Annotated in this window: 44 protein-coding genes; 23 read left to right on the forward strand and 21 right to left on the reverse strand. The window is 69.9% G+C overall.

Annotated features, from left to right (window positions below):
- The 4 genes from Q0599_RS01040 to Q0599_RS01055 form a co-directional block, all read right to left on the reverse strand.
- The coding region (locus tag Q0599_RS01040) for an FAD-dependent oxidoreductase (protein WP_298824439.1) at positions 1-1,063 on the reverse strand (1,063 nt) is incomplete at its 3' end.
- 117 nt (positions 1,064-1,180) lie between these two features.
- The gene (gene ahpC, locus Q0599_RS01045) at positions 1,181-1,744 is read right to left on the reverse strand and encodes an alkyl hydroperoxide reductase subunit C (protein WP_298824441.1); all 564 of its coding nucleotides are present in this window, start codon (positions 1,742-1,744) and stop codon (positions 1,181-1,183) included.
- Between the two features lie 144 nt (positions 1,745-1,888).
- The gene (locus Q0599_RS01050) at positions 1,889-2,848 is read right to left on the reverse strand and encodes a DUF2145 domain-containing protein (RefSeq protein WP_298824442.1); all 960 of its coding nucleotides are present in this window, start codon (positions 2,846-2,848) and stop codon (positions 1,889-1,891) included.
- Positions 2,809-3,282, reverse strand: a complete 474-nt coding sequence (locus Q0599_RS01055) for a hypothetical protein (protein ID WP_298824443.1) — start codon at positions 3,280-3,282, stop codon at positions 2,809-2,811. Before Q0599_RS01055 ends, Q0599_RS01050 begins: the two co-directional genes overlap by 40 nt.
- 167 nt (positions 3,283-3,449) lie before the next feature.
- On the opposite strand from Q0599_RS01055, the gene Q0599_RS01060 reads away from it, so the two are divergent.
- The 4 genes from Q0599_RS01060 to Q0599_RS01075 are packed head-to-tail and all read left to right on the forward strand — an operon-like array spanning position 3,450 to position 7,541.
- Complete coding sequence (locus Q0599_RS01060) at positions 3,450-4,769, forward strand: selenium-binding protein SBP56-related protein (protein WP_298824444.1); 1,320 nt, start codon at positions 3,450-3,452, stop codon at positions 4,767-4,769.
- On the forward strand, positions 4,766-5,476 hold the full coding sequence (locus Q0599_RS01065) for an SCO family protein (protein WP_298824445.1): 711 nt from the start codon (positions 4,766-4,768) through the stop codon (positions 5,474-5,476). Before Q0599_RS01060 ends, Q0599_RS01065 begins: the two co-directional genes overlap by 4 nt.
- A complete protein-coding gene (locus Q0599_RS01070; protein WP_298824446.1) occupies positions 5,473-6,561 on the forward strand; it encodes a cytochrome c peroxidase in 1,089 nt (362 codons plus the stop codon). The genes Q0599_RS01065 and Q0599_RS01070 overlap by 4 nt, the downstream gene beginning before the upstream one ends.
- Before the next feature lie 35 nt (positions 6,562-6,596).
- On the forward strand, positions 6,597-7,541 hold the full coding sequence (locus Q0599_RS01075) for a septal ring lytic transglycosylase RlpA family protein (RefSeq protein WP_298824447.1): 945 nt from the start codon (positions 6,597-6,599) through the stop codon (positions 7,539-7,541).
- Here the strand turns inward: Q0599_RS01075 and Q0599_RS01080 are convergent.
- Positions 7,454-8,068: a cytochrome P460 family protein gene (locus Q0599_RS01080; RefSeq protein ID WP_298824449.1), complete on the reverse strand. Its 615-nt coding sequence runs from the start codon at positions 8,066-8,068 to the stop codon at positions 7,454-7,456. The two genes, Q0599_RS01075 and Q0599_RS01080, sit on opposite strands and share 88 nt — an antisense overlap.
- Positions 8,069-8,107: 39 nt before the next feature.
- On the reverse strand, positions 8,108-9,001 hold the full coding sequence (locus tag Q0599_RS01085) for an aminotransferase class IV (RefSeq protein WP_298824451.1): 894 nt from the start codon (positions 8,999-9,001) through the stop codon (positions 8,108-8,110).
- Between the two features lie 46 nt (positions 9,002-9,047).
- Between Q0599_RS01085 and Q0599_RS01090 the strand changes: the two genes are divergently transcribed.
- The 3 genes from Q0599_RS01090 (at position 9,048) to Q0599_RS01100 (ending at position 15,990) form a co-directional block, all read left to right on the forward strand.
- Entirely contained in the window at positions 9,048-9,659 is a 612-nt protein-coding gene (locus Q0599_RS01090) for a hypothetical protein (protein ID WP_298824453.1), read from the forward strand.
- Between the two features lie 73 nt (positions 9,660-9,732).
- A complete protein-coding gene (locus tag Q0599_RS01095) occupies positions 9,733-15,396 on the forward strand; it encodes a CHAT domain-containing protein (protein ID WP_298824455.1) in 5,664 nt (1,887 codons plus the stop codon).
- An 18-nt stretch (positions 15,397-15,414) separates the two neighbouring features.
- Positions 15,415-15,990 (forward strand): D-Ala-D-Ala carboxypeptidase family metallohydrolase, encoded by a 576-nt coding sequence (locus Q0599_RS01100; RefSeq protein ID WP_298824457.1) that lies wholly within the window; start codon positions 15,415-15,417, stop codon positions 15,988-15,990.
- A 9-nt stretch (positions 15,991-15,999) separates the two neighbouring features.
- Here the strand turns inward: Q0599_RS01100 and Q0599_RS01105 are convergent, their stop codons facing one another.
- The 4 genes from Q0599_RS01105 to Q0599_RS01120 all read right to left on the reverse strand — a co-directional run bounded on the left by Q0599_RS01105 (position 16,000) and on the right by Q0599_RS01120 (position 19,829).
- Positions 16,000-16,644 carry a hypothetical protein gene (locus Q0599_RS01105; RefSeq protein ID WP_298824459.1) on the reverse strand — a complete coding sequence of 215 codons (645 nt, stop codon included), beginning with the start codon at positions 16,642-16,644 and terminating at the stop codon, positions 16,000-16,002.
- A gap of 90 nt (positions 16,645-16,734) precedes the next feature.
- The gene (locus Q0599_RS01110) at positions 16,735-17,493 is read right to left on the reverse strand and encodes an SDR family oxidoreductase (RefSeq protein ID WP_298824461.1); all 759 of its coding nucleotides are present in this window, start codon (positions 17,491-17,493) and stop codon (positions 16,735-16,737) included.
- The gene (locus Q0599_RS01115; protein WP_298824463.1) at positions 17,483-18,484 is read right to left on the reverse strand and encodes an FHA domain-containing protein; all 1,002 of its coding nucleotides are present in this window, start codon (positions 18,482-18,484) and stop codon (positions 17,483-17,485) included. The genes Q0599_RS01110 and Q0599_RS01115 overlap by 11 nt, the downstream gene beginning before the upstream one ends.
- Before the next feature lies 1 nt (position 18,485).
- The gene (locus Q0599_RS01120; RefSeq protein ID WP_298824464.1) at positions 18,486-19,829 is read right to left on the reverse strand and encodes a serine protease; all 1,344 of its coding nucleotides are present in this window, start codon (positions 19,827-19,829) and stop codon (positions 18,486-18,488) included.
- 94 nt (positions 19,830-19,923) lie between these two features.
- Between Q0599_RS01120 and Q0599_RS01125 the strand changes: the two genes are divergently transcribed.
- On the forward strand, positions 19,924-20,949 hold the full coding sequence (locus Q0599_RS01125) for an ABC transporter substrate-binding protein (RefSeq protein ID WP_298824466.1): 1,026 nt from the start codon (positions 19,924-19,926) through the stop codon (positions 20,947-20,949).
- Between the two features lie 3 nt (positions 20,950-20,952).
- Here the strand turns inward: Q0599_RS01125 and Q0599_RS01130 are convergent, their stop codons facing one another.
- Positions 20,953-21,204: a hypothetical protein gene (locus Q0599_RS01130; protein ID WP_298824468.1), complete on the reverse strand. Its 252-nt coding sequence runs from the start codon at positions 21,202-21,204 to the stop codon at positions 20,953-20,955.
- Between the two features lie 130 nt (positions 21,205-21,334).
- Between Q0599_RS01130 and Q0599_RS01135 the strand changes: the two genes are divergently transcribed.
- From Q0599_RS01135 to Q0599_RS01145, 3 genes are read left to right on the forward strand one after another with little or no spacing between them, the layout of a single operon-like run.
- Positions 21,335-22,150 carry an ABC transporter ATP-binding protein gene (locus Q0599_RS01135; RefSeq protein ID WP_298824470.1) on the forward strand — a complete coding sequence of 272 codons (816 nt, stop codon included), beginning with the start codon at positions 21,335-21,337 and terminating at the stop codon, positions 22,148-22,150.
- Positions 22,151-22,153: 3 nt separating this feature from the next.
- Positions 22,154-22,981, forward strand: coding sequence for an ABC transporter permease (locus Q0599_RS01140; RefSeq protein ID WP_298824472.1), 828 nt, complete (start codon positions 22,154-22,156; stop codon positions 22,979-22,981).
- 13 nt (positions 22,982-22,994) lie between these two features.
- On the forward strand, positions 22,995-24,887 hold the full coding sequence (locus tag Q0599_RS01145) for a PhoX family phosphatase (RefSeq protein WP_298824474.1): 1,893 nt from the start codon (positions 22,995-22,997) through the stop codon (positions 24,885-24,887).
- 56 nt (positions 24,888-24,943) lie between these two features.
- Here the strand turns inward: Q0599_RS01145 and Q0599_RS01150 are convergent, their stop codons facing one another.
- Positions 24,944-26,518: a M28 family metallopeptidase gene (locus tag Q0599_RS01150; protein WP_298824477.1), complete on the reverse strand. Its 1,575-nt coding sequence runs from the start codon at positions 26,516-26,518 to the stop codon at positions 24,944-24,946.
- Between the two features lie 224 nt (positions 26,519-26,742).
- The gene (locus Q0599_RS01155; RefSeq protein WP_298824480.1) at positions 26,743-28,263 is read right to left on the reverse strand and encodes a CoA-acylating methylmalonate-semialdehyde dehydrogenase; all 1,521 of its coding nucleotides are present in this window, start codon (positions 28,261-28,263) and stop codon (positions 26,743-26,745) included.
- Positions 28,264-28,644: 381 nt separating this feature from the next.
- Between Q0599_RS01155 and Q0599_RS01160 the strand changes: the two genes are divergently transcribed.
- A complete protein-coding gene (locus tag Q0599_RS01160) occupies positions 28,645-29,292 on the forward strand; it encodes a YecA family protein (protein ID WP_298824482.1) in 648 nt (215 codons plus the stop codon).
- Positions 29,293-29,300: 8 nt separating this feature from the next.
- Here the strand turns inward: Q0599_RS01160 and Q0599_RS01165 are convergent, their stop codons facing one another.
- On the reverse strand, positions 29,301-31,355 hold the full coding sequence (locus Q0599_RS01165) for a primosomal protein N' (RefSeq protein WP_298824484.1): 2,055 nt from the start codon (positions 31,353-31,355) through the stop codon (positions 29,301-29,303).
- A gap of 365 nt (positions 31,356-31,720) precedes the next feature.
- Positions 31,721-32,824 (reverse strand): uroporphyrinogen decarboxylase, encoded by a 1,104-nt coding sequence (gene hemE, locus Q0599_RS01170; RefSeq protein WP_298824486.1) that lies wholly within the window; start codon positions 32,822-32,824, stop codon positions 31,721-31,723.
- Positions 32,825-32,872: 48 nt separating this feature from the next.
- On the opposite strand from hemE, the gene cysK reads away from it, so the two are divergent.
- The 7 genes from cysK to Q0599_RS01205 all read left to right on the forward strand — a co-directional run bounded on the left by cysK (position 32,873) and on the right by Q0599_RS01205 (position 39,284).
- Positions 32,873-33,793 (forward strand): cysteine synthase A, encoded by a 921-nt coding sequence (gene cysK, locus Q0599_RS01175; RefSeq protein WP_298824488.1) that lies wholly within the window; start codon positions 32,873-32,875, stop codon positions 33,791-33,793.
- Between the two features lie 73 nt (positions 33,794-33,866).
- Positions 33,867-34,568 carry a two-component system response regulator CreB gene (creB, locus tag Q0599_RS01180; protein WP_298824490.1) on the forward strand — a complete coding sequence of 234 codons (702 nt, stop codon included), beginning with the start codon at positions 33,867-33,869 and terminating at the stop codon, positions 34,566-34,568.
- Entirely contained in the window at positions 34,565-36,010 is a 1,446-nt protein-coding gene (creC, locus tag Q0599_RS01185; protein ID WP_298824493.1) for a two-component system sensor histidine kinase CreC, read from the forward strand. The genes creB and creC overlap by 4 nt, the downstream gene beginning before the upstream one ends.
- A 14-nt stretch (positions 36,011-36,024) precedes the next feature.
- A complete protein-coding gene (locus Q0599_RS01190) occupies positions 36,025-37,641 on the forward strand; it encodes a GGDEF domain-containing protein (RefSeq protein WP_298824495.1) in 1,617 nt (538 codons plus the stop codon).
- Between the two features lie 139 nt (positions 37,642-37,780).
- Entirely contained in the window at positions 37,781-38,323 is a 543-nt protein-coding gene (locus Q0599_RS01195) for a phasin family protein (protein ID WP_298824496.1), read from the forward strand.
- Between the two features lie 28 nt (positions 38,324-38,351).
- Complete coding sequence (locus Q0599_RS01200) at positions 38,352-39,029, forward strand: hypothetical protein (RefSeq protein WP_298824498.1); 678 nt, start codon at positions 38,352-38,354, stop codon at positions 39,027-39,029.
- 63 nt (positions 39,030-39,092) lie between these two features.
- Positions 39,093-39,284: a hypothetical protein gene (locus Q0599_RS01205; protein ID WP_298824500.1), complete on the forward strand. Its 192-nt coding sequence runs from the start codon at positions 39,093-39,095 to the stop codon at positions 39,282-39,284.
- Positions 39,285-39,299: 15 nt separating this feature from the next.
- On the opposite strand, the gene Q0599_RS01210 is transcribed toward Q0599_RS01205, so the two are convergent.
- From Q0599_RS01210 to Q0599_RS01230, 5 genes are read right to left on the reverse strand one after another with little or no spacing between them, the layout of a single operon-like run.
- A complete protein-coding gene (locus Q0599_RS01210; protein WP_298824503.1) occupies positions 39,300-40,589 on the reverse strand; it encodes an NAD(P)-binding domain-containing protein in 1,290 nt (429 codons plus the stop codon).
- 21 nt (positions 40,590-40,610) lie between these two features.
- Positions 40,611-43,175, reverse strand: a complete 2,565-nt coding sequence (locus Q0599_RS01215; protein ID WP_298824505.1) for a hypothetical protein — start codon at positions 43,173-43,175, stop codon at positions 40,611-40,613.
- Between the two features lie 3 nt (positions 43,176-43,178).
- Complete coding sequence (locus tag Q0599_RS01220; RefSeq protein ID WP_298824508.1) at positions 43,179-45,632, reverse strand: cytochrome c3 family protein; 2,454 nt, start codon at positions 45,630-45,632, stop codon at positions 43,179-43,181.
- Positions 45,629-47,488 carry a cytochrome C gene (locus Q0599_RS01225; protein WP_298824511.1) on the reverse strand — a complete coding sequence of 620 codons (1,860 nt, stop codon included), beginning with the start codon at positions 47,486-47,488 and terminating at the stop codon, positions 45,629-45,631. Before Q0599_RS01225 ends, Q0599_RS01220 begins: the two co-directional genes overlap by 4 nt.
- Before the next feature lie 11 nt (positions 47,489-47,499).
- The gene (locus Q0599_RS01230) at positions 47,500-48,396 is read right to left on the reverse strand and encodes a hypothetical protein (protein WP_298824514.1); all 897 of its coding nucleotides are present in this window, start codon (positions 48,394-48,396) and stop codon (positions 47,500-47,502) included.
- Positions 48,397-48,552: 156 nt separating this feature from the next.
- Between Q0599_RS01230 and Q0599_RS01235 the strand changes: the two genes are divergently transcribed.
- From Q0599_RS01235 to Q0599_RS01250, 4 genes are all read left to right on the forward strand, one after another.
- A complete protein-coding gene (locus tag Q0599_RS01235) occupies positions 48,553-49,467 on the forward strand; it encodes a DUF6502 family protein (protein WP_298824517.1) in 915 nt (304 codons plus the stop codon).
- Entirely contained in the window at positions 49,464-50,885 is a 1,422-nt protein-coding gene (locus Q0599_RS01240) for a DUF5666 domain-containing protein (RefSeq protein WP_298824519.1), read from the forward strand. Before Q0599_RS01235 ends, Q0599_RS01240 begins: the two co-directional genes overlap by 4 nt.
- A gap of 92 nt (positions 50,886-50,977) precedes the next feature.
- Positions 50,978-51,850, forward strand: coding sequence for a ParA family protein (locus Q0599_RS01245; protein WP_298824521.1), 873 nt, complete (start codon positions 50,978-50,980; stop codon positions 51,848-51,850).
- Between the two features lie 65 nt (positions 51,851-51,915).
- Complete coding sequence (locus tag Q0599_RS01250) at positions 51,916-52,329, forward strand: hypothetical protein (RefSeq protein ID WP_298824524.1); 414 nt, start codon at positions 51,916-51,918, stop codon at positions 52,327-52,329.
- A 4-nt stretch (positions 52,330-52,333) separates the two neighbouring features.
- Here Q0599_RS01250 and Q0599_RS01255 read toward each other — a convergent pair whose 3' ends face one another.
- Positions 52,334-52,609: a winged helix-turn-helix domain-containing protein gene (locus tag Q0599_RS01255; protein WP_298824527.1), complete on the reverse strand. Its 276-nt coding sequence runs from the start codon at positions 52,607-52,609 to the stop codon at positions 52,334-52,336.
- Between the last annotated feature and the right edge of the window lie 90 nt (positions 52,610-52,699).

A 52,699-nucleotide genomic window follows, 5' to 3' on the forward strand; every position in this document is an offset into this window, starting at 1 on the left:
TGCCCTTGAACAGCGGGCCGTCGCAGTGCGGGCAGTAGGCCACGCCCTTGTTGCGGTACTCGGCTTCGCCGGGCACGTTGACGTTGCGCCAGCGCGCGCCGGTGGACAGGATCACCGTCTTGCCCTGCAGCTGCGCGCCGTTGGCCAGCGTGAGCGTCGTGATGCCGCCGGGCTGCAGCGAAGGCTCGAGCTTCTCGACACGCTGGCCGTTCATGATGTCCACGTCGTAGTGGCGCGCATGCGCTTCCAGCGCCGCGGCGAACTTCGGGCCCTGCGTCTCGAGCACGGAGATGTAGTTCTCGATGCCCAGCGTGTCCAGCGTCTGGCCGCCGAAGCGCTCGGCGACGATGCCGGTCTTGATGCCCTTGCGCGCGGCGTACACCGCCGCGGCTGCGCCGGCCGGGCCACCGCCGACGATGAGCACGTCGAACACGTCCTTCTTGGCCAGCCGGGCGGCGTCGCGCGCGGCGGCGCCGGTGTCGATCTTGGCGAGGATCTCGCCGATCTCCATGCGGCCCGAGCCGAAGGGCTGGCCGTTGAGGAAGATCGTCGGCACGGCCATGATCTTGCGATCGTTGACCTCGGCCTCGAACAGGCCGCCGTCGATGGCGACGTGGCGGATGCGCGGGTTGAGCACCGCCATCAGGTTCAGCGCCTGCACCACGTCCGGGCAGTTGTGGCAGGTCAGCGACATGTAGGTCTCGAAGGCGAAGTCGCCTTCGAGGGCCTGGATCTGTTCGATCACCTCGGCCTCGAGCTTGGGCGGGTGGCCGCCGGCCTGCAGCAGCGCCAGCACCAGCGAGGTGAACTCGTGGCCCATCGGGATCGCCGCGAAGCGCACGCCCATGTCGGCGCCGGCGCGGGTGATCTGGAACGACGGCTTGCGCGCGTCGTTGCCGTCGAAGCGCGCGTGCACCATCGGATGCAGCGCCGCGATCTCCTCGATCAGCTCGCGCATCTCGGCCGAGGCCTCGCGCTCGTCGAGCGAGGCGATCAGCTGCACCGGCTCGCGCAGGCGCTCCAGATACGAGGCGAGTTGAGTCTTGAGGGTGTCGTCCAACATGGCGCAGAACTCCGAAATGAACAGGCGTGTTCAAGCAGACGCCGCGGGTCCGGCTTCGCCGGCCCGCTGGCGTCGCCCCCTCGAGGGGGGAGCGCCGTCAGGCGCTACGGGGGTGGGTCAGATCTTCCCGACGAGGTCGAGAGACGGCGTCAGCGTCTTCGCGCCCTGCTGCCACTTGGCCGGGCACACCTGGCCGGGGTTCTTGGCCACGTACTGGGCGGCCTGCAGCTTGCGCAGGGTCTCCTTGACGTCACGCGCGATGGCGTTGTCATGGATCTCGGCGGTCTTGACCACGCCGTCCGGGTTGACGATGAAGGTGCCACGCAGCGCCAGGCCCTCTTCCTCGATGTGCACGCCGAAGGCACGGGTCAGCTTGTGCGTCGGGTCGCCGACCAGCGGGAACTTCGCCTTGCCCACCGCCGGGCTGGTCTCGTGCCACACCTTGTGCGAGAAGTGCGTGTCGGTGGTGACGATGTACACCTCGGCGCCCAGGTCCTTGAAGGCGGCGTAGTTGTCGGCGGCGTCTTCCACCTCGGTCGGGCAGTTGAAGGTGAAGGCGGCCGGCATGAAGATCAGCACGGACCACTTGCCCTTCATCGACTCGTTGCTGACCTCGATGAACTTGCCGTTGTGGAAGGCGTTGGCCTTGAATTCGGGGACTTGCGTGTTGATGATCGACATGGTGATTTCCTTGTGTTGAAAGACAGAGGGCGAAAGGATCGGACAGGCGCCATTTTGTGTGCGCTGCAGCATATCGTGGGTTGATTGGATAAATGTCGGCAATTGGCGCTGCCTATCGAGCGCCCCGCCCCTCGCGCGCCAGGCTCAGTCCAGTGTCACCACCCGGTCGCCCGGCTGCGCCTCGCAGCCCTCGGCAAGGGCCGTCCAGCCGTGGCGCACCACCACTCGTGCGCCGGACTGGCAGAACTCGACGCGCCGCGCCTGCGGCCAGCGTGCACGGACGAAAGACTCGATCGAAGACGGCATGCTGACCCGGTAGAGCCCCTGCGCGAGATCCTCAGCCGGATGGTCGTCGTGGTGCAGCCAGGGAATGGCCGCCGTCAGCCACATCGTGGGCGGGAAGGCGATGCGGAACTCGTGTGCCGCGTAGCCGTGAGCGCGCAGCCAGGTCTGCGCCTCGCTGCGCGCGTCGGGGCCGCCGGACGTGCCGCCCCAGGCCATGCCCATCAGCTCGGCCACCCATTGGTTGCAGTTCTGGTAGCGCTGGCTCCACACGTGGGCGTTCGCGCTGTAGGTGCCGCCGAGCAGCGCCAGTGCCCGACGGTCGTCGAGAGCCGCCGTCTCCAGCAGCGCTGCGGCTTCGTCGGGCAGGAACACCGCCGAGAAGTAGCCGCCCTCCGGGCTGCTCATGCCGAGCAGGAAGGCACTCAGGCCCTGATCGAACAGCCGCGGCCGCTGCTCCTCGCAGGCGTAATAGAGCTGGCGCACCGACCAGGGCGCCATCGCATTGCCGAGCAGGCTGAGGCCGGCGTGCGAGTAGCGCTGCTCGAGGCGAGAGAGGTCGAGCCCGGCGCGCGAGACCAGCGCCACGCGCTGCCCGGAGGCCTGCAGCTCGTGGCGGACGATCTCGGCGAAACGCAGCAGCCGGTCGCGCTGTTCATGGCTGATCTGCGCCGGCGCATCGCAGTAGCGCAGCGTGCCGGCCTGCGCCGGTGCCGCCGCCGCGGCAACCAGCGCCAGCGCCAGCGCGGCGGCGGCGCGTCGCCAGGGCGCGGCGAACGCGATCAGAGCGAGACCGGTCGCGTCTGCAGCTCTCGGTACCACTCGTCCTTCAGCGCCATGAAGAAGCCCTTGAGCGTCGTTGCGTGCGCGAACTCCAGGCCGTAAGGCTTGTGCCTGGCCAGCACCACGCCGCCGGCCGCGAGGCGGCCCTGCTCGACCACCTGCTGCGGCAGGTAGAGGAAGAACTCGTCGTCGGCGCCGCCGGACGCCTTCACCGCCTGCAGCTTCAGCCGCTGCGTGCCCGTCTCCTCAGAGACGTCGGCCACCTCGATGATGCGGTACTCGCCCTCGGCCACATCGGCGTTGCCGGAGGAGCTGTTGCTCGAGCCCCTGATCGAGCCGGAGATGCTGGCCACGCTCTGGGAGCCGGCCGACGAGGCCGAGGAAGCCGACGAGGCCGGGTCGGCCCAGGCGGGCGCGGCCGTGCCGCTGGCAAGGAGGGCCGCAAGCGCGACGCGGGGCATGAGAGGGGCCATGGGACTGCTCCTGCGAGGTCGAAACTGCATGCGATCGTAACGCGCGAACCTTGTCCGCACGTTGCGGTTTGTGTCGCGGCGGCCCGGGTGGTACAAGGTCCGCGGGCGGCGCACGCGACACATGCTGCGCCGTCCACCACAAGCAACGAGACCCGAGGAGACATCCCATGCGATACAAGACCCGCACGCTCGCCTTGCTGTTGGCCGCAGCGCTCAGCTTCGCCGCACGAGCGGACGAGACCTGCAACTCACCCTACCTCACCAGCCTGATCAAGGGCCAGGAAGACTTCGTCCACGTCTGGACGCTGGGCGTCAAGGGCATGGGCGACGGCAACGACAAGCTCGTCACCATCGATGCCAACCCGAAGAGCAAGCGCTACGGCAAGGTGATCCACAAGATTTCGGTGCCCGGGCGCGGCGAGGCGCACCACATGGGCTTCACCGACGACCGCCGCTATCTCTGGGCCGGGCGCCTGGACGACAACAAGATCTTCGTCTTCGACATGCAGCGGCCCGACAAGCCGAGGCTGGTGAAGACGATCTCCAACATCGCGACGAAGACCGGCTTCGTCGGCCCGCACACCTTCTACGCCATGCCCGGACGCATGCTGGTGCAGGCGCTGTCGAACACGAAGGACCACGGCGGCGTGACCGGCCTGGTGATGTTCAACAACAAGGGCGACATCGTCGACAAGATCCCCATGCCCACCACCGAGATCGGCGGCGTGAAGGGCGACGGCTATGGCTACGACATCGGCATCAACCCGGCGAAGAACGTCATGCTCACCTCCAGCTTCACCGGCTGGAACAACTACATGATGGACCTCGGCAAGCTGGTGAAGGACGGCGAGGCGATGAAGCGCTTCGGCAGCACCATGGTCGCCTGGGACGTGAAGGCGATGAAGCCGCAGAAGATCTTCAACGTGCCCGGCGCGCCGCTGGAGATCCGCTGGTCGCTCAAGGAGGGCGACAACTGGGCGATCACCGCCGCGGCGCTGACCTCCAAGCTGTGGCTGGTCAAGCCCGACGCCAGCGGCGAGTGGCAGGCCAAGGAGGTGGCGACCATCGGCGACCCGGCGAAGATCCCGCTGCCGGTGGACATCAGCATCACCGCCGACGGCAAGGGCCTGTGGGTCAACACTTTCATGGACGGCATGACGCGCTACTTCGACCTGAGCAATCCGGAGGCGCCGAAGGAGGTCTACTCGAAGCAGACCGGCAAGCAGGTCAACATGGTCTCGCAGAGCTGGGACGGCAAGCGGATCTACATCACCTCGTCGCTGCTGGCCAACTGGGACAAGAAGGGCGACGACAACGAGCAGGTGCTGCGCGCCTACGACTGGGACGGCAAGGAACTGGTGCAGCGCTTCGAGGTCGACTTCAACAAGCTCAAGCTGGGCCGTGCACACCACATGAAGTTCACCGCGCGGCCGGCGGGCCAGGCGCTGGCGGGCGGCGCAGCGCCGTTGCGGGTGGCGCGGCAATGACCGATCGCGGCGCAGCACGGCTGTGGCGGCTGCGCGCGCCGCTCGCCCTGCTGGCGCCGCATGCAGGCGCCCGCGCGGCGAGCGATGCCGCCACAGGCCCGGCGCCGCGCGGCCGCGTCGATGCGTCGAAGCTGCCTGCGCCGGGCAGCTACCGCCTCGCGCGCATCATGAAGGCGCCCGATGGCACGGTGCTCGACAGCGACGGGCGCAGCCACCGGTTGCACCGTCTGCTCGCCGGGCGGCTGTCGGTGGTGTCCTTCATGTACACCTACTGCCGCGATCCCGAGGGCTGTCCGAAGGCCTGGGCGGCCATGGATGCGCTGCACGCTGCGCTGCTGCGCGATCCGGCGCTGGCCGCGGTGTCGCAGCTCGTCAGCCTGAGCTTCGATCCGACCAACGACACGCCGCAGCAGATGCGCCAGTACGGCGGCGAGCGCGTGGCCGATGCGCGCGTGCGCTGGCGCTTCCTCACCACCGCCTCGGTCCCGGCGCTGCTGCCCTTGCTCGACGGTTTCGGCCAGGACGTGACCGTGGAGACCGACACGCGCGGCCGGCCGACGCGCACGCTCAACCACATGCTCAAGCTGTTCCTCGTCGACGAGGCGCTGCAGGTGCGCGAGGTGTACAGCGTCGCGACGCTGTCGCACGAGGCGATGGTCAACGACCTGCGCACGCTCGCGATGGAGCGGGCCGCAGCGCGGCCGTGAAGCGCCGCCTCGCCGCGTGGCTGCTGGCGCTGGCTGCGCAGCCGGTGCCCGCGGCCGACGCCGCGCTGGGCCTGCCGGCGCTGAAGTCGCCACCGGCCGAGCAGGTCGCGCTCGGCCGCCGGCTCTTCTTCGACCGCCGGCTCTCCGCCAACGGCACGCTCTCGTGCGCGATGTGCCACGTGCCCGAGCAGGGCTTCACCGTCAACGAGACGCGCACCTCGGTGGGCATGCATGGCGTGAGCCTGCGCCGCAATGCGCCGACGCTGCTCAACGTCGCCTACGTCGAGCGCCTGTTCCACGACGGCCGTGCTGCCAGCCTGGAGGAGCAGGCGCTGCAGCCGCTGGTGCATCCGGACGAAATGGCCAACGCCAGCCTCGCGTCGGTGATCGCGCGCGTGAATGCCCTTTCCGACTACCGCGCGCCGCTGCGCGCCGCCTTCGGCAGCGCGCGCGCCTCGCCCCAGCGTCTGGCCCGTGCGCTGGCAGCCTACCAGCGCACCCTGATCGCGGCGGGCTCGCCGTTCGACCGCTGGTACTACGGCGGCGACGCCGAGGCGATGGACGGGCTGGCGCAGCGCGGTTTCGCCGTCTTCCGCGCGCGCGGCTGCGTCGACTGCCACGCCATCGGGGCGCGGCATGCACTGTTCAGCGATGGGGGCTTCCACAACATCGGCGTGCGCGCGCGCAGCGAGAGCCTCAACGAGCGGCCGGTCGACGTGGTGCTGGTGCCCGGCACGACGACACAGGTCACGCCCGAGACGCTGCGCATCATCGGCGTGGCCGACGCGCCCGATCGCGGCCGTCACGAAGTCACCGGCCGCGCGGCCGACCTGCGCGCCTTCCGCACGCCCTCGCTGCGCAACGTCGCGCTGACCGCGCCCTACATGCACGACGGCTCGCTGGCCACGCTCGACGAGGTGCTCGACCACTACGTGCGCGGCGGCTGGCCAGCCGACCCGGCGCAGGACCCGCGCATCCGGCCGATCGTGCTCGACGCGCAGGAGCGCCGCGCGCTGCTCGCCTTCCTCGCCGCGCTGACCTCGCCGGCGGCGTTGCCTTCGTCACGATTGGAGACCGGTCGCTGAGCGTGGCGGCGTGTGCATCGAATAGCATGCCGTCCGTGCCGACGACCGCGACGACCCGCCGCTGCCCCGCCGCTCCCGCCGCGTTGCTGTTCGCGTCACTGCTCGCCGCCTGCGGCAGCAGCCCGATCCTCTCCGGCCGCGACGGGCCCGAGAGCCATCCGCCGGCGCGCCTGGCCGAGGTGCCCGATGCCGAGCCGCGGATCGAGCCGATCCGCAACGGCGGTCCGAACAAGCCCTACGAGGTGCTGGGCCGCCGCTACGTGCCGATGACGCAGGACCGGGCCTTCAAGGAACGCGGCCTGGCGTCCTGGTACGGCCGCAAGTTCCATGGCCGCCGCACCGCCAACGGCGAGACCTACGACATGTACGCGATGACGGCAGCACATCCGACGTTGCCGCTGCCGAGCTACGCGCGCATCCGCAACCCGGCCAACGGTCGCGAGGTGATCGTGCGTGTGAACGACCGCGGGCCCTTCCACAAGGGGCGCATCGTCGACCTCAGCTACACCGCTGCGCTGAAGCTCGACCTGCTGCGTGGTGTCGCACCGGTGGAGCTGGAACGCATCACCTTCGCCGAGATCCGCAGCGGCGCGTGGCAGCGCGACCGGACGACGCCCGAGGTGCCCGACCGCGTCGATCCGGCGCAGGACACGGCCGTCGCGCCGGTGCCGGCCGAAGCGGCAGTGCCTGCGGCGGTCTTGCCCGAAGTTGACGCGCTGACCCTGCGTCCGCTGGCCAGCGCGCCGCGCGGCTTCTGGATCCAGCTGGGCGCCTTCCGCCAGAAGGACGGCGCCGAGAGTTTCCAGCGCCGCGTCGCCGACGAACTCGAGTGGCTGTCGCCCTTGCTGGCGGTGTTCGTCGACACACCGCTGTTCCGCCTGCAGGCCGGGCCCTATGCAAGCCGCGACGAGGCGCGCGAAGGTGCCGAGCGCATTCGTGAAGCCCTGCAGCTGGTGCCGGTCATCGTCGAGCGGAAGTGAGCTTCACTTCTTCGAGGCGAAGTGCTCGTCGTAGCGGTGCACGAAGTCCTTGTTCGCCAGCGGCAGGTGGCAGGCGCGGCAGGTGGCGAAATCCTCGGGCCCTTCTGGCCGCTGGCAAGATAGCTCGCGTAGACCCAGTTGCCGTTGCGCATCGGCTCGGGCACGGACTGCCCCCAGCCGGCATTCTTCGCCATCACGAACACGCGCAGCATCTCTCCCTTGACGAGCTTGCCGTCGGCGCCGGTGGCGAGCGTGCCGTCGGCATTGGTCTTTGCGGCGTAGTTCTCCATCACGAACACCGTGCCGTGGCCGAAGCCGCCGGTGGCGGTGGCCGCTGCGGCGGCAGGGTTCATGTAGATCTCGCGCACCTGCTTGGCGTCGGGCCGCTGCACCGCGGAGAGGAACTTGGGCCAGTTCCGGTAGTCGGCCGGCACGGCGATCTCGCCGTCGACGGGCGCCTTCGTCGGCGTGGCGCAGCCGGCGACGAGGGCAGCCAGGGCGAGGGAAGCGGACAACATGCGGGCCATCGGTGTCTCCTTTCGGGCGGCGCGTCGCCTCGACGCGGATCATTCGTAGGAGACAGTCTCGACGTAGCGCGGATCCTCGTGCAACCCCCAATAGGCCGCCTGCAATTGCCGGGTCACCGCACCGAACTCTCCCGCCGCGCGGCCGGCCACCGGCACACCGTCGACGCGGCTGATGCCGATCACACCGCCGCCGGTGCTGCTGAGGAAGACCTCGTCGGCGCGGCGCAGCGCCGCCGCCGGCAGCGCCGCTTCGCGAACCGGGATGCCGTGCGCATGCGCGAGCTCGATCACCGTGCGGCGCGTGATGCCCTCGAGCACGCCGGCTGCCGGCGTCAGCAGCGTGCCGTCGACGAGCGCGAAGACGTTGAAGCCCGGGCCCTCGGTGACGTTGCCCGCGCCGTCGACCAGCACGGCCGTCTCGGCGCCGCGGTCGTAGGCCTGGAACAGTGCGCTCACCATGTCGAGCCAGTGGTAGTTCTTCACCCTCGGGTCGACGCTGTCCGGCGCGATGCGCTGCACGTCGCTGACGTACAGGTCGACGCCGCGCGCCTGCCGGGCCGGGTCGGCGATCCACACGAAGGGGATGGCGAAGGCCATGAACCGGTTCGTGCAGGTCCTCGGGTCGCGCGAGCCCGGCGCGGGCTGCCCGCGCGTGCACAGCACTTCGACATAGGCATCGCGCAGGCCGCTGCGGCGCACGCATTCGTGCATCACGGCGCGCACCTCGTCGCGCGTCCTGCCCGGGTTCAGGCGCAGGCGGTCCATGCTGGCGAAGAAGCGGTCGATGTGGTCGGACAAGCGGAAGAACCTGCCCTGCCAGACATGGGCGACGTCGTAGGTGGCGTCGCTGTGCAGGAAGCCCCAGTCGAAGAGGGAGATCTTCGCGTCCTCGGGGGCGACGTAGTGGTCGTCGATGTAGGCGCAGCCGGGCATGGCGGGGTGCGGTGGTGGGGGCCGCACAGTATGCTCCGCACCATCCATGTCGCCGACACGTCCGCACGCTTCGCAGGCTGCTGCGGTCGCAGGGCCGCGGCAGGTGCTGCTGTTCTCGGGCCACCGTGTCGATGCGCCAGGACGTGCCGTGCCACGCTTCCCGCCCGACAAGGAACGCGCCGCTGCACGGCGCATCGCCGAGGTGCTCGACCGCCTCGGCGCCGGCCCGGCCGATCTCGCCCTCACGCAGGGCGCGGCCGGTGGCGACCTGCTCTTCGCCGAGGCCTGCCTGGACCGGGGCGTGCCGCTGCAACTGATGCTGCCGCTGCCGGAGGAGGCCTTCATCGCTCAGTCGATCCTGAGCGGCGCGGACGGCGCGTCGTGGCGCGATCGCTTCCTGGCGCTGAGAGCGCGGTTGCACGGCTCGCCGCGCATCGCCGACGACGAACTCGGTCCGCCGCCGGCCGGCGCCGACCTCTGGGCGCGCGGCAATGCGTGGCTGCTCGAGGCCGCGCTGGCGCATGGCGCGCAGCGGCTGCGTTTCCTCACCCTGTGGGACGGCTCCGGCGGTGATGGCTCCGGCGGCACGCAGCACATGGTCGACGAAGTTCGCCACCGTCACGGGCAGGTGTACTGGATCGATACGCGCAGTCTCTGACACTCGTCGGATCCAAGGGGATTGACCCCATGCGCCCTTCGGTGCTGTCATCGTGGCCCGCGAAGGAGCAGCCATGGCCACCAGCAAGCAGAAGAGCGCGGCGTCGAGCACGATCACCTTGCGCGCCGTCGAAGAAGGCAGTGCCCAGCCGCTGATCACTTCCGGCGACGACGTCAGCCTGCGATCGGCCCGGCGCGTGCGCGTGGGCGGCGCGGCGCGCGACGCCGCCGGTGCCGCGGCGCTGGTCGACGTGAATCCCGACGACGCGGTGTGCGTCGAGTTCGAGAACGGCATCAAGCTGTGGATGCGCGCCGACGAGCTGCTGCGCGAGCGCGGGCGCAAGGCGGCCACGCGCGGCAACGAGCCGGCCGCCTGGGAGATCGACACCGCGCCGCAGCTGTCGAGTCTCCGCGGCGACGGCCGCACCGGCATGGATCGCGGCGTGGTCGGCCTGGGCATCAAGGTGCTGGAGTTCTTCGGCATCGACGTTGCCGCCAAGTCGGCAAGCGTGATCGGCGACAAGTTCGAGCTGCGCCAGCTCAAGCTTCCCGAGGGCACGACGCCCGGCTTGTTCCGAGTCTCGCTCGGTGTCGACGCGACGATGACGCGCATCGCGGACGACGACGGCCCGAAGACGATCGCCGCCGGCAAGCCGGTGCTCGTCTTCCTGCACGGCACGATGTCCAGCCTGAAGGGCAGCTTCGCGGCGCTGTGGTCGGGCGCGAACGACGAGGGCGGCCAGGCGGCTGCCGCGCTGCGCGCTGCGATGCAGACGCGCTACGGCCGGGAGGTCTATGCCTTCGAGCACCGCACGCTGACGCACAGTCCGATCCGCAACGCGCTGGAGCTGGCGCAGCAGCTGCCCGTGGGGGCACAGCTGCACCTGGTCTCGCACTCGCGCGGCGGCCTGGTCGGCGAGCTGATGTGCCTGGGCGGCCGCAGCAAGGCCGACGATGCACTGCGCAGCGAGCTGATCGGCCAGCTCTTCGCCGCCGACCGCACGGTGGCCGAGCAGCTCGGCCTCGGCGCCCTCGACGGCGAGGACGCGAGCGCGCGCGATGCGGCCTACGCGCAGGATCGCCAGCTGCTCGCCGAACTGGTGAAGACCCTGGATGCGAAGCGCATCCAGGTGCAGCGCTTCGTGCGCGTGGCCTGCCCGGCGCGCGGCACCACGCTGGCCTCCGGCCGCCTCGACCGCTGGCTGTCGGTGATCAACTTCCTCACCGGCGACGGGCTGATCGGCGGCAGCGCCGACTTCCTGCTCGCGGTGATCAAGCGGCGTACCGACCCGCGCACGCTGCCCGGCATCGAGGCGATGATGCCGGGCTCGGCGCTGACGCGGCTGCTGCACCTGCCGCAACTGACCACCACCGCCGACCTCAGCGTGATCTGCGGCGACGTGCAAGGCAAGGGCTTGTTCGGCCAGCTGAAGATGCTGGCGCTCGACTGGTTCTACGGCAGCGACCACGACCTGGTGGTCAACACCGGCTCGATGCTCGGCGGCATCGCGCGCAGCGGCGGCGCGGCGCGCTTCCGTCGCGACGAGGGCGACCAGGTCAACCATTTCCGCTACTTCACCAACCGCAAGTCGATCGACTGGCTGGCCGACGCGCTGGCGCGCGAGGACGGCAGCGAGGCCGGCTTCGCCTCGCTGGCCGAAGCGCCGCACGAGGAGCCGCGCTGGCGTTCGGCGCTGCGCGCGAGCCGCTCGGTGAGCGCGCCGCGGCCCATCGCGGTGGTGGTTCCCGGCACGATGGGCAGCGCGCTGGCGGCGCGCGACCGCGGCATCTGGCTCGAGTACTTCGCGCTGATGAAGGGCGGGCTCGGCGACATCGGCGTCGGCGAGCCCGACGTGCGGCCGACCGACCTGCTCGACGACTTCTATGGGCCGCTGATCGAGCACCTGACGCGCACCCACCGTGTGGAGATCTTCCCCTACGACTGGCGGCGCTCGGTGCGCGAGGCAGCGCAGCAGCTCACGTTGCGGCTCGAGGGCCTGCTGCCCGAGGCCGAGCGCACACGCCAGCCGGTGCACATCGTCGCGCACTCGATGGGCGGGCTGGTGTCGCGCGCGATGATCGCCGATGGCGGCGCAGGGGCGCAGGTCTGGCGGCGCATGAGCGCCTTGCCGGGCAGCCGGCTGCTGATGCTGGGCACGCCCAACCTCGGCTCGCACGAAGCAGTGCGCTGGCTCACCGGCACCAACCCGACGCAGGCCAAGCTGATCCTGCTCGACTTCACCCGCGGCACGAACGGCATCATCGACATCGTGCGTCGATTTCCCGGCCTCGCCGAGCTGCTGCCCTTCGACGAGGAGCACAGCCGCTGGGGCCAGGTGGCGACCTGGAAGCAGCTGAAGAGCGATCTCGGCGCCGGGTTCCCCACGGTGGACGATGCCGTGCTGCGCCAGGCCAGCGCCACCTGGAAGCTGCTGCGTGCCGCACCGGCCGAGAAGGGGCGCATGATCTACGTGGCGGGCTGCCAGCCGGCCACGGTGATCGGCCACGAGGTCGTCGAGGAGGAATTCGGCTTCGCGCGCCGCCAGCTGCGCTTCATCGCCACCAGCGAGGGCGACGGCACGGTGAGTTGGGCTTCGGGAAGGCTTCCCGAAGTGCCGACCTACTACGCCCCCGACACCGGCCACGACGAGCTGTGCAGCAACGCCGACGACCGGCGCATCTTCCGCGGTTACGTCGACCTGCTGCTGACCGGGAAGACCGATCAGCTGCCTGCCTCGCCGCCCGGCGGCGCACGCGCTGCCGGGGCGCCGCCCGATCGCTTCGTGCTGCCACCGCTGCCGGTGGTCGACGACCTGCCCGACGCTGCCACTGTGCGCGGTCTCGGTTTTGGCGGAGGCCGCGCGCGCCGGCGCGGCGCGGTGACGGCGCGTTCCGCGCAACTGCGCGTGAGCGTGCGCCACGGCGACCTGCGCTATGCACGCCATCCGGTGCTGGTGGGCCACTACGCCGGCGATACCATCGTCAGCGCCGAGGAGGCGCTCGACCGGCAGATGAAGGGCGACCAGCCGCAAGGCCCGCTGACACGACGCCGCGACCTCGGCCTCTATCCCGGCGCGCACGGCACGCACGCGGTGTTCTTCAACGACGATCCAAAGCGCCAGCCGATGGGCGCGCTCGTCGTCGGCCTCGGACAGGTGGGCGATCTCTCGCCCGGACGGCTGGAGACGGGGGCGCGCGACGTTCTGCTCGAGTACGCGCTGCGGCTGCAGACGCGTGCGGCGGTCGCGCGCGGGTCCGGCGTCGCGCTCGAAGGGCGCTTGAACGCCAGCGTGAGCTGCCTGCTGGTGGGCACCGGCGCGGGCAGCCTTCAGGTGCGCGACTCGCTGGAATCGCTGCTGCGCGGCGCGCTGGCCGCCAACCGCAAGCTGGAGGACGCCAAGCTCGACCAGCAGGTGCTGATCGACCATGTCGAGTTTATCGAGTTGTACGAAGACCTTGCCATCAGCGCCGCGAAGGAGCTGGCGGTGCTGGCGGACAGCGCCGAGCTCGGCCCGCGCTTACTGTGGAAGGAGTCGACGATCGTCGAAGGGGAGGGACGCCGCCAGCGAAGCCGCTTCGACGCCGACCAGTCGTGGTGGCAGCGCATCGAGGTCACCGAGGACCGCAAGGCCGACCGCCTTCGCTTCGTCACCACCGCCGACCGCGCACGCGCCGAGGAGTCGCTGGCAGAAGGGCAGCTGCGCCTGGCCGACCGCTTCATCGCGCAGGCCTGCGGCAGCGCCGCGGCGAACAGCGAGGTGTCGAAGACGCTCTTCGAGATGCTGCTGCCGCAACGCCTCAAGCAGAGCTCACCCGACCAGCGCGACATCGTGCTGCTACTCGACGAGGCCTCGGCGCGCTTCCCCTGGGAGCTGCTGGAGGACCGATGGAGCCACCAGGGCCGGCCGCCTGCAGTCGGCGGCGGCATCGTGCGCCAGCTCAAGACCAGCGAGTACCGCGTCGAACCGCTGCATGCCTTCGAGAACACCGCCTACGTCGTCGGCAACCCCGACCTGAACGGCTGGAACGCCTTCGCCGACCTGCCCGGCGCGCGGCGCGAGGCGGAGCGCGTGCGCGAGGTGTTCTCGCGTGCCGGCTACGTCACCGGCGAGGCGATCGACGCGCAGGCCGCCGAGATCGTCGACGGACTGCACGCGCGCGCCTGGCGCGTGCTGCACCTGGCCGGCCACGGCGAGCACGAGTTCGAGATCACCGAGCCGGTGCCCGACGCGGCGCGGGCCGTGCCGGTCGAGCTTCCCGACGGACGCCTGGCCATGCCGCTGCCGCAGAAGAAGAAGGTCTCCGGCATGGTCATCGGCCGCGACACCTTCCTCACACCCGGTGACGTCAGGCAGATGCGCCACGTGCCGGAACTGGTGTTCATCAACTGCTGCCACCTCGGCAAGACCGGCGGTGGCTCCGCCCAGTACAACAAGCTGGCGGCCAACCTCGGCGTCGAGTTCATCCGCATGGGTGTGCGCGCGGTCGTCTGCGCCGGCTGGGCGGTGGACGACGCCGCCGCGCTCACCTTCGCCGAGGCCTTCTACGCTCGACTGCTCGCCGGCGCCACCTTCGGCGACGCGGTGCATAGCGCGCGGGTGGCCACCTGGAGCGCGCATCCGGGCGCCAACACCTGGGGGGCCTACCAGTGCTATGGCGATCCGGGCTACCGGCTGGTGCGCGACGACGTCGGCATCGACCGGCCGGCACCGCCGGCCTTCTACGCGCCCTCGGAGCTGGTCACCGAGCTGCGCAACCTCACCGAGGCGACGCGCATGAACAGCCAGCGTCGCGACCGCGACGAGGCGGCTCTCGCGCAGGACCTGCGCAGGCGCCTCGACGGCCTGCTCGCGCGCGTGCCCGAGCGCGCACGCAGCGACGAGCGTGAGAGCTGGCTGGCGCGCGCCGACGTCTGCGCGGCCATCGGCTTCGCCTACGGGGAAGGGCGCATGTTCGAGGAAGCGGCCGAGTGGCTGGACCGGGCGCTGCGCTGCGGCAGCGGCGATTGCCCGGTGCGCGCCGCCGAGCAGTACGCCAACTACCAGGTGCGGCTGGCCACGACGGAGTGGTCGCGGGTGCGCGCGGCGAGCGCCGGTACCGAGTCGGCCGTCCTGCAGGCCCAGCGCGCCGAACTGGCCGAGCGCATCGAGACGGCGCTGTACCAGCTCGACGTCATCAACACCCGCGCGCCGACCTATGAGCGGCAGGTGCTGCTGGGCGGGGCGTGCAAGCGCCTGGCCTGGGTGCAGTCGGGCCGTCCGCGCATCGAAGCGCTGCTCAACATGGCACAGTACTTCCGCATGGCCTACGACCTGAAGTCGGGCGACGATGCCTACGCCTTCAACAACTGGGCACTGGCCTGCCTGCTGCTGGAGCGGCTCGATGCGGAGCGTGCCGCGGGCAACTGGCGCCCCGCGCTGGCTGCGCTGTGCGAGCGACAGGCCGCGGCCACGCGGCGTGCCCTGGAGGAGTCGCCGCAGCTGTGGCTGGCGACCGGGCTGGGCGATCTGCAGGTTGTGCGACTGCTGCTCGCCGCCCGCGACAGGGCGGGCCACGAGGCCATCGGTCGCGCGGCGGCGGAGGACTACAGCGCCGCATTCGCGCGCGGTGCCAGCCCGCGCGAGGTGGCATCGATCCAGGAGCACCTCGACTTCCTCATCGAAATCACCGCCGACCCGGCTGCGCCGTGGCCGGCCGCGGTGCGCGACGCCCTCGGCGCCGTGCGCCGTTCGATGTGACCCTCGCGGAGACCCACCATGGCAGGCCGAGACCACTCCAGCACGCCACTGGCGCAGCTGCGCATCGCCGAACTCGATCCGCTGGATCGCATCGCCCGGCACTTCCGGCTCTATGAGCTGACGGTGAGCGAGACCGCCGACCGTCAGCGCATCGACAACCGCATCCCGAACGACACCGTGCTGCGCAGCGCGGTGAATCTTGCGCGTCAGGTGCTCGACCCGATTCGGGAGGCCTTCGGCGGCTTCTCGCCGAACAGCGTGTTCCGCGCCCAGGCGCTCGAGCGTTCGCTGAAGGGCAAGCCCTCGAGCTGGATCTCCACGAGCCAGCACACCGAGGGCCGCGCCTGCGACGTGGAGATCGTCGCCAAGCCCACGCTAGAGATCGCCGCCTGGGCGAGCAGCACGCTGCCGGAGTTCGACCAGATCATCTGCGAGTGCTGCGACCCGCGCCAGGGGCCGAACTCCGGCTGGGTGCACATCTCGCTGCTGCCGCCCGGCGCGGGCCGCAACCGCCGCCAGGTGCTGAGCTACGTGGTCGAGCCCGTCAGCGGCCGGCTCGTCTACGTCAGCGGGCTGCAGGCCAGCCTTGCCTGAGAGCGCGGCTCAGCGGGTCGCGAAACAGTAAAACAGGCCGGCGCCGCCGGTGGCCTTGAGCGCATCCTGGCTGCAGCCTCGCGTGCCGTGCGAGGCGTTCCACGAGCGTGACGGCTCGTCGTCGCGCAGTCCGATGCGGTCGTGGTGACCGACGATCGCCGAGCCCTCGCCGCTCTTCGTCCAGTTGCCGCAGGTGGTGTCGGCCGTGCCCTCGACGGCGCGCCCGTCGGGCGTGGAACCGGTGAGGATGTCGTGCGTGTTCGGCGTGTCGCCACGGCCGTTGATGACCTCGCCCTTCTCGGTGATGGCGGTCTGCTTGGTCAACTGGTTGCTGCCGTGCAGGTTGGCGACGTCGCTGGCGATCGTCGTGCCCTTGGCGTTGACCCAGGGTCCGCGGCCGATGCGGTCGCGGGCGTTCACGCCGCCTTCTCCCGTCGTGCTCAGGTAGGCTCGCCAGTGCTTGCCGCCTGCACCCGCCGCGGCGGCGAGCTTCTCGCAGTGCGCGTCGGCGCCGCTCAGGCCGCCGAGGTCGGCACCGTTGCCGCTGCCGACGCTGGTGACGAAGAAGCTCATCGGGTTGCCGGGCGCACTGGCGCAGCTGACAAGCAGGGTGGCCGACGCCGCGAGTCCGAGCAGGGTGAGGGTGCGAGTCATGGGGTCTCCTGGTGGGGTCTGGGGTCGCCGGGCGACGCCGGCGCGGCAGTCGCCTTACGTCCGCCGTGCCCGCTATCTTCCCACCGCGCGTCAGCGCCCGCCGCTGACGTCCAGGATCGCCCCGGTGGTATAGCTGGCCGCGTCCGACAGCAGCCAGACGATCGCGTGCGCCACCTCGTCGGCGCTCCCGGCGCGTTGCATCGGCACCTGCGGTGCCAGTTGGCTCGCACGGTCGGGCAGTCCGCCGGAGGCATGGATGTCGGTCTCGATGATGCCCGGGCGGATCGCGTTGACGCGGATGGCCTCGGTCGCCACCTCCTTGGCCAGGCCGACGGTGAAGGTGTCGATCGCGCCCTTGGCCGCCGCGTAGTCGACGTACTGGCCGGGAGAACCCAGGCGCGCCGCCGCCGAGCTGAGGTTGACGATGGCGCCGCCGCGGCCGCCGTGCCGGGTCGACATGCGGCGCACGGCCTCGCGTGCGCAGAAGAAGCTTCCGAACACGTTGATGGCGAACATGCGCTGCAGCCGCGCCGCGTCCATCTCGTCGATGCGTGCGGGGAGGTCCACCACGCCGGCGTTGTTGACGAGGCCCGCGAGGCGCGGCATCTCGCGGTCGATGCGCGCGAACATCGCCGCCACCTGCGCCGCGTCGGAGACGTCGGCCTGGATGGCGGTCGCCTCGCCGCCGCCGGCACGGATTTGCGCCACCAGCGCCTCGGCTGTGGCGGCGTCGCGTGTGTAGTTGACCGCGACTGCGTGGCCGAGCGCGGCGAGCTGACGCGCCGCGGCGGCACCGATGCCGCGGCTGCCGCCGGTGACGAGCACGCTGGTGGAGGGTTCATTCTTCATCGAGGTCTCCTGGGCCGCTCTCGCCGGACGGCGCCTCCCGGGCCTTCCTGTCCAGCACCGCCTGCAGGGCCGCCATGCTGTCGACGAATCGCTCCGCCGGCACCGGTCTGGCCACACGCAGCGCGGGCGGGTACAGGCTGCTGAGGTAGAGGTCGCTGCCGAGGCGGTCGCTGCGCTGGTGGTTGGCCCACAGGGTCAGGCCGGTGCCGACCAGGAAGGCCGCCACCGCGACGCCGCGCATCAGCGCGGGACGTGCCGGCTCGACACCGAGCAGGTGGAAGTACAGCGCCGACGCCCCCACCGCATAGCCGACGACGAAGCCGAAGTCGGCCACCCAAGGCCAGGACAGTGCGAAGGCGATCAGCCCCGGCACGACGCCGACCACCGCCCAGGCCAGCGAGGCGATCAGGAAGACCCGCAGGTGCCAGCCGGCGTGGGTCTGACGCGTGAAGGTCTTGGACAGCAGCGACCACATCGCGATCCACAGCGCCGCCCCCATCATCGCGGTCAGCGCCGCTGCGCCGAGGGTGCGGGCGAAGGTGTCGGGGTCGCTGTCGAGCCAGGTGCCGAAGGCCAGCGCCAGCACGAGGCCGCCACCGGCGGCCAGCCCGGGCCCGAAACGGCGAACGCGCGTGGCTGCGGCGGCCAGCGGCAGCTCCGGCGCAAGCGATTCGCCGGCGCGACGCAGGCGCAGCCGCGTGCGGCCGGCCACCAGCTCCAGCGGCGCGCCATCGTCCGGCAGCGGCTCGCGCTCGCCGGCACGCACGCGACGGCCGCGGATCTGCACGCCGTTGGCGGTGTGCAGCGCCTGCAGCGCGAGACCCTGCGCATCCACGTCGAGGACGCAGTGGTGCGGGGCGACATGCGGGTCGGCGAGCGAGAGGTCGTTGTCGAGCGCACGACCGATGCGCAGCGGCCAGGACAGCACGCGCTGCGACTGGCGCACCTGCCCGTCGCGGTCCAGCACCTCGATCACGGCCAGCGCTGTCATCTCATTTCACCCACTCATAGGCGTCGAGGTAGTGGCGCGTCAGCCGCTGCGCGTTGGCGAAGTTGACCCCCTGCGCGTCGAAGCGGCCCTGCACGCCCGAGGATGGCTGGTCCAGCGTCGCGACCAGCACCGACAGGTCGTACAGCTGAGGCAGCTTCTTGTAGGCGCGCAGGCAGACCACCGCGCGCAGCACCAGGCCCGCCCGGTCGACGTAGTCCTCCCGGCACTGCGGCTTGGTCTGCTGCTCGGCGCGCAGACGCGTGAACGACTCGTTGCGGAAGCTCTGCGAGTGGCGTGCCGCAAATCGCAGCGGCCCGATCCTGCTGCCGTCGTAGCTCTCGTGGCGCACCGAGATCGCGCCGCTGCTGAATTCGCCGGCGAAGATGTGCGTGTCCATCACGCAGTCGGAGCGCTCCAGGTCCATGCCGCCCGTGCGCGAGACCTCGCTGCCGCCCCAGCAGCGCATGAACTCGTCGGGCGGCACCGGCACGCGGTAGCGCGGGTGAGTCTGCGGCTTCCAGCCCTGGCGGATGAAGCGCTCGGTCAGCTCGGCCTGGTGCGTCTGCAGCTGGGTCGCCACCTCCGGATAGGCAGGGGTCTTCAGCGGCTGGGCGTCGCGCCCGCGCGTCAGCAGCGAGGCGACGAAGGTCGCCGGCACGAGGAAGCTGACCTGCTCACCGTCGACGCGCCGCGCGACGTTGACGCCGATCACCTGGCCGTCCTGGTCGAGCGCCGGGCCGCCGCTCATGCCGCCGGACAGCGCGCCGCCGAAGAAGATCTGCGGATAGAAGCTGCGCTTGACCAGGCCGTTGTAGTTGCCTTCCATCACCGCGAAGCCCACGTCCAGCGGATTGCCCAGCGAGTAGATGCGCTCGCCCTGTGCCAGCGCGCGGCTCGCCGGACGCAGCGCCAGCGCATCGAAGCGGCGCGTCGCCGCATCACCCGCCTGGAGCAGCGCGAGGTCGTGCAGCACGTCGATCTGCAGGATGGTCAGCGGCGCCTCACGGCCGTCGGCGGTGACGTACACGAGGTCGTGCCGTTCGGGCTTGAGCGCCGCCTGGCTGACGACATGGAAGTTGGTGACGAGGTGGCCGTCGGGCGTGACGAAGAAGCCGGAGCCTACCGAAGTCTGGCTGGCGCGGCCCTTGAGCACGGTGCGGATCTGCACGAGCTGTGAACGAGCCTGCTCGTAGACCTTGCGCGCCGACAGGGACAGGTTGGTGCCGGCGGCGTCGCCGTTGTCGGACGGGGACTGGGCGCGGGCGCCGCAGGCCGCGGCCAGCCCGAGCGCCACCAGGCCGACCCGAACGAGGCGGCTGCAGCCGCAGGGGCGGGCGGGCTTCATCGAAAACCATTCTACGGGGCGGCGTTTGTCCCCGATGCGGCGTCGGGCGGGTCGCGCCAGAATCGGCCCGCCTCCCACTTCGCGCCTGGCCGCCATGCAACGACGCACCCTGCTGATCGCCTCGTCCACGCTGCTCGCCGCGCCTGCGTTCTTGCGCGCGCAGACGCTGGAGAAGCCCAAGCTCACCCTTGCGGTGGGCGGCAAGAACCTGCTGTATTACCTGCCGCTGACCATCGCCGAAACGCAGGGCTTCTTCAGGGCCGAGGGCCTGGACGTGACCATCGCCGACTTCGCCGGCGGCTCGCAGGCGCTGCGTGCGGTGATCGGCGGCAGCGCCGACGTGGTCTCCGGCGCCTTCGAGCACACGCTGAACATGCAGGCCAAGGGCCAGCAGCTGCGCGCCTTCGTGCTGCAGGGCCGGGCGCCGCAGATCGTGCTCGGCATCAACCCGAAGACGATGCCGGCCTTCAAGTCGATCGCCGATCTGAAGGGCAAGAAGATCGGCGTGACCGCGCCGGGCTCGTCGACCAACGTGATGGCCAACTTCGTGCTCGCCAAGGCCGGCCTCAAGCCGACCGATGTGTCCATCGTCGGCGTGGGCGCCGGCAACGGCGCCGTCGCGGCGATGCGCTCCGGACAGATCGACGCGATCAGCAACCTCGACCCGGTGATCACGCTGCTGCAGCGCTCCGGCGACCTGAAGGTGATCTCCGACACGCGCATCCTCGCCGAGGCCGACAAGGTGTTCGGCGGTCCGATGCCGGCCGGCTGTCTCTACGCACCGCAGGCCTTCATCGACAAGCATCCGGCCACGGTGCAGGCGCTGGCCAACGCGATGGTGCGCGCCGACAAGTGGATCCAGGCTGCCGGCCCCGGCGAGATCATCAAGGCGGTGCCCGAGGGCTACCTGCTCGGCGACCGCGCCGTCTACATCGACGCCTTCATGGCTGCCAAGGGTGCGCTGTCGCCCGACGGCCTGTTCCCCGAGGCCGGCGCGGCGACCGCGGTGCGTGCACTGCAGAGCATCGATGCGACGCTCAAGGACGTGAAGTTCGACCTCGCCAGCGCCTGGACGAACGAGTTCGTGCGCAAGGCGCTGGCGAAGTACCCGAAGGGCTGAGCGCTACTTCCTCAGCGGCCCCGGATTCTCGGCGAGGTACTTCTCCATCTCTTCGGGTGAGATGTAGTTGTCCTGGTTGGTATCGATGCGCTTCCAGTCGCGCGTGGCGCCGGCCGAACTGGACGGCGCTGCCGCGGTCGGCGCGGCGCCCGCGACCTGCGGCGGCGTGTGGCCGGGCTTCCCGGACGGACCGGCTGCGCAAGCGGCACCGGCGAATGAAATCAGGGCCAACGGGGCCCAATGGCGAATCGTCATCGTCAAGTCTCCGTGGTGAAGAAGTGGCATTGAGGCAGCGCTGCGACGTGCATGGAGCGCGCCGCAGCGCCCCAAGTTCCCGAGCATCGACAGCATCCCTACACTGCGCAGGTCTTTGACCACGAGCCCGATGAGTTCCTCCGCACCCCCCCTTGCGCTCGACCTGCGCGGCATCACCTGCACCTTCGTCGACCGCCACGACCCGGCGCAGCGCCACACCGCGGTGCGCGACGTGACGCTCAACGTCGGCGCGGGCGAATTCGTCAGCGTGGTCGGCCCGACGGGCTGTGGCAAGAGCACGCTGCTCAACGTCGCGGCCGGTCTGCTCGCGCCGAGCGCTGGCGAGGTCCGCGTGTTCGGCATGCCGCTGGCAGGCATCAATGCGCGCGCCGGCTACATGTTCCAGGCCGACAGCCTGATGCCGTGGCGCACCGCACTCGGGAACGTGATGGCGGGCCTCGAGTTCCGCGGCGCTGCCGATGCGCGCGATCGCGCACAGGCATGGCTCAGGCGCGTCGGCCTGGGCGGCTTCGGCGACCGCTACCCGCACCAGCTCAGCGGTGGCATGCGCAAGCGCACCTCTCTGGCGCAGACCCTGGCGCTCGACCCGGACATCATCCTGATGGACGAGCCCTTCTCGGCGCTGGACATCCAGACGCGCCAGCTGATGGAGAACGAGGTGCTGGCGCTGTGGGCGGCCAAGAGGAAGGCGGTGCTGTTCATCACCCACGACCTGGATGAAGCCATCGCCATGAGCGACCGCGTCGTGGTGCTCTCGGCCGGGCCGGCTTCGCGGCCGATCGGCGAGTTCGTCGTTGATCTCGAGCGCCCGCGCGACGTTGCCGAGGTGCGCACGACGGCGCGCTTCATCGAGTTGCACCAGGCCATCTGGAGCGTGCTGCGCGACGAGGTGCTCAAGGGCTACCAACAGCAGCTGGCCGCCTGAACCATGTGGAACTTCATCAAGCCGAGACCCGGCAACCTGCGTCTGTGGCAGCTCGCCGTGCTGGCGCTGGTGTTCGGGCTCTGGCACTTGCTCACCAAGCCCGGCCTGATCCCGCCGCTCGTGTTCGACAACGATCGCCAGGCCGCCTTCTTCTTCGGTGAGCCGCTGCTGATCTTCGGCCGCATCTGGGGCTGGTTCGTGACCAACGCCGACATCTACCAGCACCTGTGGGTCACGCTGGTGGAGACGGTGCTCGCCTTCGGCATCGGCACCGCGCTCGGCCTCGTGTTCGGCCTGTGGCTCGCGCTCAGCCCGATGGCAGCGGCCATCCTCGACCCCTACATCAAGGCGCTGAACAGCATGCCGCGGGTGATCCTCGCGCCGATCTTCGCGGTGTGGTTCGGGCTGGGCATCGCCAGCAAGGTGGCGCTGGGGGTAACGCTGGTGTTCTTCATCGTCTTCTTCAATGTGTACCAGGGCGTGAAGGAGGTCAGCCCGGTGGTGCTGGCAAATGCGCGCATGCTCGGCGCGAGCCCGAAGCAGCTGCTGCGCCACGTCTACCTGCCGAGTGCCACCAGCTGGGTGTTCAGCTCGCTGCACACCAGCGTGGGCCTGGCCTTCGTCGGCGCGGTCGTGGGCGAGTACCTCGGCTCCTCGCGCGGCGTGGGCTACCTGATCCTGCAGGCCGAGGGTGCCTTCGACATCAACACCGTGATGGCCGGCATCCTTGTGCTGACGGCCTTCGCGCTGGTGCTCGACGCGGCGGTGGGGCGCATCGAGCGGCGCCTGATGAAGTGGCAGCCGAAGAGCGGCGAGACCGAGAAGCTCTGAGGCGGGCCACGCGATGGCCAAGGACATCGGCACGATGGAGGACAGCAATCGCTGCGCCAATCCGAGCATCCACGAGGTGTCCGACCCGTCGCGGCGGCTGTGGGTGCAAGGCGGCCTGGCGGCGCTGGCCGGCGGCGTGCTGTCGCCGTGGCTGGCCGGATGTGCCGGCCACGCGGCGGCACCCCTGCTCGGCTTCAAGGGCATCCCGGCGAGCACCGCCGATGCGATCACGGTGCCCGAGGGCTACGTCGCCGAGGTGATCGCGCCCTGGGGCGAACCGGTCGGCGTGCCCGGCGCGATGCCCGCCTGGCGCGACGATGCCTCGAACTCGGCCGCCGAGCAGGCGCTGCAACTGGGCATGCATCACGACGGCCTCCACTTCTATCCCCTCGGGGACAGCAGCACGCGCGGACTTCTGGCGATGAACCACGAGTACGTCGACGACGGGTTGCTGCACCCCGATGGCCTGAGGAACTGGTCGGCGGAGAAGGTGAAGAAGGCGCAGGCCGCCCACGGAGTCTCGGTGATCGAGGTCGGACTTCAGGACGGCCGTTGGCAGATGGTGCGGCCGTCGCGCTTTGCGCGGCGCTTCACGGCGGCCACGCCCTTCGCGGTGCAGGGTCCGGGCGCGGGCCACGCGCTGATGATGACCGCGGCCGACCCCACCGGCCGCACGGTGCTGGGCACGCTGAACAACTGCGCCAGCGGCATGACGCCCTGGGGCACCTACCTCTCCGGCGAGGAAAACTGGGCCTTCTACTTCGACGGCGGCGAGGCGCCCACGCCGGATCAGCGCCGCTGGGGACTGCGAGAGACGGGCTTCTACCGCTGGGGCGAGCACGACGAGCGCTTCGACCTGCGCAAGCACCCCCATGAGTTCCACCGCTTCGGCTGGGTGGTGGAGATCGACCCGATGGACCCCACGAGCATGCCTGTCAAGCGCACCGCGCTCGGCCGCGCCGCTCACGAAGGCGCCTGGGTCGCGCTGACCCAGGACGGCCGCGCGGTGGTCTACTCGGGCGAGGATGCGCGCTTCGAGTACATCTACAAGTTCGTCAGCCGCGACCGTGTCGCACCGGGCGGCGCCCGGGCCAACCGCGAACTGCTCGACCACGGGACGCTGTACGTGGCGCGTTTCGATGCCGGCGGCAGCGGGTGCTGGCTGCCGCTGGTGCACGGCCAGGGGCCGCTGACGGCGGCGAGCGGCTTTGCGGATCAAGGCGAGGTGGTGATCAAGGCGCGGCAGGCCAGCGATGCGCTGGGCGCGACGAAGATGGACCGTCCCGAATGGCTGGCCATCGATCCGAACCGCCGCGAGGTCTACTGCGCGCTGACCAACAACGTTTCGCGCGGTGCGAAGGACATGCCCGGCGTCGACGCCGCCAACCCTCGCGCCGACAACGTGATGGGCCAGATCATCCGCTGGACCGAGGACGGCGACTTCGACGGCACGACGATGCGCTGGAGCCACCTGGTGCTCGCCGGCGACCCGGCCAACGCGCGGCCCGAGGCCCGGGGCAACATCCGCGGCGACCTGTTTGCCTGCCCCGACGGGCTGATGCTCGATGCGCGCGGCGTGCTGTGGATCCAGACCGATGCGCACGCCTCGCAGATGAACAAGGGCGAGATGGCGCGTCTGGGCAACAACCAGATGCTCGCCTGCGACCGCTCGACCGGCGAGATCCGCCGCTTCCTCACCGGCCCGGTGAACTGCGAGATCACCGGCGCGACGCTGACGCCGGACCTGCGCACGATGTTCATCAACGTCCAGCATCCGGGCGAGGCGCCTGGCGAGCGCAGCGACCCGGCCGAGCCGGACAGGTTCTCTTCCTGGCCGTTCGGCGGCCGGCCGCGCTCGGCGACGGTGGCGATCCGCCGCCGCGACGGCGGCGTGATCGGCAGTTGAGGGAGCGCGACCGCGCCGTCGGCCGCCATGGTGGCGGCCGACGACCCCGAATCAGCTCATTGCGGTACCGGGCGATGGTCGTCGTCGGGAGGCAGGTCAGGCATCTTGAAGTTGCCCTTGCCGCGTTCGGCGTTGACCGACTCGGTGTTCATGGAGAACTGCAGCGCCGCGAAGGCCACGGCGTCGGCGTTGATGTCCAGCGCCGTCAGGTTGACGTTGTCGTAGGTATCGCAGGCCTGGTGGTAGCAGGGATCGTAGGCCGTTCCCGCGACTCCGCCCCAGGTTGCCGCCTCCTCGGGTGTCTTGACCCCTTCCGCGCCGGTGAACAGCCCGCCCGCGGGGATGCCTGCCGCGATGAACGGGCCGTAGTCGGAGCGGCCGGTGAAGTCGGAGCCCTTGAAGGGGACGCCGAGCCCCTGGTAGTAACTCTCGAAGACCTTCTCGATCTGCGCCGATCCGCTCGGCCCGGGGCCGGCGCCCACGCCGTCGGAGTCGTCGCCGTCGTAGACGAAGAAGACGTGGTTCGGCGAGCCGATCATGTCGAAGTTCAGGTACAGGGCGATCTTCGCCTTCTCGGCGGCGGACAGGCCGTTCACGTAGTGGGTCGAGCCGACCAGTCCCGATTCCTCGGCAGCCCAGAGCGCGAAGCGCAGCTTGTTGAAAGGCTTCACCTTGGCCATCTGCACGGCCGTCTCGAGGATCGCTGCGCTGCCCGAGCCGTTGTCGTTGATGCCCGGACCGGCGTTGACCGAGTCGAGGTGCGCGCCGAGCATGACCACGTTGTTCGGGTTGCCGTCGACCGATTCGGCCAGCACGTTGTGGGTGGTGGCGATGCCGCGGAAAGTGCTGGTGCGCAGGTGCAGCACCAGCCCGGCCGTCGCGGCGAGTTCCTGTCCGACGGCCTGGGTGACCGAGGTCACCGGAAGGTCAAGCGTGAACGCGTTGCCCAGCGTTCCGTTCAGCGCACCGGGGATGTTGTTGTAGATGACCACACCGACCGCGCCCGCGGCCGAGGCGTTGGTCGCCTTGATCGCGAAGGTGCAGCCGCCGCGGCTGATCAGCGCGATGTGGCCGGGGGTGAAGCCGGCGAAGTCGGCCGGTTCGCAGCCCGGCGTGGCATCGACGCCCAGCCCGGGAAGCGCGGTGACACCCGCGGTCACATCACCGCTGCCCGAGTACGACATGATGTTGTTCTCGATCGTGCCGGCGGTCGGTGAGACCTGTTCGAGGACGGCCGGCGCCAGCGAGATGAAGGTCTGGAACTGGAGGGGCTGGACGGTGACCAGGTAGCCGGCGTCACGGAACACCTGCGCGGCGTACTCGGCGGACTTGTCGTAACCCGGCGAGCCCGAGACGCGCGTATCGCCGTTGGCGTCGGCGATCGCCTGCAGTGCCGCCTGATGCGCGCGCACGCCATCGAGGGTGACGCACTGCAGCAGCTTCTCGGTGGTGTTGTTGACGCGGCTGTCGCACGACGCGTCGTCCGAGCCGGCATTGCTCGTCTTCTTCTCGGCCTCGGTGACGTCGCCGTCGCCGCCGCCGCAGGCCGCGAGCACGAGCGCGGCCGTGGTCAGGGCGGCGGCGAGGCCGAAGTGCGCGGGTCGACCGCGCATGGGCTTGGACAGGGGCATGAGGGTATCTCCTTGTTGGCCGGCGCTGATGTCTGCGCCTCGACGCCGTGTCGAGATCCCCCCCCGACCCGGTCACGCAGCGTGAACTGCGCGGTGCCAAAGGGCCACCCCCTAAATCTGGGCCTAAATACCTTTTAGGCGATCAGGGTCATGCGGGCGGCCCTGCCGGCACATGTCGCGAAGCACGGTTGATGCCGCAGGCCGCCCCTCTTGCGCGGGACGCACTACTTCGACGTCGGCATGACGAACTCGGCGCCCTTGGGCGTCGAGCTGGCCCAACGCTGCATGACGCTCTTCTGCTTGGTGTAGAAGCGCACGCCTTCCTCGCCGTAGGCATGCATGTCCCCGAACAGGCTCTTCTTCCAGCCGCCGAAGCCGTGCCATGCCATCGGCACCGGGATCGGCACGTTGATGCCCACCATGCCGACCTGCACGCGCCGCGCGAACTCGCGCGCCACGTTGCCGTCGCTGGTGAAGCAGGCCACGCCGTTGCCGTACTCGTGGTCGTTGACCAGCGCGAGGGCTTCGCCGAAGTCGCGTGCGCGCACGCAGGCAAGCACCGGGCCGAAGATCTCTTCCTTGTAGATGCGCATGTCGCGCGTGACATGGTCGAACAGCGTGCCGCCGGTGAAGAAGCCCTGCTCGAAGCCCGGCACCCTGAGGCCGCGACCGTCGACGACCAGCTTCGCGCCTTCCTTCACGCCGATGTCGATGTAGCCCTCGATGCGCTCGAGCGCCTGCCGGGTGACGATCGGGCCCATTTCGGCGTCGAGCTGCATGCCGTTCTTCACCTTCAAAGCCTTCGCGCGCTCGGCGAGCATGGGGACGATCCTGTCGCCGACGTCGCCGACCAGCACCGCCACGCTGATCGCCATGCAACGCTCGCCGGCCGAGCCGTAGGCGCTGCCGATCAGCGCGTCGACGGCCTGGTCCAGGTCGGCATCGGGCATCACCACCATGTGGTTCTTCGCGCCGCCCAGCGCCTGCACGCGCTTGCCGTGGTGCGCGCCGGTCTCGTAGATGTACTGCGCGATCGGCGTCGAGCCGACGAAGCTCAGCGCCTTCACGTCGGGGTGATTGAGCAGCGTGTCGACGGCCACCTTGTCGCCCTGCACGACGTTGAAGATGCCGTCGGGCAGGCCGGCCTGCTTGAGCAACTCGGCCATGAACAGGCTGGGCGAGGGGTCACGCTCGCTGGGCTTGAGGATGAAGGCATTGCCGCAGGCGATCGCCACCGGGAACATCCAGCACGGCACCATGCAGGGGAAGTTGAACGGCGTGATGCCGGCGACCACGCCCAGCGGCTGGCGCAACGTCCAGTTGTCGATGCCGGTCGAGACCTGGTCGGTGTAGTCGCCCTTGAGCAACTGCGGGATGCCGCAGGCGAATTCAATGATGTCGATGCCGCGCGTGACCTCGCCCTGCGCGTCGGTGAACACCTTGCCGTGCTCGGCGGTGATCATCGCGGCGAGCGTGTCTCGGTGCTGGTTCATCAGCTCGAGGAACTTGTTCATCACCCGCGCGCGGCGGATCGGCGGCGTGTCGGCCCAGGCCGGGAAAGCGGCCTTCGCGGCAGCGACGGCGGTGTTCACGTCTTCGGCGCTGGCCAGCACGACCTGGCGTGCCACCGCGCCGGTGGCGGGGTTGTAGACGGCCTGGCGGCGGCTGCCGGTGCCCGACTCGACGCGGCCGGCGATGAAATGGCCCACTTCGGTGGTGGCGGTGAAGGCTTCGGGGGCGCCCATGCAAGTCTCCTGGATGGCAAGACACGAATTGTCGGGCATCGAGAAGACAGGGGCTTGCGGCGGGTCACTCGCCCAAAACATGGGAAAAAAAAGCCCACCTGCGTGAGCAGGTGGGCTGTGTCAAGTCCTCAAGTAAGGACGTCGTTGGGGGCGGTGCCAGTCTCTCACCCTGTTTGGTCTCTCGCGAGCGGGCTCGTGAGCGTCGGGCGTTATGGACCTTTGAGCGCGCGATCTGTTGAAGATCCCGTGTGACAGCTATGGATGCGACTCTAGGGCTGCACTCCCTGGCGGGCCATCCCCAATACGAGGGAACTTCCCTTAGCAGGAGATGTGCCCTTTGCACATACCCGCATGAGGGGTGTGGGCATCGCACAATCGCGCATGGCCACGCATCGCAAAGTCCCCGCCACAGCGCATCGTGTCGCTGCGCAGCAAGCGCTCACAGAGCGCGAGTTGGTGGAGTTGCAGTCGCTGCTCGACAAGGTGCCCGCGCCGCTTGACCCGCTCGACGTGAGCATGCTGGATGGTTTCCTCTGTGGCGTGTTGTTGCAGCCGCGGCGTGTCGCCGAAGCCACGTGGCTCGCGCACGCGACCGATGCCGATGGCCGTCCGCTGCCCGCGCGCTTCGATGCGACGCGGCTGCATGCACTGGTACGCCGCCGCCATGCGGAGCTCGATGCGGCCATCCAGGCACGGCGCTGGTTCGATCCCTGGGTGTTCGAGTTGGACCACGACGGCGAGAGCGCGCCGAGCGAGGCGGTATACGGCTGGGTGGCCGGTTTCGCGACGGCCATGGAGCTCTTTCCGCAACTCATGGCACTGGACGCGAACAAGCTGCGCGAGCCCTTGGCCCTCCTCTACCGCCACCTCGATGCCGACGACCTCGAGGATGCCGATGAGCTGATCGAGGAGATGGAGTCGCTCGAGCCGCCGGCCGACCTCGCCGAGGCGGTGGAGGAACTGGTGCGCGCCACACTGTTGCTCGCCGACGTGTCGCGACCGGTGCCCGCGCCGCCGCGGCGCCGTTGAGTTCCGCGTCAGATGCTCAGCGGGTCGACGTCGATGGCCCAGCGCAGCACCTTGTGGCCGCCGCCGCGGCGCAGCTCGTGCAGGGCCGGTACCCAGGCTGCCAGGAAGCGCTGCAGCGCCGGACGCGAGGGCGACTCCGCCAGCATCTGCATGCGTTCGACGCCGGCCACTCGCGCCACCGGCAGCGGCACTGGCGCGTAGACGCTCACCGCCGGCGCGTCGGGCAGGTCGGTCGCGAGTGCCGCCGCGGCATCGAGGAAGGCCTGGGCGGCCTCGGCCTGCTTGGCGTCGGCGCGCAGCATGGCGAGGTGGGCGAAAGGCGGCAGGCCAGCCGATTCGCGCTCCTTCAGCTGCCCTTCGGCGAAAGCCGCGAAGTCGTGTCGGCGCAGTGCCGCATAGAGCGGATGCTGCGCATGCCAGGTCTGCACCCACATCTCCGCGCCCTGCGCCTGGTCGGCCGAGCGGCCGGCGCGCCCGCCGGCCTGCATGAGCAGCGCGAACAGTCGCTCCGGCGCACGAAAGTCGCTGCTGAACAGCGCGCTGTCGGGGTTCACCGCCGCCACCAGCGTGATGCGGCGGAAGTCGTGGCCCTTGGTGATCATCTGCGTGCCCACCAGCACGTCCACGTCGCCGGCATGCACGGCGCAGAGCTGGGCCTCCAGCGAGCCTTTCAGCCGCGTGCTGTCGGCGTCGATGCGCGCGATGCGCGGGGGTCTGCCGTCCGCGCCGGCGAGCAAGTGCGCCAGTTGCTCTTCCAGCCGCTCGGTGCCCCGGCCGATCGGCGCGATGTCCAGATTGCCGCAGTCCGGACAGGCGTGCGGCACGCGTTCGGTGAAGCCGCAGTGATGGCAGCGCAGTGTGCGGTCGAGCTTGTGAAACACGCGCCAGGCGCTGCAGTGCGGGCAGCCGCTCTTCCAGCCGCAGTCGGCGCAGTGCAGCACCGGCGCGTAGCCGCGGCGGTTGAGGAACACCAGGCTCTGCTCGCCGCGCGCCACCCGCTGGCGGATCGCGTCGAGGAGCGGCGGCGAGAGCGCCGTGCCGGCCCCTTGCCCCTTCGGTTGCTGATTCATGTCGACCAGCCGCACGCGCGGCAACGATGCGCCGCCGATGCGCGAGGGCAAGGCCAGACGCAGGTAGCGGCCTTCGTTGGCGCGATGCCAGCTCTCCAGCGAGGGTGTCGCCGAGCCCAGCAGCACGCGAGCGCCCTGCAGCCGTGCGCGGTAGACGGCAAGGTCGCGTGCCGAATAGCGCGCGCCTTCCTGCTGCTTGTAGGAAGGGTCGTGCTCCTCGTCGACGACGATCACCCCGAGCCGCGGCATCGGCGCGAAGACGGCCAGCCGCGTGCCCAGTACCAGGTCGGCAAGGCCCAGGTGCGCGGCGAGCCAACTGCGCAACCGCTGCGCCGGCGTCAGGCCGCTGTGCAGCGAGACGATGCGCCGGCCGGCGAAGCGCTGCGCGAAGCGCGCCTCGAGCTGCGGCGTGAGGTTGATCTCGGGCACCAGCACCAGCGCCTGCCGCCCGGCCTCGAGTGAGCGCGCGGCGGCATGCAGGTAGACCTCGGTCTTGCCGCTGCCGGTCACGCCATGCAGCAGTACCGGCGTGCTGGCGGGTGTTGCCTCCAGCCTGCCGAGCACCTCGGCCTGCTCTGCGCTCGGCGGCGGCGCGGGCTGGGGCGTTGCTGGGGGAGCCTCGTCCCGCGCCTTGTGCAGCTTGCGCAGGCGAAGCGCGATCTGCGCGCCGTCGAGCTTGTGCAGTTCCGGTGGCAGCACCGACAAGGCCAGTTCGCCAATGCTTCGCTGATAGTAACCAGATGCAAAAGAGACAAGCTCGCGCCACGCGGCGTCGAGCGGGGGCAACTCGGTCAGCACGGCCGCCAGCGGCTTCAGCGCCGTCTCGGCGCACGCGCTGGCGTCTCCGGACCACACGACGCCCAGCAGGTCACGCCGACCCAGCGGCACTCGTACCAATGTTCCTGCAGAGAGCGGCTGCTCACTCAGGTAGTCGAGCGTGCCGCCCAGGCCGGCGTGCTGAGGGGTGTCGACCGCGACCCGGAGGCGGACCATGGGGGTCACGAATTCAGTCACCGGAAAGTTGCGCAGTAATCCTCACAAGGGTGTGAAGGAGTGCTGCCAAGTTGCTGATTTAGCGAGGCTTTTCGAGCCAGCGTCGCATCCTGTGGATAACTTTGTGCAGAACCTGCCCAAAGGCGCGCTAAATGCTTGATCCGCCAAGAAGTGGACTCTCCTGCCCGGACTTTCAGCGCGACTGAACATTCAATGGAATCAATGACTTGCGATGATTTCTCGGATTCGGGATGGTGCGGCGCAATAGCGTTGCAGGGGGCGGAGCACAGATCCATTTTTGGGGATAAGTCAAGCCCTGAGCGCTCACTCACTCGGCGCGGCACGCCCGGAAGCGTCCGCCGGGCTCAGGCGACCGTGCGCAGGCGCCGCGAGACCTCGTGGACGGTGTCTACCAGCACCGATACGGCTTCGGGCGGCGTGTGCTGGCTGATGCCGTGGCCGAGGTTGAAGACATGCCCGCCGTACGTCCCTTGTGGGCTGCGCGGCGCTCCGAAGCTCTCCAGCACCCTGGTCGCCTCGGCGCGGATCTGCTCTGCGTCGGCGAACAGCACGTTCGGATCGAGGTTGCCTTGCAACGCCACGCGGTCGGCCGTGCGCCGGCGCGCTTGCCCGAGGTTCATCGTCCAGTCGAGGCCGACGACGTCGGGCCCGACGCCATCGACGTTGGCCGCGATCTCCTCGATCCACAGGCCGCCGCCCTTGGTGAAGACGATGTGCGGGACGCGCGCTCCGCCGTGCTCGCGCTTCAACTGCTTCAGCACGCGGCGCGTGTAGGCGAGGCTGAACGCCTGGAAGGCACCGTCGGCGAGCACGCCGCCCCAGCTGTCGAACACCATCACTGCCTGCGCGCCGGCGTCGATTTGCGTGTTCAGGTAACGCGCCACCGCGTCGGCGTTGATCGCCAGGATGCGGTGCATCAGATCGGGCCGGCGGTACATCATCGTCTTGACCAGCCGGTAGTCGTCGGATCCCGCGCCCTCGACCATGTAGCAGGCCAGCGTCCACGGGCTGCCCGAGAAGCCGATCAGCGGCACGCGGCCGCTGAGCGCTGTGCGGATCGAGGTGACCGCGTCGAACACGTAGCGCAGCCTGTCCATGTCCGGCACGGCGAGCTTCGCGACATCGGCTTCGTCGCGCACGGGATGCGCGAAGCGCGGGCCCTCGCCCAGCGCGAAGCTCAGGCCCAGCCCCATCGCATCCGGTACGGTGAGGATGTCGCTGAACAGGATGGCCGCGTCCAGTGCATAGCGCTCCAGCGGCTGCAGCGTCACGTCGGTGGCGTATTGGGTGTTCGTGGCCAGGCCCATGAAGCTGCCGGCCTTGGCGCGGGTGTCGCGGTACTCGGGCAGATAGCGACCGGCCTGGCGCATCAGCCACACGGGGGTGTGTTCGGTGGGCTGGCGCAGGCAGGCACGCAGGAAGCTGTCGTTTTGGAGCGGTGCGAACATGACCCGATTATCACGCCCATAATCCGGCCGTTCCCCGAGGAGAAGCCCATGCGCGCCAGCACCATCCTGCAGACCATCGGCAACACACCGCACATCCGCGTCAACCGCCTGTTCGGCGCGTCACACGAGGTGTGGATCAAGAGCGAACGCGCCAATCCCGGAGGATCGATCAAGGACCGCATCGCCCTGTCGATGATCGAGGCCGCCGAGGCGTCCGGCGCGTTGCGGCCCGGGGCGACGATCATCGAGCCCACCTCCGGCAACACCGGCGTGGGCTTGGCGATGGTTGCCGCGGTGAAGGGCTACAAGCTGGTTCTCGTCATGCCCGACAGCATGAGCGTCGAACGCCGCCGGCTGATGCTCGCCTATGGGGCGAGCTTCGAGCTGACGCCGCGCGAGAAGGGCATGAACGGCTCGATCGCGCGCGCCAAGGAACTGCTGGCGGCCACGCCGAATTCGTGGATGCCGCAACAGTTCGAGAACCCGGCCAACGTCGACGTGCACATGCGCACCACCGCGCAGGAGATCGCGGCCGACTTTCCCGAGGGGCTGGACGCGCTGATCACCGGCGTGGGCACCGGCGGCCACCTGACCGGCTGCGCCGAGGTGCTGAAGGCGAAGTGGCCGGCGCTGAAGGTGTTCGCGGTGGAGCCGGCCGCTTCGCCCGTCATCAGCGGCGGCAAGCCCAGCCCGCACCCCATCCAGGGCATCGGCGCGGGCTTCATCCCGGCCAATCTCCACACCGAGGTGCTCGATGGCGTGATCCAGGTCGAGGCGGAGGCGGCGCGCGAGATGGCGCGCCGCTGTGCACGCGAGGAGGGCATGCTGGTGGGCATCTCCTCGGGGGCGACGCTCGCGGCCATTGCGCAGAAGCTGGCCGAACTGCCTGCCGGCGCCCGCGTGCTCGGCTTCAACTACGACACCGGCGAGCGCTACCTCTCCATCGACGGATTCCTTCCCGCCGAATGACGACCCTGCGTCCGCGGCGTACCGCGTCCGAGCCCCCGAGGGCGTCGCGCGCGCGCGCGTGCGGCCCGGCGCCGTGCACACCGTGAAGCCGAGCGTCCTCATCGTCGAGGACGAGCCGGGCATCGCCGACACGCTGCAGTACGCGCTGCGCACCGACGGCTTCGAGCCGCACTGGGCGGCCACCGGTGAGGCGGGGCTGGCGCGGCAGCGCGAGGCGCCGGCGGCGCTGGTGATCCTCGATGTCGGCCTGCCCGACCTGAACGGCTTCGAGGTGTTCCGCCGGCTGCGCGCGTTCAGCGACGTGCCGGTGGTCTTCCTCACCGCGCGCGCCGACGAGATCGACCGCGTCGTCGGCCTCGAGCTCGGCGCCGACGACTACGTCGCCAAGCCCTTCTCGCCGCGCGAACTGGTGGCGCGGCTGCGCAGCATCCTGCGCCGTGCCGCGCGCGCGCCCGCCCCGGCCGCGCCGGCATTGCCGTTCCAGGTGGACGAAGGGCGTCGCCAGATCCGCTTCTACGGACAGACGCTCGAACTTTCCCGTTACGAGTACGGCCTGCTGAAGACCCTGGTCGAGCGCCCCGGCCACGTCTACAGCCGCGACGTGCTGCTCGACAAGGTCTGGGACGAGCGCAGCGAGAGCCTGGACCGCACCGTCGACGCCCACGTGAAGATGCTGCGCGCCAAGCTGAAGGCGGTGGCGCCGAGGCTCGACCCGATCCGCACGCACCGCGGCAGTGGCTACGCGCTGGCGGAGGACCTGCCGGCGAGCTTGTGAAGCGAAGAACCATCGTCTTCGCCGGCATCCTGCTCGCGTACGCGCTCGGGGTCGGCCTGCTGATGTACCGGCTGCTCGCCGATATCGACCCGCGCTACCGCGAGTCGGCCGAGGAGTCGCTGGTGGAGACGGCGCACCTGCTGGCCGCCCAGGTCGAGCAGCACAGTGCGGAGGGCAGGATGGACGCCGAGCAGTTGCGCCCGGTGTTCCGCAGCCTGTATGCGCGCAGCTTTTCGGCGCGCATCTTCGGGTTCGAGAAGACCGGCGTCGAGCTGCAGGCGCTGGTCATTGGCCGCGACGGCATCGTGCTGTTCGATTCCATCGGCCAGCGCGAGGGCGAGGACTTCTCGCAGTGGCGCGACGTGCGCGCCGCGCTGGCCGGGCAGTACCGCGCGCGTACGACGCCGAAGATCCCCGGTGACGAGCTGAGCTCGGTGATGTATGTCTCGGCGCCGGTGCGCGCCGGTGGCGAGATCGTCGGTGTGGTCAGCGTCGGCAAGCCGGTGCAGAGCCTGAACCAGTTCGTGGCCGCGGCGCGGCGCAAGACCATGGTGGTCGGGCTCACCTCGGTGGCGGCAGTCCTGGTGCTGGCGCTGATCCTGTCGCTGTGGCTGGTGCGGCCCTTCGGGCTGATCTCCGACTTCGTGCGCTACGTTCGCGCGCAGCGTTCCTTCAGCCTGCCGCGTCTCGGGCGGCGCGCGCTCGGCACGCTGGGCGCTGCCTATGGCGAGTTGCGCGACGCGCTGGCCGGCCGCAACGACGTGGCCGACTACGTGCAGACGCTGACGCACGAACTGAAGAGTCCGCTGTCAGCAATCCGCGGTGCCGCCGAGCTGCTGCACGAGCCCGGCATGCCCGCTGCCGACCGCCAGCGCTTCACCGCCAACATCGAGCGCGAGACGCAGCGCATCCAGGAACTGGTCGACCGCATGATGGAGCTCGCCGCGCTGGAGCAGCGGCGCCGCCTGCCGAAGGTGGAGGCGGTGGCGCTGCGCCCGCTGCTCGAGGAACTGGCGGCCAGCGCCGAGGCCAGCGGCGCGGCGCGCGGCATCCGCGTCGAGTTCGCGGCTCCCGAGCCGGCCTGGGTGGAAGGCGAAGCCTTCCTGCTGCGACGCGCCGTCGGCAACCTGCTGGCCAACGCGCTGGACTTCTCTCCCGAGCGTGGCGTGGTGCGCATCGAGCTGCATGCGCGCTCGCGCAGCGTCGACGTGGTCGTGCGCGACCAGGGCCCCGGCATCCCCGACTACGCGGATGCGCGCGTGTTCGAGAAGTTCTATTCGCTGGCACGCCCGGCGACGGCGAAGAAGAGCACCGGCCTGGGCCTGTCCTTCGCCAAGGAGATCGCCGAGCTGCACCACGGCCGGATCTCCCTGCGCAACGGCGAGGGCGGTGGCGCGGTGGCGACGCTGTCGCTGCCCCGGATCGACGCGCCGCCGGCCTGAGCAGGTGCGCGGCTATGCTGCTGGATTCGGGCCTGTCGGGAGGGGCCGCACGCGTGGACGCGAAGACGATCGCCTGGGTGCTGCCCCACGAGGGCTACGAGGACGAGCCCCTGCTCGCGCCGCTGCGTGCGCAGGGATTCCGCGTCGTCACCTGTGTCGCCGGCACGACCTTGCCGCCCGAGGCCGAGCTGCGCGTGCTGCAGGCCGATCTGTTCGCCGACTCGCGACGCTTGCGCCGCGAGTACGTCATGGATGCGCGGCCGACGCTGATCGTTGCCAGCAGCGCCGAGCAGGAGGTGGACGCGCTCGAGTTCATCAAGCCACGCGACGACGTGGTTCGCGGCCTGCGCCCCGTCGAACTGCTCGTGCTGCGCCTGGCCCGGCTGCTCAAGCATGCCGGCGGTGAGGCGCTGCTGCAGTCGCTCGAGTTCAGCGACGAGCTCACCGGGCTGCCCAACCGCAAGCGCTGGCAGGCGCAGCTGGCGCAGGAATTGGGCAGCACGCCGTCGCAGGACTGCCGCGCCGTCGTGTTGTTCGACCTCGATCACTTCAAGCAGATCAACGACCGTTTCGGCCACCAGGCCGGCGACCAGGTGCTGCGCGAGGCGGCGGCGCTGCTGCTCGCCGAGATGGCACCGAACGACCGCCTGGCACGCTGGGGCGGCGAGGAGTTCGTCGCACTCGTCTCGCGCTACGACCGCGCCACCGCGGTGGCGGACGTGCAGCGCATGCTGCAGAAGCTGGCCGAGCATGCCTTCTACGCGCCGGCGGCTGCGGCGGCAGCCGGCGCGGCCTTCGAGCGCCTCGTCAACCGCTTCGACGACACCGCGGCAGCGCCGCTGGACGGCGAGGCCACGCAGCGCATGGCCGTCACGGCCAGCGCGGGCCTGGCCTTCGTCGGCGAGCGCTCGACCTTCGCCGACCTGATGAACCAGGCCGACGTGGCGCTGTACGAGGCCAAGGGGCAAGGGCGCAACCGGCTCGTCTCGTACGAGACACTGCAGGAGTCCTCGGGCGGCGAGGAGCGCGACCTCTACGTGCGTCACTTCGAGAACGTCACCCGCGTGATGACCGAGCGCATGACCACGCTGGTCACCCACATGGGCCGCAGCCTCGTCGAGGCTGCGCGGCGCGAGGCCAACCAGGACGCGCTGACGCAGTTGCACAACCGCCGCTACTTCGACGCCCGCCTGTCACGCGAACTCGAGACCGCGCGCAAGCATGGCCGGGCGCTGACCATCGCCCTGGTCGACCTCGACCACTTCCACGACGTCAACGCCACCTACGGCTACCCGACCGGCGACCAGGTGCTGCGCCGCTTCGCCGAGATCGCGCGCAGCAGCGTGCGCCTGACCGACTGGCTGGCACGCTACGGCGGCGAGGAGTTCTGCCTCGTCATGCCCGACACCGATCTGGACAGCGCGGCTCGCGTGGCCGAGCGGGTGCGCCGCAATGTCGCCGCGGCGGACATCCGCAGCCTCGACCAGCGCCGCGTGCCACTCACCGCCAGCGTGGGCGTGGCGCAGCTGGCGGTGGGAGCGGACGGCCCTCTGACCCTGCTGCAGCGCGCCAGCGAGGCCCTGCTGGCAGCCAAGCAGGCCGGTCGCAACCGGCTCGTGCTGGGCGCCTGAACTCGGCCGGCTAGAGGTTTCCACCTACTTTGCTGCAGCGCAGCAAAAAGTGCTTGCATTCCGCCGGAGGCCCGCTAAAGTGGAGTCATGCTGCACTGCAGCAAAAATTCTCCTCCACCACCATCCCAAGGAAGCTGCCATGCTGACCAACGAACAATTCGCCGCCGCCCAGAAGGCCCAGCTCGCCACCCTGGTGGGCCTGACCGCCACCGGCATCGAGGCCACCGAGAAGCTCGTCGTGCTGAACCTCGACACCACCAAGGCCGCACTGGCCGAAGCGAGCGCGCAGGCGCAGGCGGTGCTGTCCGCCAAGGACGTGCAGTCGCTGTTCGCGCTGCAGGCCGAACTGCTGCAGCCGTCCACCGAGAAGGCTGGCGCCTATGGCCGCAAGCTGTACGACATCATCGCCGGCGTGCAGTCCGAGTTCAGCAAGGTCGGCGAAGCCGGCGCTGCCGATGCGCAGAAGAAGTTCGTCGCGCTGGTCGAAGCCGCGGCGAAGAACGCCCCGGCCGGCTCGGAGAACGCCGTGATGCTCGCCAAGGCGGCGGTCTCGGCAGCCAACGATGCCTTCGACAGCGTGCAGAAGGCCGCCAAGCAGGCCGTCGGCGCCGCCGAAGCCAACCTCGTGACGCTCAGCGCCGTGGCCAAGCCGGCCGCCGGCAAGGGCCGTCGCGCCGCCTGACGCGGACCCGCTGGCTGGAGGGCGCAGCATGAGCTCCCTCGGTCGCGCGCAGTACACGGGCTTCGGCGCCACGGCGAACCTGCCGTGGCGCCGAGGACACGGTGCGGACCACGACGGCTGGATCGGCACGCCCGAACTGCCCGGCTACCGCGCCGGCGCGCTGATTGTGAAGCTCGCCGACCTGCCCGGCGTGGACGCGCTTCATCTCTATCTCGACATCCTGCGCATCGGTTCCGAGGGCCACATCGACGAGACGCACTCCGGACCCTGCCAGAGTCTGCGCCGCGAGCAGCCGCTGGACGCGCGTTCGCGCTTCGTCCGCGTGCTGGCCGAACTGCTGCGCCATGCGCCGGACCCCGAACATGGCCTGGCCGGCCTGGGCCCTGCGCTGACCGCGCTGCGCGAGAACGGCATCGAAGGTCCGCAGTTCGCACTGTCGGTGCAGCAACTCGACGCCGCCTGCAGCGAATCCGCCCTGGTGGCCTGCCTCTGTCACATCCTCCTGCTCAGTCTCGGCGAGGAGGAATCGGTACAGACCCTCGATGAGCTGCTCCAGCGCCTGATGCCTCGGGCGCGTGCCGGCGGTGAGCTCGCCGATCAGGTCGGCCTGCTGGTGCGGCGCGTCGGCAAGGCGCAGGCGCGCCGCCGCCTGCGCGAGGCGACCGACTTCGACTTGCTGCCCACGCCCGAATTGCTGGGTCTCTGACGGACCCGGAATAGGCTGGCCGCAGCCTGCGTAAACCCCCGGGGAGTCTGACGGGGGATGGGTATGCCGTGGTTCGTGGCCAAGCGTGCGATTGCTGCCGGGGGCAGCGCGACTGAGCAGTACGAATACCGCGTCTTCAGCGAGGCGGAGATCGAGTCCATCGAGCCCGAGTGGGACTGGGCCTCGTCGGCCTGCGAGACGCGCGAGGAGGCGCAGGCACTCGCCGACGACCGGTTCTGGGACAGCCTGGAGTAGGCCTCTCAGGCGCGCTCAGCGGGTGCCGAACTTGGTCTCGAAGCGGATGCCCACCTGGCGCAGCAGCGGCGTCGGCAGTTCGCCGCCGGCGCAGACGATCACAGCGTCGTTGGGCAGCGCGAGCGGGCGGCCGTCATGCTCGAGGTTCACGCCGCGCTGCTCGATGGAAATCACCTTCGAGCGCAGCAGCACCTGCACGCGGCCGGCCGCATGCAGCTCCTCGAGACGATCGCGGTTCTTCGCCTTGACACGCGAGAACGCGTCGCTGCGATAGGACAGTGCCACGGTGCAGTCGGGCTGTTCGCCCAGCGCGATGGCGGCCTCCAGCGCACTGTCGCCGCCGCCCACCACGAGCACGTGCCGGCCGCGGTACTGCTCGGCGTCGACCAGGCGGTACACCACCTTGGACGACTCCTCGCCGGGCACGTCGAGCTTGCGTGGCGTGCCGCGCCGGCCCATGGCGAGCAGCACCGAGCGGGTCGAGAAGCTGCCGCGGTCGGTCTGAACGACGAAACCGTCGCCGCGCCGCTCGATGCCGGTGAGGCGCTCGCGGAACGAGACCTGCAGCCCGGTGCGCTTCACCACGTCCTGCCAGAACTCGAGCAGCTGCTCCTTGCTGACCTCGCCGAACCTCACCTTGCCCACCAGCGCGAGCTGCACCGGCGCGGTCATCGCGATCTTGTTGCGCGGATAGTGGTAGACCGCACCGCCGAGTGATTCCTCCTGCTCGATGACGCGGTAGCGCAGTTGGTGCTGGATCGCGGCGAGTCCGGCAGACAGCCCGGCCGGGCCACAGCCGACGATCAGCACGTCGAGGTCGTGCGTGCCCTTGGTTCGCCTGCGGACCGCGTCCATCGCCTGGCGGCCCTGTTCGGCGGCCTTGCGGATCAGGCCCATGCCGCCGAGCTCGCCGGCGATGAAGATGCCCGGCACGTTCGTCTCGAAGTCGGGGCTGACATGCGGAATGTCGATGCCGCGCTTCTCGGTGCCGAACACCAGCGTGATGCCCTCCACCGGGCAGGCGGTCAGGCAGGCACCGTGACCGATGCAGGCCGAACCGTTCTTCAGCACCGCCTTGCCGCCGACGATGCCCAGCGCCTCCTCGGGGCAGGCGCGCACGCAGGAGCCCGAACCGATGCAGCGCGCCGTGTCGATCACGGGGTGCAGCGAGGGTGGCTCGCCGAGTCCGGCGGCGAGGGCCTGCTTCAGCTCCTCGGCGTGCTGCTGTTGGATCGAGCGCTGCCGGCGCACGTAGAGACCGACCGCGAGCGCGATCGTGGCGAGATACAGGTAGGTGTAGTTCATCGTCGGCCGCGCGTTGCGGGCTCAGAAGTCGTACCGGCCGCCGAGGTAGTAGAAGAGCCGGCTCGCCGTTTCGTCGCGGTTCGGCCCGCTCGCCTTGCCGTACTCGCCGCTGAGTTCCGACTCGAGCGAGAGTTGCTTGAGCACGCGGTAAGTGGCGCGCAGCCCCGGACTCCAGCGCGTCTGCTGGATGCCGGCGCTGTCGCTCTGGCGGTAGATGCGCAGCGAGGGCTCGAGCAGCAGCAGCTCGGTCACCTGCGACGAGTTGTTGTAGCTGACCAGGAAGCCGTTGTAGCTCGACGGTGGCGTGACGTTGTTCAGGCTGTAGCTGGTGCCGCGCAGCACCGACAGCGTCACCACGTGGGTGTCGCGGCCGGAGTAGAGGTTGGTGCCGATCAGCTGTCCACCCACCGAGGCACTGCGGTTGCGTCCCTGGCCGAAGGGCAGGATGTCGACCACCGGCAGGATCTCGCCGACGTCGGTCAGGCGGATGTCGGCGCCCGCCTGCCAGCGCGGGTTGATCGGCGTGGTGAAGCCCAGCAGACCCTGGATGGTGTTCGAGGTCGTGGCACGCACGATGTCGCGCAGCTGATCCAGCGGCGTGGTCACGAGCAGATCCTTGATGCTGGCGGCCTGCACGCCGAGGTTCGGGTTCTGGAAGAACAGCGCGTTGCCCAGCGCGAGCAGCGGTGTCTTGCGGCGGTCGGCCAGCACGTTGATGACGGTGTTGTCCTGCCACTGCCAGGTGCCCTGCAGCGAGGCGATGTTCAGGCCGCGGATCTCGGTGTCGTAGTCGACGATGCCGAAGGCCGAGACACCGCCGCTGAAGAAGCGCATCTCGCTGCCGACCGCGCTGCGGTCGATCTGGTTGTCGATCAGCTGACGGTTGAAGTAGAGGTTGCCTCCGATCTGCGGCGTCAGCGCGTCGGCGTCGATCCACAGGCCGTAGAAGCTGCGCTTGCTGTCCAGCAGCTTCTCGGTGGGCACGCCGGCGGCAGCGTTGATGCGCCACTTGGGCGCGAAGGTGTAGCCGGCCTGCAGGCCGTCGTAGCGGTTGAGGATGCCGCCGCCGGTCGGCGACTGGCGGCCCAGCCGCACCTGCGTGCCGGCTTTCAGCGCGCGGTGCTCGAAGTACAGCGCCGACAGGCGGTTCTTGCTCTTCGCGCTGTTCTTCAGGTCGGCCGAGTAGGCGTCGCGGAATACGAAGCGCATGTCGGTGTCGGCATCCCGGTAGCGCCAGTTCAGGTCGACGTTGGTCAGCAGCAGGCTCTGGTCGACGCCGGACAAGGTGTTGTCGCTGGTCTGCTCGGGGAGGCCGCTGATCGGCGAATCCTGGAACTCCTGGGTACGCACCTTCGAGGCGCCGCCGTAGTAGAAAACGCCCGCCGAGCCGGCGATGGTCGAGGTGGGCTCCGCGGCGGCCCGGGCCGCGGGCTGGGGCTCCACCTTGGGAGTGGGGGCGGCGACGGGCAGCCGGGCGAGCGCGGCGCGCACGCGGTCGGCGTCAGCGCCGGTCGGATACAGCTGCAGGAAGGTCTCGTACTCGGCCCGTGCCCGCACCGTGTCGCCCGTCTTGGCACGGATGTCGCCGGCCAGCGCCTGCGCTTCGCGCGTCGTGGCATTGGCCGGCAGGTTGAGCAGCGTGTTGAGCTTGTCCAGCGCCGTGCCGCTGTCGCCGGCGGCATCAGCGGCCTTCGCGGCGGCGAGCAGCGCGGTGGCCTGCGCCTCGACCTCGGCCGGCGCCGGGATGGGAGGCAGCGGTACCGCCGCAACGCTGGGTGCCGGGGCAGCGGACGCCGCAGCCGCGGGGGGCGCCACGGGCAACGCCTGGACCGGCTGGGCGGCCGGTGCAGGAGCAGGAGCAGGAGCAGGAGCAGGAGCAGGAGCAGGAGGCGGGCTCAACGCCACCAGCGTTGCCGCTGGGAAACGGCGCAACAGCACCTGGCGAGCGTTCTCCGCCTCGACCAGCGTATCGAAGTAGCCGAGGCTGACCTCGTGCACGGTGCGGCCGTCGACCTGGCGCTTGCCGGTGAACACCTGGTAGCGCTGCAGCGCCGCGGGAATGGGCGTGTCGAGCTGGATGTTGGGGTTGTCCGACTGTTGCAGCGTGATCTGGAAGCCGGAGCTTCTCGCTGGCGCGGCCTGTGACTTCACCGACACGGGAATCGCCGCGCCCAACCCCGGCAGCACGAGTTCGATGGTGCGGTTGCCGCTGCCCGCGCGCGCGCGCAGCTGAGCCGGCTGGCTCAGGCGCACGGCGAGGCGCCGCCCGGGTCCGGCCCGCGACGGGCTCTCGTCGCTGACGATGAAGTCCGGCATGTCGCCGCCGCCCTTCACCCGCCGTTCGGACGGCACGACCTTCTGGGCCTCGCGCGCGTCCACCAGGTCGTAGAGGATCTGCACGGAGTCACCGCTCTGGGCCAGCAGGGCGCGCCGGAACACCACCGGCGTGACGAAGCGCACCTGCAGGATGGCGTCGGCGCCGTCGCGGCGGAACTCGACGTCGTCGATGAGCTGCGCGTGGGCGCCCGCGGCAGCCAGCAGGGCGATCGGCGCGACGAGTCGGCGCAAGGCGAGGTCAGGCTTCAAGCGTCAGTTCCATTTGGTGTAAGGCGTGCCGAAGCGTCCCAGCGGCCGGTGGCAGCTGGACTCGGAACAGTCAATCGGGGCCGGCGTCCGGTTGCGGTGGTTCAGCGGCATGCGTTCCATGTTGCCCAGGTAGGCCGTGCCGCTCTGGTGGCAGCCCTTGCACCAGCCGGCGCCGCTGCCCTGGCTGCCGTTGTGGTTCATGGTCACGGTCGTCCAGACCGAAGTGCCGCTGTGGCAGGCCTTGCAGTCCATCGCCGCGCCGTTGAGCAGTTGCGTGGCCTCGGGAATGTGGTTGATCGGCTTGGCCAGCGCGCCCACCGTTCCCTCGCCCGTGTAGGCGCCGTTGTGGCAGGTCTTGCACGAAGTGGCCGCGACCACCGTGTGGTTCATCGTCACAGAGGTGGCGAAGCTGGTCTGCGAGCGGTGGCAGGAGTCGCACTTCGTCGGCCCGGTGGTCACCGGGATGTGCGTCGCCGACTTGCCCTTGGCCGTGGTGCCGTTGTGGCAGGTGTCGCAGGTGCCTGTCCCGACGGCGTTGGCGGCCGTGTGGGCAAAGGTCACCGTGCCCCAGGAGGCGGTCGACTTGTGGCAGCTCTCGCAGTTGCCGGTGACGCTCGCGTGCGTGGTGTTGTTCGGTTTGCCCACCGCCGGCGGATAGCTGCCGGTGTGGCAGCTGGCGCACTGCGTGCTGATCGTCACCGAGCCGTGGAAGCGCGCGCCGCTCCAGGCCACGTAGCCCTGCTTGTGGCAGCTGTCGCAGTTGGTGATCGCGACGCCGCTGAGCGACTGGTAGGGGATGTGCGTGGCGGTGCGGCCATCGGCCGGCGGATAGGCGCCGTTGTGGCAGCTGGCACACTGGCTGGCCACCGTGACCTGGCTGTGGTTGAAGGAGCTCGGCTTCCAGGTCGAGGTGCTGTGGCATCTGGTGCAGTTGGTGGCGCCGACCGGGACGTGTGTCGCGGTCTTGCCCGTGGCGGTGCTGCCGTTGTGGCAGCTGGCGCAGTTGGTGGCGGCGGTGAAGGTGCTGTGGTCGACCCGGGCCGAGGCCCAGCTCGCGGTCGACTTGTGGCAGCTCTCGCAGACCGTCACGCCCTGGTGGATGGCCGTGTTGGGCTTGCCCACGGCGGGCGGATAGCTGCCGGTGTGGCAGCTGGCGCACTGCGTGGTCACCGTCACCGAGCTGTGGAAGCGCGCGCCGCTCCAGGCCACGTAGCCCTGCTTGTGGCAGCTGTCGCAGTTGGTGATCGCGACGCCGCTGAGCGACTGGTAGGGGATGTGCGTGGCGGTGCGGCCATCGGCCGGCGGATAGGCGCCGTTGTGGCAGCTGGCACACTGGCTGGCCACCGTGACCTGGCTGTGGTTGAAGGAGCTCGGCTTCCAGGTCGAGGTGCTGTGGCATCTGGTGCAGTTGGTGGCGCCGACCGGGACGTGTGTCGCGGTCTTGCCCGTGGCGGTGCTGCCGTTGTGGCAGCTGGCGCAGTTGGTGGCGGCGGTGAAGGTGCTGTGGTCGACCCGGGCCGAGGCCCAGCTCGCGGTCGACTTGTGGCAGTTCTCGCAGACCGTCTGGCCGCTGTGGATCGGCGTGTTGGGCTTGCCGGCGGCCGGCGGGAAGTTGCCGGTGTGGCAGGTGGCGCACTGGTTGCTGACCGACACCGACGCATGGAACCTCGCCGGCGTCCAAGAAGCGAAGCCGGCCTTGTGGCAGGTATCGCAATTGGCGATCGCCACGCCCGCCAGCGACTGGTAGGGGATGTGGTTGGCCCGACGTCCGCCTGCCGGCGGGAAGCTGCCGGTGTGGCAGCTCGCGCACTGGTTGGGCGTCGTCACCTGCGTGTGGTTGAAGGAGCTCGGCTTCCAGGTGCCGCCCGTGCGGTGGCAAGCGTCGCAGCTGGTGGCGCCCACGGGAACGTGCGTCGCGTTCTTGCCGGTGGCGCGCGAGCCGTTGTGGCAGGTCGCGCACGTACCGGGCACGACGCCGCTGTGATCGAAGCCGGAGGCCGGAGTCCACGCGCTGGTCTTGTGGCAGGTGTCGCAGGAGGCCGTCGTCTGGATGTGGTTGCCGGGCTTCCCGGATGCCATCGCGCCGGTGTGGCAGGTCGAGCAGGTCCCTGGCGCCACGCCGACGTGATTGAACCGCGCGCCCGCGTAGGTGCGCGTGTTGTGGCAGCTGTCGCAGGCGAGCTGTGTCGGGATGTGGTTCTGGCCCTTGACCACGTTGTTGCGCGACCAGCGTGTGCCTGGCGTATGGCAGCTCGCGCAGTCGCGCGGCGTTCCCTTGAAGATGCCGTTGACGTGGCAGGACTCGCAGCGCTCGTAGAGGTGCTGGCCGGTCAGCGGAAAGCCGGTCTTGATGTGGTCGAAGTTGCGCGACGCGGGCGCGCCCTGCGCCATCGCGAGCGTGCTCGCGACGAGCAATGTCAGCGCCAGCAGACGCCGGACCCAGGCAAACGTGTTCATTGCAGCCATCCCAGCCAGCGTGATCGGTCGGGCGGGGTGCTGCTGCGCAGCCCGCGGGTGGTGACCCTTTTCCAGTCGTCGGCGACGTGGCACTGCGCGCAGCGCATGCCGAATCCGCCGTCGTGCACGTCGTCCTTGCGATGGCAGGACAGGCAATCCGAGGGCAGCGCCGTGAAGCCCTTGCCTTCCGGCGCAGGCTTCACGTGACAGGCCTCGCAGGCCGCCTTGCGGTGCTTGCCCTCGAGCCGGTAGCTGCTGCGCCGATCGTGGTCGAAGTCCCAGATGGCCCAGCCGCGCGCGTTGTGGCAGCTCTCGCACTTCGTGCCGAAGACCAGCTTGTGCTTGTCCTCCTTCTTGTGGCACGACCAGCAGTCCTTGGCCGCGTCGCGGTAGCGCGGCGTCGCGTGGCAGTCCTTGCAGGCCACCTTCACGTGCCTGCCCAGCAGCGGGTAGCGAGTCTTGTTGTGGTCGTAGCCGGGAACCTTCCAGTCTCGGTCGGTGTGGCAGCTCTCGCACTGCCGGCCGAGCTGCGCATCGTGCTTGTCGTCCTTCCGGTGGCACGCATAGCACTCGGTGGCCGTCTTGCGGAAGCGCTTCAGGTCCTGGTGGCAGGCATCGCACTTGACCTTTGCCGCGGCATGCGCGTTGCGAAGCTTGAACTTCGTCTTGTCGTGGTCGAAGCGACCCTTGGTCGTCTTCCAGTCGCGCTCGCCGTGGCAGTCGCTGCACGCCTCGCCGAGCGTGGCCTCGTGCTTGTCGTCCTTCCTGTGGCAGCCGATGCAGGTCTTGGGCGCCTCCTTGAACAGCTTGCTCTTGTGACAGGCGTCGCACTTGATCTCGTCGTGCTTGCCTTGCAGCGGAAAGTCCGTCCTGTCGTGGTCGAACTTCGCCTTTTCCTTCCAGTCGCGCTCGGTGTGGCAGGCACCGCAGTCCTTGCCCAGCGTGCCGTCGTGCTTGTCGTCCTTCTTGTGGCAGCCGAAGCAGTCGGTCGCTGTCTTCGTCTTGTACAACGGTTCGGTATGGCAGTCGCCGCAGTTGGTGCTGCGGTGCTTGCCCTTCAGGACGTACTTGGTGTCGATGTCGTGGTTGAAGGTCGAGGGCTTCCAGGCCTTGGCGTTGTGGCAGCTCTCGCACTTCTCGCCGAATTGGCCCTTGTGCCCCTTCCTGCCGTCGTCGTCCTTCCTGTGGCAGCCGATGCAGGTGCGTGGCGTGTCCTTGTAGTCGGCCTTGTTCCTGTGGCAGTCGCCGCACGCGGTGTCGACGTGCTTGCCCTCGAGCGCGAAGCGCGACTTCGAGTGATCGAAGCGCGCTTCCTTCCAGTTGTTCTCGGAGTGGCAGTCGGCGCACTTCGGACCCAGCGCTCCCTTGTGCACGTCGTCCTTGCGGTGGCAGGCGTTGCACTCGGTGGCCGCGGCACGCCACTTCTTGTCCGGCTCGTGGCACTTGGCGCAGTCGGTCCGTCCATGCTTGCCGCGCAGCGGATAGTCGGTCTGCGCATGGTCGAATCGCTGGGTGTCGAACGCGGCAATCCGCGCGCCGCGCCCCTTGTGGTCGGTGTGGCACTCGTTGCAGGCCTGCGGCTTCATGCGGCCGTGGAAGCCCGCCTTGGCGCGCACGTCCTGGCCGACGTCCTTATGGCAGTCCATGCAGAGCCGGTCCTGCGCGGCACGATCGAACCTGACATGGCAGGACTTGCAGTCGTCCTCCCACTTGGCGTGGCCCTGGATGACCTTTCCCGGGGAAAGCACGGATTCGAGAGATTGCGCACGCACCGCAGCTGTCGTCGCCAGCGCGAGGCACAGCAGGGCCAGCGCGCGGCAGGCGAAGCGTCGCAGGGAGCCGGTCCATGGCGCCATCCGCCTCTTTCTCAGTAGGCGTGCACCGCGATCACGTGCACCACGGCGCTGATCACGAGGACGTAGACGAACGGCGTGTGCAGCACATGCCACAGCGCGAACATGCGCTCGTAGGCCGTGAACTGGGCGACGCGCACGACGCCGACGACATAGCGGCGCACCAGCTTGCGCGCGAGGCGGCGCCGCTGCGCCAGTTCGTCGCGGGTCCACTGGCGGCGCCGCGCGAGCTCGCGCAGCGGGCCGCGCAGCCCTGCGGCGCAGCGCCAGTAGACGATCCACATCTGCAGCGGCAGCACGAACACCTGGCGAAACCAGCACGCCCAGCCGGGCTTTGCGCCGAGTTGCCGATCGGAGAAGGCGAGCAGGCGCGCCTCGACCTTGGGCGCGAAGTGCAGCCGTGAGCGCGCCTCCGAGGCATCCAGCCCCGCGCGCGACTGCAGTTGCTGCAGGCTCGTCTTCTGTCCCGACAGCCCGCGGTGCACGCGCAAGTAGATGAAGCGCCCGACCACGCCGCTGCCGGCCACCACCAGCATGCTGTACATCGCCACCGCCGCATTGAGCGAGCCGACGCGGAAGGTCGAGTGCAGCAGGATCAGCACGGGACCGCCGATGCCGAGCACCATGTGGGCGAGGAACCACCACTTGACCTTGCCCAGTCGGTGCAGCGGGCGCAGGTACTTGCGCAGCGGATAGCTGAACAGGGCCAGCATCATCGTGCCGCCGGCCACGCCGATCCAGTAGCCGACGTCGTCGCCGGCCTTGAACCAGCTGCGTCGCGTCACCCACCAAGCCGCACCGACGAGTACGCCGATCAGCAGGTAGACCCAGACATCGCTGGAAGGGCGTCGCGGCCCGGTCGTGGGCGACGCGGCGCGCGCCGGCACGGTGGCTTGCAGACCGCTGCTCATGGGACGGGGAAAGGGCAGGAAGACATCAGGGGCATGCTATGGGAAGGTTTCCCACAAAATCGCAACAATTCGTGTGGGTCGCTTGCCGGATGTGCCTTCGCGCCCGCGTGCGAGCCCGTGTGGGATACGATCCCATGCCAAGCGCGAACCCTCCCGATGAATCGATCACGCCCGGCTCCCGCCCAGCCGCCTGCGCTGCCCGTGCCCAGCGAGGAGCATGCCGCCCTGGCCTTGCGCGAGGCGGCCGTGCTGCTCGCGCCGGTGGCTCGCTGGCTGCTGCGCAGCGGCGTGTCCTACGGCGCGCTGGCCGACCTCCTGAAGACGGTGTTCGTCGACGCGGCGCGTGCCGAGCTCGAGCGCACCGGCGCTCAGCCCACCTACTCCTCGCTCAGCGTGCTCTCGGGCGTGCACCGCAAGGATGTGCGCGTGATCTCGGAGCGGCCGGCCGATGCCGCCGCCGTGCGCCCGCGCGGTGTGCCGTTGGCGTCGCAGGTCTACACGCGCTGGCTGTCCGAGAAGCGCTACCGCGGCCGTGACGGTGCGCCGCGTGCCTTGCCGCGCACCGGCGCCGGCATCACCTTCGAGACACTGGCCCGCGAGGTGTCGCTGGACGTGCATCCGCGCACGGTGATGGAGGAACTCCTGCGCCTGGGCCTCGTCGCCGTGGAGGGTGAACTGTTGATCCCGGTCAGCACTGCGTTCGTGCCCGGGAGCAGACTGGATCAATTGACGGCCTTGTTCTCGGCCAACGCCGCCGACCACATGGCGGCGGCCGTGCACAACTTGACCCTCGATGCACCCCGTTACCTGGAGCAGAGCGTATTCGCCGATGGTCTGGGGGCCGAATCGGTGGATCTGCTGCACGAGCACGCACGCGCGGCTTGGCAGGAGGCCTTCGAGATGATGGTCAAGGAGGCGCGCAAGCGTGTCGCGGCCGACGCTCGTGTGCCGGAGGGAGAGCAGCAGCGCATGCGCTTTGGCGTCTATTTCTACAGCGAGCCGCAGGTCGGCAAGCCCGAGGCTGCGCCCGCGCCGAAGGCGCGCCGGCCGCGCGGCGGGAGGACGAAATGAGTGTCAGGGGCGTCCCGGGTCAGCTGGCGGCATGGTGTGCCGCTATCGGCCTGGCGGTGGTGACCGGTTGCGGCGGCGGTGTGGGCTCCGGCGGCACGGGCATGAGCGCTGGCGTGGCGCAAGGCACGGTGAACGGCTTCGGCAGTGTGATCGTCGACGGTGATCGATTCGACGACAGCGAGGTCGCCATCTTCGCCGAGACCGAGCCGGGCGTGCAGGCGCAGACCGAGGCGCGGCTGGGCGAGCGTGTCGAGGTCGAAGTCGATGCCTCCGGCGGGGTTCGGCGCATGCAGGTCGACGCCGCGCTGGTCGGGGCGGTCGAGGCGGTCCAGGAACCGGATGGACTCTCGATGCTCGGCCAGACGGTCGAGGTGAACGCCGATGCCACGCGCGGTCCGGTGACGCAGTTCGCCGGCGGCTACACCGGCCTCGCCGCGGTGCAGCCCGGCGACGCCGTCGAGGTCCACGGCTTCATCGTGCGCAGCGCGAACGGCTTCTCGATCCAGGCGACACGGGTCGAGCGCCGCGCCGAGGTGCCGCGCTTCCTGAAACTCGCGGGGCTGGCCGGCAACATCGATGCCGGCGGCTTCCGGCTCGGCACTTTGCGCATCGACACCACCTCGGCCGTGCTGCTGCCGGCCGGGCATGTGCTTGCGGATGGCGAGCGGGTCTCGGTGCTCGCTCCGGCGGATTCGCTGGTGCGTGCTGCCGGTGCCGCCACGCTGGTGCGTGCAGCGCAGGTGCGCGTGCGAGAACTCGGCGAGTCCGGCGCCGAAGTCGCCCTCAGTGGCGTGATCGGCCTGCTGGACGCGTCGGGCCGGCGCTTCGACCTCGGCGGCACGGCCGTCCACTACGCCGATGCCGTCGTGCAGCCGGAAGCGAGCGCGCTGGTCGATGGGCGCTACGTGCAGGTGCGCGGCACGCTGCAGGCCGACCGTTCGGTGCGGGCCACGGCCGTGCGGGTGCGCGATGGTCGCAACGAGGCCGAAGCCGAACTGAAGGGCAACGTCGACGGCCTCGATCTGCTGGCCCTGCGCTTCAGCGTGCGCGGTGTTGCGGTCGATGCCGCTGCCGCCGAGATCGAGGGCTGCGCGGAAACGCTCGCTGACGGGCAGTTTGTCTCCGTCGAGGGTGCGCTCGGACCGACCGGCGTGATTGCGAAGTCGGTGCAGTGCGAGGACGAGCCCGGCGATGCCACCGTCGAGCGCGAGGGCGTGGCCGGCACGGTGGACGCCGCAGCGGGGAGCTTCGTGCTGACCCCCCTCAGCGGTGCGCCCATCCCCGTGCGCTGGAGCGATGTCACCTACTTCGAGAACATCACCGTCGCCACCCTGGACGGTCAGCGCGTGGAGGTCGAGGGCCGGTGGGTCGACGGCGTGCTGGTGGCGAAGAAGGTCGGGGTCGAGCGCGACAACTGATCGTTGCGGGCCAAGAAACGGGCGTTTTCCGTGCGATCTTCCGCAGTCGCCGAGGTGTCGCGGGGTGGTTTAATGGGCGCAAACCTCCGCCCATGCCCGTCGTCGCAGTCGTCAATCGCAAGGGTGGCAGCGGCAAGTCGACGCTGGCCACGCACCTCGCGGCGTGGTGCGCCACCACCGGGCGCGCCGCGATGCTTGGCGACGTCGACTTCCAGGGTTCCGCACAAGCCTGGCTGAAGCGCCGAGGCGGGCATGCCGGCGTGCGTGGTCGCGCCATCGTCGGCTGGTCGGCCGATCCGCGCAACGTGCTGCGGCCGCCGGCCGGCGTCACGCATGTCGTGCTCGACACGCCGGGCGGCCTGCGCGGCCTGGACCTTGCCAAGGTGGTGATGACGGCCGATGCCCTTCTGCTTCCCGTCTGCAATTCGGTGTTCGACCGCGAGTCTGCCGCCGATTGTTATGCCGAGCTGAAGCAGCTGCCTCGCGTGGCCAGTGGCCGATGCAAGGTGGCGGCGGTCGGCATGCGCATCGATGCGCGCACCCGCGGCGAGCAGGCGTTGCGCGGCTGGGCCGATGCGCTCGGCCTGCCCTTCATCGGCATGCTGCGCGAAACGCAGACCTACGTGCGCTGTGCGGAACAGGGCCTGACGGTGTTCGACCTGCCTGCCGCTCGCGTGCAGGCCGACCTCGAGCAGTGGCAGCCCATCCTCGACTGGCTGCTGCCGGTGTTCCAGCCCCCGCGCATGGCGCAGCCCGAACGGGCTGAACCGCCGCCGCGTGCTGCGGCGCTTGGCCCCGACGCTGCCGCGGCGCGCGGCGGACCCAGGCCGAGTTTCTCGCCCGCGACCGCGCAAGTCCCGTTGGACGTGCTGGAAGGGCCGCGTCGATCCCCCGGGCTGCTGGGCCGGATCGTCGATTGGCTCGGTCACCGGCCGACACGAAGAAGCCTGCAACGCGACTTCTAGCGCCGCTCGGCCAGGTTCAGAATGGGGCCCGGCGGGTCTTCCGCGAGCCCGCGAAGGAGATTGCCATGCTGCGCCGAAGCTGCCTCGTCCTGGTCGCCGTCGCCACCTCCCTGCTCGCGGCCGAGGCGGCGCAGGCGCACGGCCGGCACGGCCGCTGGTGGGGTGGCGTGAGCATCGGCATCGGCGTGCCGCTCTACCTCGGCCCCTACCCGAGCCCCTGGTCTGCCTATCCGGCACCGGTGGTCGCCGCGCCGCCGGTCGCCTACGCCGAGCCGCCCGAGGCCGCCCCGCCGCCGGTGAAGGCGCAGCCTGATCCGATCTTCTATCCGCGCAGCGGCCAGAGTGCCGCGCAACTCGAGGCGGACCGCCAGGAGTGCAACCGCTGGGCCACCACGCAGCCTTCGGCGATGGCCGACGCGAGCGTCTTCCACCGCGCCACGCTGGCCTGCATGGATGCGCGTGGCTACACGTCGCGCTGATGGTTCAGCCGCGCAACCGGAAGCCGCGTCCGCGGATGGTCTCGATCGCATGCCGACCGAGCTTGCGGCGCAGGTTGTAGAGGTGGACCGCCACGGCGTTGTCGCTCGCCTCGCCGGCCTCGCCGCCGATCAGTCGGGCGATCTCGGCGCGCGTCACCGCGCGGCCGGCCGCATCGGCCAGCTGCGCCACGACACGCCACTCCAGAGGCGTCAGCGCCACGGCTTCGCCGTCGCGGATGACGCTGCCCTGCGCCATGTCGATCGAGATCTGTCCGCCCATGGGGCGGGCAGTTTCACCGTGCACGCTTAAGCGTGCATGAAGAAGGGGCCCCGCGGGGCCCCTTGTCGGGAGGTGGCCTGGGAGGCGTCA

The organism is uncultured Piscinibacter sp. (assembly GCF_937952055.1).
Lineage (GTDB): Bacteria > Pseudomonadota > Gammaproteobacteria > Burkholderiales > Burkholderiaceae_C > Piscinibacter.

Excerpts from the sequence above, each read along its gene's own strand:
- Q0599_RS01055 (WP_298824443.1), bottom strand. The coding sequence starts at position 3,282 with ATGGCCCCTCTCATGCCCCGCGTCGCGCTTGCGGCCCTCCTTGCCAGC.
- hemE (WP_298824486.1), bottom strand. The coding sequence starts at position 32,824 with ATGTTCGCACCGCTCCAAAACGACAGCTTCCTGCGTGCCTGCCTGCGC.
- Q0599_RS01195 (WP_298824496.1), top strand. The coding sequence starts at position 37,781 with ATGCTGACCAACGAACAATTCGCCGCCGCCCAGAAGGCCCAGCTCGCC.
- Q0599_RS01155 (WP_298824480.1), bottom strand. The coding sequence starts at position 28,263 with ATGGGCGCCCCCGAAGCCTTCACCGCCACCACCGAAGTGGGCCATTTC.
- Q0599_RS01120 (WP_298824464.1), bottom strand. The coding sequence starts at position 19,829 with ATGAAGCCCGCCCGCCCCTGCGGCTGCAGCCGCCTCGTTCGGGTCGGC.
- ahpC (WP_298824441.1), bottom strand. The coding sequence starts at position 1,744 with ATGTCGATCATCAACACGCAAGTCCCCGAATTCAAGGCCAACGCCTTC.
- Q0599_RS01100 (WP_298824457.1), top strand. The coding sequence starts at position 15,415 with ATGGCAGGCCGAGACCACTCCAGCACGCCACTGGCGCAGCTGCGCATC.
- Q0599_RS01235 (WP_298824517.1), top strand. The coding sequence starts at position 48,553 with ATGAATCGATCACGCCCGGCTCCCGCCCAGCCGCCTGCGCTGCCCGTG.
- Q0599_RS01145 (WP_298824474.1), top strand. The coding sequence starts at position 22,995 with ATGGCCAAGGACATCGGCACGATGGAGGACAGCAATCGCTGCGCCAAT.
- Q0599_RS01095 (WP_298824455.1), top strand. The coding sequence starts at position 9,733 with ATGGCCACCAGCAAGCAGAAGAGCGCGGCGTCGAGCACGATCACCTTG.
- Q0599_RS01140 (WP_298824472.1), top strand. The coding sequence starts at position 22,154 with ATGTGGAACTTCATCAAGCCGAGACCCGGCAACCTGCGTCTGTGGCAG.
- Q0599_RS01240 (WP_298824519.1), top strand. The coding sequence starts at position 49,464 with ATGAGTGTCAGGGGCGTCCCGGGTCAGCTGGCGGCATGGTGTGCCGCT.
- Q0599_RS01105 (WP_298824459.1), bottom strand. The coding sequence starts at position 16,644 with ATGACTCGCACCCTCACCCTGCTCGGACTCGCGGCGTCGGCCACCCTG.
- Q0599_RS01225 (WP_298824511.1), bottom strand. The coding sequence starts at position 47,488 with ATGGCGCCATGGACCGGCTCCCTGCGACGCTTCGCCTGCCGCGCGCTG.
- Q0599_RS01165 (WP_298824484.1), bottom strand. The coding sequence starts at position 31,355 with ATGGTCCGCCTCCGGGTCGCGGTCGACACCCCTCAGCACGCCGGCCTG.
- Q0599_RS01080 (WP_298824449.1), bottom strand. The coding sequence starts at position 8,068 with ATGGCCCGCATGTTGTCCGCTTCCCTCGCCCTGGCTGCCCTCGTCGCC.
- Q0599_RS01090 (WP_298824453.1), top strand. The coding sequence starts at position 9,048 with ATGTCGCCGACACGTCCGCACGCTTCGCAGGCTGCTGCGGTCGCAGGG.
- Q0599_RS01110 (WP_298824461.1), bottom strand. The coding sequence starts at position 17,493 with ATGAAGAATGAACCCTCCACCAGCGTGCTCGTCACCGGCGGCAGCCGC.
- Q0599_RS01205 (WP_298824500.1), top strand. The coding sequence starts at position 39,093 with ATGCCGTGGTTCGTGGCCAAGCGTGCGATTGCTGCCGGGGGCAGCGCG.
- Q0599_RS01200 (WP_298824498.1), top strand. The coding sequence starts at position 38,352 with ATGAGCTCCCTCGGTCGCGCGCAGTACACGGGCTTCGGCGCCACGGCG.
- Q0599_RS01150 (WP_298824477.1), bottom strand. The coding sequence starts at position 26,518 with ATGCCCCTGTCCAAGCCCATGCGCGGTCGACCCGCGCACTTCGGCCTC.
- Q0599_RS01060 (WP_298824444.1), top strand. The coding sequence starts at position 3,450 with ATGCGATACAAGACCCGCACGCTCGCCTTGCTGTTGGCCGCAGCGCTC.
- Q0599_RS01245 (WP_298824521.1), top strand. The coding sequence starts at position 50,978 with ATGCCCGTCGTCGCAGTCGTCAATCGCAAGGGTGGCAGCGGCAAGTCG.
- Q0599_RS01255 (WP_298824527.1), bottom strand. The coding sequence starts at position 52,609 with ATGGGCGGACAGATCTCGATCGACATGGCGCAGGGCAGCGTCATCCGC.
- Q0599_RS01160 (WP_298824482.1), top strand. The coding sequence starts at position 28,645 with ATGGCCACGCATCGCAAAGTCCCCGCCACAGCGCATCGTGTCGCTGCG.
- Q0599_RS01190 (WP_298824495.1), top strand. The coding sequence starts at position 36,025 with ATGCTGCTGGATTCGGGCCTGTCGGGAGGGGCCGCACGCGTGGACGCG.
- Q0599_RS01250 (WP_298824524.1), top strand. The coding sequence starts at position 51,916 with ATGCTGCGCCGAAGCTGCCTCGTCCTGGTCGCCGTCGCCACCTCCCTG.
- cysK (WP_298824488.1), top strand. The coding sequence starts at position 32,873 with ATGCGCGCCAGCACCATCCTGCAGACCATCGGCAACACACCGCACATC.
- Q0599_RS01135 (WP_298824470.1), top strand. The coding sequence starts at position 21,335 with ATGAGTTCCTCCGCACCCCCCCTTGCGCTCGACCTGCGCGGCATCACC.
- Q0599_RS01220 (WP_298824508.1), bottom strand. The coding sequence starts at position 45,632 with ATGAACACGTTTGCCTGGGTCCGGCGTCTGCTGGCGCTGACATTGCTC.
- Q0599_RS01130 (WP_298824468.1), bottom strand. The coding sequence starts at position 21,204 with ATGACGATTCGCCATTGGGCCCCGTTGGCCCTGATTTCATTCGCCGGT.
- Q0599_RS01125 (WP_298824466.1), top strand. The coding sequence starts at position 19,924 with ATGCAACGACGCACCCTGCTGATCGCCTCGTCCACGCTGCTCGCCGCG.
- Q0599_RS01230 (WP_298824514.1), bottom strand. The coding sequence starts at position 48,396 with ATGAGCAGCGGTCTGCAAGCCACCGTGCCGGCGCGCGCCGCGTCGCCC.
- Q0599_RS01210 (WP_298824503.1), bottom strand. The coding sequence starts at position 40,589 with ATGAACTACACCTACCTGTATCTCGCCACGATCGCGCTCGCGGTCGGT.
- Q0599_RS01085 (WP_298824451.1), bottom strand. The coding sequence starts at position 9,001 with ATGCCCGGCTGCGCCTACATCGACGACCACTACGTCGCCCCCGAGGAC.
- Q0599_RS01065 (WP_298824445.1), top strand. The coding sequence starts at position 4,766 with ATGACCGATCGCGGCGCAGCACGGCTGTGGCGGCTGCGCGCGCCGCTC.
- Q0599_RS01115 (WP_298824463.1), bottom strand. The coding sequence starts at position 18,484 with ATGACAGCGCTGGCCGTGATCGAGGTGCTGGACCGCGACGGGCAGGTG.